Raw genomic sequence first — 57,671 nt, forward strand, 5'->3', positions numbered from 1 at the left:
GACCGGCTGGGCAAGGTGGCCCCGTGGACGAAGCTCCTCCTCCGGTTCATCGGGCCGCTCACGCTGAAGCCGGGCATCGCGCTCGTGCGCCTGCTGGCCCCGGAGTTCTTGCGGTTCCTCGACGTGCATTTCGGCCCCAAGCTCCACGCGCAGCACCTCGCGATGGGCGCCACCGTCCTCGAGATGGGCCGAGAGCGCGGCGTGAGCATGCCGGCGCTCGAGCGGCTGCTCACGCACCTCGGCGGCCGCCCCGGGGCGCGCTGAGCCGCGCCTTCCTGCGCCCGCGCCCAGCGTCGGCGCGGGTCGGCGTGTCGCCGCGTCAGCGCGCGCGCGCGGCCGCGAGCTGCGCCGCGAGCACGATCGCCTCGCGCATGCCGCGCGGGTCGGCGCGGCCCGTCCCCGCGAGATCGTACGCGGTGCCATGATCGACGCTCGTGCGCACGATCGGCAGGCCGAGCGTGACGTTCACGGCCTCGCCGAAGCCCAGGAGCTTGCTCGGGATCGTCGCCTGGTCGTGGTACATGGCGACGACCCCGTCGAGCGCGCCGCGCGCCGCGAGCCGGAACGCCGTCTCCGCGCCGACGGGCCCGGTCAGCTCCGCCGCCGAGCCCGAGCGCGCCAGCCGCCGCGCCGCGAGGCGGATCCCCGGCGTGATCCGCACCTGCTCCTCGTCGCCGAGGAGACCGCCTTCGCCAGCGTGCGGATTGAGCGCGGCGACGGCCACGCGCGGCTTCTCGCGGCCGAGATCGCCGAGCAGCCGCGCGAGCCACACCGCGGCGCGCGCCACCTCGCGCGGGCTCACCGCCTCCGGCACCTCGCGCAGCGGCAAGTGCGTCGTCACGAGGGCGGTCACGAGCTTGCCCGAGGCGAAGGCCATCGTGACCTCGCGCGCGCGGAGCCGCCGGCCCAGGTGCTCTGTGTGCCCGAGGAAGTCCGCGGACCCCGGCGCGCCGCTCGTGGCGATCGCGTGCTTCGACGCGGGCCCCGTGACCAGCGCCGCAGCGACGCCGTCGCGGACCAGGTCCGTCGCCGCGTCGATCCACGCGAGCTGCGCCGCGCCGTCCTCCGCCTCGGGCCGACCGAACGCGCTCGGCCGCGAGAGCCGCGCGCTGCCCGCCCAGAGCCCGATCGTGCCGGGCGCGAGCTGCTCGATGGCCGCGCGCCCATCGACCACGACGAGCCGGCGGGCCGCGACCCGGACGAGCCGCGCTGCCCGCCGGAGGATCGCCTCATCGCCGACGAGCACGCAGCGCGCGCCCTCGACGGACGCCGCGCCGGCCACGGCCACCTCGGGGCCCACCCCGCTGGGGCACCCGACGCTGATCGCGACGATCGGCGGCCCTGCGGCGCGCGAGCGGACGCCGCCGCGCGCCGCCGCGGCGGCGGCCGCTCGCGCGCCGCTGCGGCGAACCGGCGACGTCATCGGGTGATGCGCCGCTCGCGCCCGGGCGGCGCAGCGTCGTGCGCAGACGGCCCCGCTCGCCGCTTGGCTTGCGCGGATTCCTCGTCCTCGCCGTCCTCGCCGTCCCCGTCCTCGTCGCCCTCGTCGTCGCTCTCCTCGTCCTCGTCCTCGTCGCGCAGCTCCCCGCGCTCGTCGCCGTGGGCCTCCTCGCCGGCCCCGCTCCGCTGGAGCGCCCTGCTCGCGTCGCCGCCCTCGGGGCCACCGGCGCCGGGGATCGGCGACTCGAGGCGGTACCCGGCCCCGCGCAGCGTGACGAGCGGCAGCGCCGCGCCGAGCTTCGCCCTGAGGCGCCTCACGTGGATGTCGACGGTCCGCGCGCCGCCCTCGTACTGGCTGCCCCAGACACGGCGGAGAAGCTCTGTCCGCGACACAACTTTTCCGCGGCGTTCGCACACGTACGAGAGCAGCGCGAACTCCTTCGCGGTGAGCGGCACGTGCATGCCGCCGACCGAGACGTCATGGGCCGCGCGGTCGATGACGATCGCGCCCACCTTCACCCGCTCCTCGGTCGCGAACTCGCTGCGGCGCCACTCGACGAGGCGCACGCGCGCGTAGAGCTCGGCTGGCACGTACGGCACGAGCAGGAAGTCGTCGAAGCCGCTGGACGGCTCGATCCGCGCGATCTGCGCGACGCTCACGGCGACCAGCGCGCCGACCTCCTCGAGGCGCGGCTCGCGGCGCAGCGCGCGAAGCGCCGCGGCGGCCAGATCCGGCCTGTCGAGCGCCTCGACGACGATCGCCCGTGCCTTGCTCTCGTCGTCGTGGAAGAGCCGCGGTGGATCGTCCCAGAGATCCAGGGTCCGCACGTCAGCGCCCAGCGAGCGCAAGACCGATGCGGCACCCTCGTCGCGCTCCAGATCCGGTCCGTGTCCAACGATGGCTATGAACGAGCGACGCGCCATGAACGCCCCGTATACGGGTGTCACGACGGGCCGGCAAGACGCACCGCGCTAAACCCACCAATCCCGCTGTCGTGCTTACCTTCCGCCCGGCGTTCCAGCCTTGAAAATCAGCCGATCCGCGTTCCGCCGACCGTGATGAGATCGATCTTGATTGTGGGGCAGCCAACACCCACGGGGACGCTCTGTCCGTCCTTGCCGCACGTCCAGATGCCGTCGGAGACGGCGACGTCGTGGCCGAGCATGGTGACGCGCCGGAGCACCTCGGGGCCGTTGCCGATGAGGTTCACGCCCTTGAGCGGCGCGGTCAGCTTGCCGTCCTCGATGAGGTAGCTCTCGGTCAGCGAGAACACGAAATCGCCGTTCGAGATGTCGACCTGGCCGCCGCCGAACTTCTTCGCGAAGACGCCGCGCTTCACGGACCTCACGATCTCCTCGGGATCGTGCGGGCCCGCGAGCAGGATGGTGTTCGTCATCCTGGGCATCGGCGCGGCGGCGAAGCTCTCGCGCCGCCCGTTGCCGGTCGGCGTGAGCCCGAAGTGCCGGGCCGAGAGCCGGTCGTGCATGTACCCGACGAGCTTGCCGTTCTCGATGAGCGTGCTGCGCTCGGGCTCGTGGCCCTCGTCGTCCACGTTGATCGTGCCGCGCGACTGGAGGAGCGTCGCGTCGTCCACCACCGTGCACAGCGGGCTCGCGACGTCCTTGCCGATCTGTCCCGCGTAGTTGCTGGTCCCCTTGCGGTTGAAGTCCGCCTCGAGCCCGTGCCCCACCGCCTCGTGGAGCAGGATGCCGCTGTCGCCCGGGGCGAGCACGACGTTCATCTCGCCGGCGGGCGCGTCGCGGGCGTCGAGCATCGCGACCGCCTGCCGGGCGGCCTCCTCCGCATGCCACTCCGGCGACTTGCCCTCGAAGTAGGCCGTCGTCATGCGCCCGCCGCCGCCGCTCGAGCCTTCCTGGCGCTTTCCGCTGCGCTCGGCGAGCGCCCGCACGCCGAAGCGGATGAGCGGCTGGACGTCGTGCGCCATCCGCCCGTCGCTCGTGGCCACGAGGACCTCGCGCACCTCCTCGACGAAGCTCGCCTCCGCCTTGACGATGCTGGGATCGTAGGCGAGCGCCGCGGCGCTCGCGCGCTCGAGCAGCGCGCGCTTCGCGAGCCCGGGGGCGTCGAGCGAGATGCTGGGCAGCTCGTAGCGGGTCGGCAGCTCGCGGCGCCTGAGCTCGATCTTCTCCTTGCCGCCGGAGCCCGTCGCGATCTGCGCCGCCGTCTCGGCCGCGCGCCGCATCGCGTCCCAGGTGAGGTCCTCCGTGTACGCGTACCCGGTCGCGTCTCCTCGCTGGACGCGGACGCCGACCCCCATCGACACCCCGCGCGACGCCGCCTTCAGGATCCCTTCGTCGAAGGTGAACCCGCCTCCGGCGCGGTACTCGAAGAAGAGGTCAGCGTAATCACCTCCCTTGGACAGGGCGACGGAGAGGAGCCGCTCGCAAAGCGCGGCGTCGACGGCATTTTCCTCTCCAGGAGCGAACGGGGCACGGTAGGCCTGGCTGCGCGACATGGTGCCCAACTCTAGGTCCATTCGCCGGGACGGTCGAGAAACGGCGGCGCTCCGGAGCGCCCTCCCGCCGACGCCCGCGCTCGCCCCCGGCGACGGCCGAGCTCGCGACCTACCCCCTGCCCTTTCATCCGGCGCGGCGCGCATACATCGCCCGCGTGCCCACCAGGCCCGACGCCCACGCCGTGATCGCGGGGTCGCGGGGTCGCACGACCGCCAGCGAAGCGGCCGCGGGTCGGCGGATCGCAGAAGATCTCACGAAATGTGCAACAAGGCCGCTCGACTGCTAGGCTTAACGCTGTCTTCGCGGGAATGGCGGCGCTCGCCACCTTCCCCGCGATCTTCGCGAATCCCCGGCCGTTCAGCGCGTTCCTACAGGGTAGGGCGCGCTCTTCGACGCGCCTCGACCGGACCGCCCAGCGTCCGACCGGGGCGGGGGCTCGCGGCCACCGCGCCAGGCGGTCGCCGCGTCGCCAGACAGGGGCCCCGGGGGGCCGCACACTGCAAACAAGCACCTTCGCGGTAGCTTCCGGAACTTCCGGTGCCGCGCGCTTGTACGTGGTGGCGGGATTGGCTAGGTGTTTTTTAGGCGAGGTGAGGGATGCCGACGAGGCGCCCGAGCAACGCCTTGCTGCCCTCAGCAGGAGATTCCCATCGCCGTGGCGGTCGATCGCGACAAGGTACTCCAGACCGCGCAGAAGCTTGTCGAGCGGAAGCGCTTCGACAAGGCCATTGTCGAGTACCAGAAGCTGGTCGCAGACGATCCGAAGGACGTCCGCACGCTGCTCAAGATCGGCGACCTCTACCTGAAGACCGAGGAGTACGTCGAGGCGATCACCACCTACGAGCGCGTCGGCCAGTTCTACTCCCTTCAGGGCTTCGCGCTCAAAGCGATCGCCGTTTACAAGCAGATCCGCGAGATCATCCACAAGCACGTCCCGCAGTACGAGGATCGCTTCGGCCACATCGTCCCGCGCCTCGCGGAGATCTACACGCAGCTCGGGCTCACGAGCGACGCGCTCGCCGCCTACGACGAGGTCGCGACGCGCCTCCTCCGCGCGGGGCGCGACCGCGACGCGATCGACATCTTCAAGCGGGTCGTCGACCTCGACACGAACAACCCCCTCGCCTATCTCCGCCTCGCGGAGGCGCTGATCCGGGTCCGCGACTACGACGCCGCGATCCAGCGCTTCGGGACGGCGGCCGAGCTCCTGCTCAAGCTCGGGCGGCGCGACGACGCGCTGAAGGTGGTCGAGCGCCTGCTGCAGCACCGCCCGGACGCCCGGTTCGCCCGCATGGCCGCCGAGATCTACCTCGATCGCGGCGACCCGAGCGACGGGATGTCGGCCCTGACCAAGCTGCAGATCGCGTTCAAGGAGAACCCGCGAGACCTGGAGACGCTCGCGCTCCTCGCCCGCGCCTTCGATCTGCTCGGGCAGCCGGCCAAGGCGATCGAGGTGCAGAAGGAGTCGGCGCGCATCGCCAAGGAGGCCGGGCGGGTCGACCAGTTCGCCGCGCTCGTCTCGGCCCTGATCACGCGCGCCCCGAACGACGAGGGCGTGCGCCAGCTCGCCTCCCAGATCGCGCCCTCGTCGAGGAGCACGCGCGCGTCGATCGACGTCGAGCTCGACGAGGGCGAGGACGACGAGGAGGCGGAGGAGCTCGACGTCGAGGACGACGAGCCCGCGTCCGCGGTGCCGATCCCGCTCCGCGCGTCGCAGCCCTCGACGTCGCCGATCGCGAGCCCGCGCCAGCTCGTCGCGCACGCCGAGAGCCTCCGGCGCGACCGGCAGTACGAGAAGGCGGTCGCCCTGCTCAAGGGCGGCGTCGCCCGGCTGCCGGCCGCTCGAGAGCTGCGCGAGAAGCTCTGCGATGTCCTGATCGAGGCGGGCGATCAGGACGCCGCCGTCGAGCAGATGCTCGCGTTCGCGCAGCAGCTGGCCAGCGAGGACGCCGTCGACGACGCGGCGAGGCTCCTCGACGAGGTGCTGCTGCTCGATCCCGGCAACGCGCAGGCCACGGAGATGCTCAACCTGCTCGGCTACGCCGTCCCGCAGGAGGACGAGCTCGCCGACGAGGAGCACGCCGAGCCGGAAGCCTCGCCGACGGCCGGCGAGAACGACGCGTACGCGTCCGAGGTGCCGAGCCAGGACCTCTACGACCCCGACGCGCCGCTGCCCGCGTACACCCTCGACGAAGACGGCGTCGTCGAGGCGCTCCCCCGGCGGCCCGAGCTCGTCACGCACCTCGACGACCCGTTCGCGAACGAGCCGCCGCTTCCGAGCTTCCCGATCGAGGACGTCGAAGAGGTCGAGGACGTCGAGGAGCTCGAGGCCATCGACGAGGAGGAGGAGGAGACGGCCTCGGTCAACCCGAGCCGTGTGCCCGAGCACCCCCTGGCCGTCGCCGCGTCCCAGGCTCCGCCCCCGGCGTCCTCGATACCTCCCCCTCCCGTGCTCGCGGCGCCGCCGCCTGCCCTGTACAGCCCGGTGTCGGGCCGACCGGCGTCGGTCCGGCCGGCGTCGGGCCGCTCCGTGCCGCCGGGGTCCTTGCGGCGCGCGGACGCGCTCGACGAGGACGCGCTCGAGGAGGTCGAGTTCTTCGCGCAGCACGGGATGTTCGACGAGGCGCGGAACATCCTCGAGGAGCAGCTCGCGCGGCTGCCGAACCACCCGCTCCTGATGGAGCGGCTGCGCGAGGTCACGGAGCTGGCCTCGGACGCGCGGGGGGTGGTGCGGGCGGCGACCGACAACGAGAGCGGCACGCGGGCCGTCCCGCGCGGCAGCGAGCGGCCGGACGAGGATCGCGCGTTCGACATCGCCGAGTCGCTCAAGATGATCGACGAGCTCGAGGTCGTTCCGGGCTCGGTGACGGGCGTCCAGGACGATCCTCGGCAGATCAGCGTCGAGAGCGTCTTCGAGCAGTTCAAGGCGGGCGTCGCGGCGCAGATCTCCGAGTCCGACGCGTCGACGCACTACGATCTCGGCGTCGCCTACAAGGAGATGGGGCTCTACGCCGACGCGATCGGCGAGTTCGAGCTCGCCGCCCGCGACCCCGGGCGAGAGTGCGTCTGCCAATCGATGATCGGCGTCACCCACCTCCAGATGGGCAACATCGAGGCGGGCATCGACGCGCTCATCCGCGGGCTGCACGCCTCGCACAAGACGGTCGAGCAGGAGCTCGCGCTGACCTACGAGATCGCGAACGCCTACGAGATGCGCGGCGTCCCCGAGCAGGCGCTCTACTACTTCCAGCGCGTCGCCCGGATGAGCCCGAGCTACAGCGACCCGCGCGGCAGCGTGGCGGAGCGGCTGCGCCGCATCGACGTCCCGAAGCCGGCCGCGCGCGCCGTCGGCGCCGAGATGATCGCGGACGAGTTCGACGCCGCCTTCGACGATATGCTCCCGAGCGGCAAGCTGCCCTGAACGCATCGCGCGCGCGGCCGCGCGGGTACGCCCTGGAAACGACAGAAATTGGGCCACGGCGGGCGCTCTCCGGTACCGGAGGGGCATGAACCGACCGCTCCTCTTCGCCGCCCTCACCTCGGTCCTGGCTGCCGGCTGCGGCGCCGGGATCGAGACGAACGCTCGATCCGGTCGCCCGCAGGACGCCTCCGCCAAGGTGGCGGCGCAAGCGCGGCGCGAGGTCCCGCAGCGGGCGAAGGGCTCGCTCGACGAGCGCGGCCCGATCGCCGACGAGGCGTCCGGCGCGCGCAAGCCCGGCGATTATGTGGCCTACCGGTTCTCGGGCAGCTTCAGGAAGACGCCGCTGCTCCTCACGCAGCGGGTCGTGGCGCGCGAGGGGGACGTCCTCGTGGTCGACGTGACCCTCGAGGACGGCAAGAAGACCGAGGCGCTGCGGGTCCGCATGAGCGACGAGCCCAGCAGGCGCGGTGAGATCCTCGGCGCGGCGTGGATCGACGAGGGCGCGGAGCGGCCGGCGACCCTCTCGGCCTACGACGCGATGATGGCCAAGACCGCGCTCGCCGCCGACGAGAACGAGGACGTGCTCGGCAGCGAGGCGGTGAACGTCGAGGTCGGCGGCTCCTCCATCCCGTGCCAGCGGACCAGCTTCCGCGTGCGCATCGGCAAGACGAAGGCGACGATGCGCACGCTCCAGAGCGACGACTTCGCCTGGGGCGACGTCGGCGGTGAGATCACGGCCGAGGACGGGCGCGTGCTCTACCGCGCCGAGCTGATCGACAGGGGCCACGCGGACATGGATGAGCGCGCGGCCGCCGGCGCAGAGCCCAGCCCCACGCCCCGGCCGGCGACCGTGGCGCGCTCCGCCGACGAAGACGAGGCGTACGACGACTACGAGGACTGAGCCGCCAGGGGCGCGTCGCCCAGGTTTCCCTTCGCGGCGAGGATCTCGAGCGCGCGCGCGGCCGCCGTTTTGACCAGGTGGCCCATCTTCGGGTGCTCGGGCTCGAAATCCGGCTCGATCCCCTCGGCGCGCAGCGCCTCCGTGCAGACCGGCCCGATCGACGCCACCACGCCCCGCGCGAGCGCGGCGCGCAGCCGCTCGACGAGCCCCTCCTCGGCCGCCACGAGGAGCGCGTGCTCGACCTGCGCGCGGCTCGTGAAGAGCGTGATCGCCGCGCCGCCGTCCGCCATGAGGCGGAGCGCCTGCCGGAGCGGCGCGGTGTCCTCCGGGAGCGCCCAGCGGTACACAGGCACCGGCGTGACGTGCGCGCCGGACGCCGAGAGGCTCGCGTAAAGCTCGTGGCTCGGCGCGCCGTGCTCCTGGACGGCGATGCGCTTTCCGCTCAGGTCGCCGAGCGCGCTGACGGCCTCGACGATCTCCCGCCAGGTGTTCGGCTCGCGGACGGTGATGAAGCGGGTCAGGCCCAGCTCGCGCAGCGCCGAGGCCGGCTTGGGGCCGCGCGCGACGATCTGCACGGACGAGAGCGCCGCCGCCAGGAGAGATACGCCCTGGGCGTCCGCACCAGCGTCAGCGTCGGACGCCCCGCCGCCCTGGCTCGGCTCGAGCGCAGGCGCCGCCTCGGCCACGAGCGCCCGGGTCCCGACGCCGGTCATCAGGATCACGACGTCGAACTCGGCGCCCGCGAGGCGCCGCGCGAAGTCGAGAGCGCGCTCGTTCCTCTCGATGGGCACCTCGCGGAGCGTGGGCGCCGTGACGGGCACACCGCCATACCGCTGGATCAGCGAGGCCATCTCGGAGGCGCGGCGGCTCTCGAAGCAGATGACGCGGCGCCCGGCGAAGTCAGACGGCGCGGGCGGAGAGGGACGGTCGTTTCGTGGGTGGGTGGGCGTGCTCACCCGCGCAGCATAGCCCGGGTCCAGCGCTGGCGGGTTTCGGGCGGTTGACCAGTTTGCTAAGCTCCTCGTGTGAGCCATCCGATGAGCAACGAGGCTTCCGGGGTCCAGGGGAGCGGGCTCTCGCGTGCGACGTCGGAGAACGACGTCGGCCCCGATCCCGTCATCGGCGCGGGCATCGCGCTGCTCGGCATCTTCTTGATGGGGGTGGGGGGCGCGCAGGGCGCGCACTACCTCTTCAACTTCGGCGTGCTCGTGGCGGTTCTCGGGGCTGTCCTGTTCGTCCTGTTCGTGGCGCTCACGGCGCTGAAGCAGCGACGGGCGCTCGGCCTCGCGAGCCGCGCTCCGAGCCCCGAGGGCAGCGCCGAGCAGCGCGACGCGCGCGACTGATCAGCCGAGCGGCGCTGGCGCCCGGCGGCAGCGCGACGCGCGCGGCGATCTGCTGAGCGGCGCTCGCGCCCGGCGGCTGCACGACACGCGCGACGGATCAGCCGGGCCGCGCTTGCGGCCTGATCAAGCCGGGGGCTCGCCGCCCGGATCGCTCCGGTCGTCCGGCGGCGCCGGAGAGCCGGCCTGAGGGCCGGCCTCGACGGAGAGGTCCGGCTCGATGTCAGCGAGCGAGACGCCGAGCTCCTCGGCGATGCGCTCGATCTCGGCCCGCTCGGCCGGCGTGGGCGCGCCATCCGCGGCCGCGAGCCGGATCAAGAGGCGCACGACCTCCACCCGCTCGCTCGCGTTGCAGAGCGCCTTGAGCTCGCGGTAGCAGCGGTCGACCTCGCCCTCCTGGAGCGCGGGCAGCTTGCCCTGCAGGGCGTTGAACACCGCCTCGACGCCGCTCGGCGCGAGCCCGTCGACGTGCGTGAGCAGCTCACGGAGCAGCTCGTCTTCCTTGTCGGAGAAGCGGCCGTCGACGCACGCGACCTTGCCGAGCAGGACGATGACGGTGGCGATGTAGCGGAGGACGACCGCCTCGTCGTCCGGGAGCGCCGCGCGGAGCTCCGTCAGGAGGGCGTCGAGGTTAGGGAACGAGCCCCCCTGCTTCAGGCCGAGCCAGGCGAGGAGTCCCACGTGATGAGGCTACCAGATCCTCGCCGGGCAGGGCAGCCCGGCGGAGCCCCGCCCTCTACTCCCGTCACGCCCGTCACGCCCGTCACCGCGGTCGTCCATGTCGCCGTCGCCTTGGTCCATTCCCCAGCGGCCTACTCCTCGCCGCCGCGGTCCGCAATCCAATCGTCCACGGGGTTGTCGGACTTCGGGGTCTTCAGGATCGAGCCGTCAGGCCCGTCCTTGCGCACGACGAGCGTGCGCCGCGTCGTGGTGTCGGGCGTCTCGCGCGCGACCACGGTGATCACGTTGACCCCCGGCCGGAGCGGCGCCTCGAACGAGAACTCGGCCTTCTTCGGGTCGGCGCCGTCGCGGTTCGACTTGTAGTAGAGCTTCCGCGACCCGACGAAGATGAAGGTGTCGAGCAGCCGCTCGCTGTCCGACGCCGTCCCCGTGATCTTCATGGTGCCGGCGCTCGTCGCCAGCGCCGCCGCGGCGATGTCCAGCGTCGGCGGCGCGTGCGAGTAGAGGTCCTCGAACGCGACGGCCGCCGGGGCCGGCCCGCCGCCAGGGGTCACCTCGCGCGCGGCGACGAACGCGAAGCGCCCGGCGCCGAGGTCGATCTTGACGAACCCGCCTGGCACCTCGCCGAGCACCTTGACCACGGCGCCCGCCGCGAGCCGGCCGAAGCCGCGCGCGCTCGCCTCCGGCGACGGGAGCAGGGTCGCCCCCTCCGCCCCGGCCTTCATGGTGGAGCCGCCGCCGCTCAGCTGGATGCGCGGCGAGATCGGGATCTTCACCTTCTCGCTGGCGAACTCGCGGAGATCGCGATCGCCGACCGAGAGCGTGAGGGTCGCCTCGGGCTCCGACAGCTGCTGCTCCACGTCGAAGCTGAAGACCACCTTGCGCACGTCGCCCGGCTTGATGTTCGAGATGTCGAAGCGCCCCGCGTGCAGCATGAGCCCGTCGCCCGAGAGGTTCGCGATGTTCGCCTGCGTCTCGTACGACGGCCCCTTGCCGACGTTCTTGACGGTCAGGTACATGCTGACCCGCTCTCCCTTCTGGATGAGCCCGTCGCCGTTGCCCTCGCGGTCATCCGCGATCTGATAGGCGTACTGGAAGAGCGGCCGGTCGAGCGCGCGCACCGTGGGCCGGATCTCGACCGCCGGCGGCTCCGCCGCGGCGGCGACCTCGAACTTCACCTTGAGGCCGTCGCTCCGGGAGAGGGCGTCCATCGGGATCGTGCAGACGCGCTTCTCGTTCGCCTTCCTCGGCTTCGTCGAGCCGATCTTCCGCCCCTCGACCTCGCACCAGCCGAGCGGCGCCTTCGCGCTCTTCGTCTGGCCGGGGCCGATCTTGCCGAAGATGAGCTCCTTGCTGTCGAAGTACGGGTTGTCGCTCTCCGTCGTCCCACGGAGCCGGTAGACCGGCTGCTTTCCGTTGTTCTTGACCGTGACCCGGAGCTCCATCGGCTGGCCCGCGGTCACCTCGGCGCTCGGGCGATCGGTCTCGACCTTCACGTCGAGCTCGGACTTCGCCGCCGGCGTGGCGCCCTCGGGCGCGTCGGACCAGTCGACGCCGAGCTTCGTCAGCTCGGCCGCGACCTTGCCAAGCTCCTCCTTGCCGACCTGATCGATGTAGTCGTGCATCGCCCGGAGCTGCTGGAGCCTCGGCGTGGAGGGCGGCATCCGCGCGGCGAGATCCCGCGCGAAGCGGATGGGGAAGTCGACGGAGAAGTCCTCGTCGATGTCGCCGCCGCGCTCCCGCATCTGCTCGCGCTCGGCGCTCGTGAGCTGGTAACGGACGACCTCGGACGGCTTGCCCGCGGCCGCCGCGCGCGCGTTCGAGAGGTGCGCCGAGAGATCGCGCTCCCGGAGCCCATCCTTCTGCACGGTGAGATCCATCTCGAGCTCGTCGACCGTCATCGGATCGAGCTCGATGTCCGGCGTGACGCCGACGCCCTGGATCGAGATGTCGCCCGGCGTCAGGTACTGCGCGATCGTGAGCTTGAGGGCCGCCTTCTCGGCCGTGACGTCGGGGAAGACGAGCTGCACGCTGCCCTTGCCGAACGTCTGCGAGCCGACGATGACGGCGCGATCGTTGTTCTTCAGCGCGCCGGCCACGATCTCGCTCGCGCTCGCGCTGTTGCCGCTCACGAGCACCACGATCGGGTACAGCGGCTCGGTGCCCGGCCCCTTGGCGCGCTTCTCCTCGCGCCCCTCGGAGGCGCCGACCGTGGACACGATGACGCCGTCGGCGAGGAACTTGTCGGCGATGCGCGCGGCCTGATCGAGCAGGCCGCCCGGGTTGCCGCGCAGATCGAGCACGAGCCCCTTCAGCGGACCCTTGCTGCGCAGCCCGTCGAGCGCCGCGTCGAGCTCCGCGGTCGAGGTGGCCTGGAACGTCTTGAGCCGGACGTAGCCGACGCCGCCCTCCAGGGCGCGCGACTCGACGGACCTCACCTTGATCACCTCGCGGGTCAGCTCGAAGGCCTTCGGCCCCTGCCACCCTCCCTCGCCCTCGCGGGTCAGCCACACGGTGACCGGGGTGCCCGGATCGCCGCGGAGCCTCCGCACAGCGTCGTCGAGCGGCATGTTGAGCGTCGACTCGTTGTTGATCTTCACGATCCGATCGAGCCGCTTGAGGCCCGCCCTGCCCGCGGGCGTGTCGGGCATCGGGTTCAGGACCGTGAGCATCTGGTCGCGGATCGAGATCACGACGCCGAGCCCGCCGAACGCGCCCGACGTGGAGAGGTTCATCTCCTTGTACGCCTCGGGGCTCAGGAACGTCGAGTGCGGGTCGAGCGTGTGCAGCATGCCGTTGCACGCGGCGTACTCGACGTCCCGCAGATCGACCTCGGTGCCGCGGAGGTTCTTCTGGAGGAAGGTGAAGACCTCGCGGAGGCGCGCGGAGACGTCCCAGGGGCCCTGGATGTTGTCGATCCGGAACTTCTTCTCGCTGGTCTCGACGCGGACGGTGACCTCGTTGGGATCCTCGTTGAGGACGATCACCTGCGCGACGTCGCGCTGGACGGCGTTGAGCGCCGAGAGCAGCATCTCCTTCGGCTTGACGCGATCCGGCTCGACGTACTTGTCCCGGATCATCTTGAGCGTCTCGTTGACGGCCTCGAGGCGGGTGAGGTCGTACGGCGCCTTGGCCACCTGCCCGGTGACCGCGAGCGCGGGCTCGAACCCGCGCCAGAGCCCGCCAGGGCCGAACTGAAGGACGAAGTACGCTGCCAGCGGGAACGCGGCGGACACGACGAGCGCCTTGGCGATGCGCTCCATAGGTCGGTGAGGCATACGGCGATCGAGTATAGACGCGCTCCAGCGAGCGTCGACCGACGTCGATGCTCGCTGGCCCGAGCACCGCGTTCCAGCGCGGGCGCTACACGGGCTTGTGCGTATCCTCTTGCTTTTCTTCGGGCTTCGCCGGGAGTTGCTTGGCCGCCTCCTCGTCGTCGTCGCGGAGCCCCTTCTTGAAATTCCGGATGCCCTCGCCGATCCCCTTCCCGACGTCGGCGATCCTCCCCGCGCCGAAGAGGAGCAGTGCGAGGCCTACGAGGAGGGCGATTTCAAGCGGTCCGATGCGGCCCATAGCGTTGATCCCTTGAAGGCTGCCACGCTCTCTGCGGCAGGTGGCGGCGGTCCACAGCCCGGTTCGAGTGGACCCATACCACCCATCCTCCGCACCGGCAACGCAGCGGTTCGAAGCGCGGAGACCCGTGCTAGGCTCGCGCACCGGCTTCGCTGGAGGAGAGACCAGGCGCGTGAGCACCCGCTCGCTCCGCCAGCGGTTCACAAATCAAGAACGGCTCGACGGCCCAGACGGGATCGCCAGCCGATCGGCCCGGACGCCAGCCTCGGATGAGGCAGGCGGTGATCCATGGCTCGAGCCCTCGCAGGCTTCGCGACAGTCGACACGGGGAAAACACGATGCCGATGAACCGCTTGAATCGTAAGGCAGCGCATTGTCTGGCAGGAGCGTCCGTGGCAGCGGCGGTGCTCGCCGGCGCCGCCGGGCGCGCGAGCGCTCAGCAGGCGAGCGGGGGAGACACGGTGAGCGTCGACGGCAAGGGGATCGTCGGCGGCGCGTTGCTCGGCGGCGAGGTCGTGATGCTGACCATGGGGGCGATCGGGGTCGAGCGCGCCTGGCCGTACCTGGTGTTCGGCGGGCTCGGCGCGGTGGGCGGCGGCGTCGCCGGCTACTTCGTCGAGGCCGCGGAGCCGCCCGCGGAGGTGCCGCTCTACATGCTCGCCGGGGGCATGGCGCTGGTCATCCCGACCCTCGTCGTCACCCTGAACGCCACCGCGTACAAGCCCCCCGAGTCCGACCAGAGCGAGCCGATCCGCAACGAGCCGGCCGCGGAGCCCGCGCAGCCGGGGATCAACGTCCAGCTCACGACGGACGCAGCGCAGGTCCTCCGGCGAGCCCGCCGGGAAGAGCCCCGGCTCGGCCTCGTCGACATCACGCCGCGCCGGGTCGCGCTCGGCGTGCCCGCGCTCTCGCTCAAGCCGCTCTACTCCCAGGACGAGATGTTCAAGTTCGGCGTGGCGCAGGGGCACGAGGTCCGCGTCCCCGTCCTCCGGGCGACCTTCTGAGGGGCCCGGGGTCGCCCCGGGCGGCGGCGCGGGGCAGGCGCCCCCCTGCCCCGCGCGCCGGTCTCTGTGCCGATCCCTACGCTCGGCGTTAGGCTCTCGCCGTGGCCGACCTCCACGATCCTCCGCTCCCCTGGTCCACGCGGCTCTGGTTCGCCTTCGCGTGCTTCTTCCGCGTGCTGTTCGATCCCCAGTTCGCCGAGCGGGCCTGGCAGGCGCGCGAGGCGGTCGCCGCCCTGCCGCCGGCCGAGCGCGCCGAGCCGCGGCAGCTCGAGCGAGATCGAGCAGGCGGCGCGCCCGCCGCCCCCGAGGCGGCCGCGGCTGCGGCGAGGGAGCCCGCCCCCGCGCCGGTCACCGCGCCCGCGCCGCAGACAGCGCCCGCGGTGAGCTCGGCGCTCCAGCTGCTCTCGCTGCTCCAGCGCGAGGGGCGGCTCGTCGACTTCCTCGAGCAGGACATCGCCTCGTTCGGCGACGCGGACGTGGGCGTGGCGGCGAGGATGGTCCACGAGGGCTGCCGCAAGGCGCTGCGAAGCCATGCGAAGCTCGCGCCCGTGCGGCGCGAGGACGAGGGGGCGAAGGTGACGCTCGAGGCCGGCTACAACCCCTCCGAGATCAAGCTCATCGGCAACGTGTCCGGGACTGCGCCCTACAGAGGGGTGCTGCGCCACCGGGGCTGGCGCGCCGACGATGTCTCGCTGCCGACGCCGGTCGCCGGCCACGACGCCAGCATCATCGCCCCCGCGGAGGTCGAGCTATGAGCGCGCGCTACATCATCGGCATCGATCTCGGCACCACCCACTGCGCGCTCGCCTATGCGCGCCTGCCCGAGGACGGAGCCGACGCGCGGCTCGCGCCGTCGCCCGAGGTGATGGCCGCCCCGCAGCTCGTGGCGCAGGGGACGCTCGAGGCGCGGCCGCTCCTGCCCTCCTTCATGTACATCCCTCACGAGAGCGAGGGCCCCCAGGCGCTGCCCTGGGACGCCGAGCGGCGCTTCGCCGTCGGCGAGCACGCCCGGGCGCGCGGCGTCGACGCGCCGGCGCGCCTCATCTCGAGCGCGAAGAGCTGGCTCAGCCACGCTGGCATCGACCGGCGCGGCTCGACGCTCCCGCTCGGCGCACCCGAGGACATCGAGAAGATCTCGCCCGTCGAGGCGTCGTGGCGGTACCTCGAGCACCTCACCGAGGCGTGGGATCACCTGTTCGCGAAGGACGATCCGGCGCTCGCCCTCGCGAAGCAGGAGATCGTGATCACCGTGCCCGCGTCGTTCGACGCCGCCGCGCGCGATCTCACGGTCGAGGCAGCGAGCGCCGCGGGGTTCGAGGACCTCACCCTGCTCGAGGAGCCGCAGGCCGCCGTGTACGCCTGGATCGACGCGGCCGGCGAGGCGTGGCGCAAGCACCTCCAGCCGGGCGACGTGCTGCTCGTGATCGACGTCGGCGGCGGGACCACCGACTTCTCCGCGATCGCCGCGGTCCCGCGCGACGGCTCGCTCGAGCTCGTCCGCGTGGCGGTCGGCGACCACATCCTGCTCGGCGGCGACAACATGGACCTCGCGCTCGCGCACGTCGTGAAGGCGAAGCTCGCCGCCGAGGGCAAGGAGCTCGATCGCTGGCAGATGTCGTCGCTGACCCACGCCGCGCGCGTCGCCAAGGAGCGGCTGCTCGGCGATCCGTCGATCAGCGAGGCGCCGATCGCGATCGCCGGCCGCGGCTCGAAGCTGCTCGGGGCGGCGATCCGGACCGAGCTCACGCGGGACGAGATCACGAGGACGCTCGTGGACGGGTTCTTCCCCGAGGTCCCCTCGTCCGCGCGCCCCGCGACCCGCGCGCGCGCCGGCCTGACGCAGCTCGGCCTCCCGTACGCGCAGGACCCGGCGATCACCCGCCACCTGGCCGCGTTCCTGGGGCGGCAGGCCGGCGCGACGTCGAAGCTCCCGGGCTTCGCCCCACAGGGAGGGGCGAACGCCGAGCCCGGCCGCGCGCCGCTCCTCCTGCACCCGACGGCGGTGCTCTTCAACGGGGGCGTCATGAAGAGCGCGGCGCTGCGCGAGCGGCTCGTCGCGACGCTCGGCGCCTGGCTCGAGCAGGACGGCGCGCCCCGGCCGCGGGTGCTCCCGAGCGACGACCTGGATCTCGCGGTCGCGCGGGGCGCCGCCGCCTACGGCCTCGCGCGGCGCGGCCGTGGGCTCCGGATCCGCGGCGGGACAGCGCGGGCCTACTACGTGGGCATCGAGGGGGCCGTTCCCGCGGTGCCCGGCCTGGAGCCGCCGATCACGGCGCTCTGCCTCGCGCCGTTCGGCATGGAGGAAGGCACCGAGGCGACGCTGCCGCCGCAGGAGTTCGGCGTGGTGGTCGGCGAGCCGGTGCGCTTCCGCTTCTTCAGCTCGTCGGTGCGCCGGGATGACCAGGCCGGGACCGAGCTCGAGAGCTGGAAGCCCGGAGAGCTCGAGGAGCTCTCGCCGATCGAGGTCACCTTGCCCGCGGAGGGCCGCCGGGAGGGCGACATGGTCCCAGTGCAGCTGCGCGCGTCGGTCACCGAGGTGGGGACGCTGCTCCTGGAGGCGATCCCCCGCGAGGCGCAGAAGCCGAACGAGCGCTGGCGGATCGAGCTGTCGGTGCGCGCCGAGGCGTGAGCGCGGGGGTGCCCGCGTCCGGAGCAGCCTGAAGCGGCACGGCCCGCCGTCCATCTTGAAGCGCAGCGCGCCCACGCGCGCTACCCTCACGACGCGCCGCAGCATGCAGGAGGCCCAGGAGCGAGAGGCCAAGCCGGAGCGCGCTCATCGAGGACACGATATGGCAACGACGATTCGCAGGCTCCGCGTCGTCCATTCCACGAGATATACCTACGATCGCCCGGTGGAGCGCAGCGTGCACGAGCTGCATCTCTTCCCGGTGCACGACTGGGATCAACGGGTGCTCTCGCACACGCTCACGATCGATCCCCGCGTGCCCACGGTGGAGTTCGAGGACGTCTTCGGGAACCGGGTCACACGCTTCGAGATCACCGCCCCGTATACCGCGCTCACGATCTCGGCCGACTCGATCGTGGAGCTCTGCGACGCCGATCCTTTCGCGTTCGCGAAGAAGAAGATCCGGCCCGCGTTCCCCCTCGTCTGGATGCCCTGGGAGCAAGCGATCATCGCGCCGTATGTGCGCCCGGGGGAGCTCCCCGACCCCCAGCTCCAGGAGCTCTTCAATTACGCCATGTCGTTCGTCGAGAAGAACGACGCGGACCTGATGGAGACGCTCTTCGCGATCAACCTGACGCTCTTCCGCGAATACCGATACGTGCCGGGCTCCACGAACCTGGCGACCACCCCGTATGACGCCTTCGTGAACCGGCGCGGGGTCTGCCAGGATTTCGCGAACCTGTTCATCTGCATGGCGCGGCTCCTCGGCATTCCGGCGCGCTACGTGTGCGGATACCTCTATACCGGCAACGTCGGCACGAGCCGCGCCAGGTCCGACGCGACCCACGCGTGGGTGCAGCTCTACATCCCGAACATCGGCTGGAAGGGGTTCGACCCCACGAACGGCGTGCTGGCCAGCCTCGACCACGTGCGGGTCGGTTACGGCCGCAACTACATGGACGCAACGCCGACAGCGGGGACGCTTTACACAGCCGCCGCCGAGACGATGACCGTCGGTGTGACGGTGACCGAGGTCGACTAGCTCTCTCCGCTGGCTCGCCCGCTCACCGACAGGCGCCTGTCGCAGCGAGCACACAACGACATGGGAGAGCGCGAAATGGCGGCCGCGGGGGAGGCAGGCATCCCGCCTCTCCCTGCGGCCGCAGCACGAATCGCCGAGGCCGGTCGGACCGATCCGCAAGACCTCAGCGCGTCGAGATCACTGGCCGTCCTCGAGACAGGCGGTGCCTTCCGCGATGCACGCGCCCTCCGCGGAGGCAGCCGCCATGTTGCCGCACTCGTTACACGCGTCGTCCGCCGCCTCGTCCGTGGTGCACGCGGTATAGCAGGGGTCACCCTCCGCCGCGCCGCAGGCCCCGCAGATACACTCCGTGACCGCCTCGTATTTCGGGATCGAGGACTCGCACAGGTCCGCCGGATCAGCCCCGGTGAGGAGGGGCGCCGAGCAGGTCACGCAGTCCGCGCCGCCGCCCGTGCCGCCGGCACCGCCCTCGCCGCTGCCGCCCTGGCCGCTGCCGCCCTGGCCGCTGCCGCCCGTGCCGCCGCTGCCGCCCTCGCCGGCCGAGGTGCTCGCGGTGGTCCCGCCGCCCGAGCCCGTCGTCTCGGTGTCGTCCCCGCACCCCGCGGAGAAGGCGGTCGCGCCAAGGATGAGAGCCATCGAGCCAATGCTGACAAGATTAATGTTACGCATGTTGTCCTCCGGCGCGCTCGAATGAGCGCCCGTCGTCGATCGTCGCTTCGTCTGTCAGTCCCAAGGGGACTCGCCGGTCGCGACAACCCCCGCGTGCCGGCCGCGGCACACTACTCTACCCAGGCTGTGACGCTCAACTATCTTCCATGCGGCGCGCGAAACGGCTGACCGCGCCTGGTCCGGTCGAGCGACCCCAAACACCATGGCATGCGCGTTGAGGACGAGCCGACCAGCGCCCGCGGTTCGGGGATCGCCCGACTCGGACGCCCCGACGAAACAGCACCGAAATCGCGCGTCGCGAGCCGCGCGCGCCGCCGTGGCCGGGGGCGCGCGGCTCACGCTTGCCGCGAGCGTCGCACCGAATCCCGCAAGTCGCGAGTTCCGAGCCTCCTTGTGCTCCACGGAACGCCGCCCCGTCGCCGGGAGCGCCGCCGCCCGCGCAGCGCTGCGCGATCTCGATGCCTCGAGCGAATCTGGAGATGGCGGCGGACGTCGCCGGGAGCGCGCGCCTTCGACGACTTGAACGTGGAAGTTGGAAAGCGCTCGTGACAGCTGTCCTGGAGCACGGCTCTGCTATGATCAGAGGCGCGGCGCCTGCGTCGTGCGCGATCGCAGAGCCCGGCCTCGCGCTGCGATCGCGCGCGACGGGCGCCAGCGATACGGCCCCACGCGCGCCGCGCAGCGACGGCGACGCGCGGGGCTCGTCGCGCGTCACGGGGGAGGGCACGATGAGCATTCGGTTGCGCGTGGTGCGCGTGGTGCGCGTGTGTCTGGCGGCGACGCTCGCGGGCCTGTCCGCCTGCGCGAGCACGCCCGTGCAATGGGCCTCGCCGGAAGGGCAGCCGAAGCTCCCGCCCCCGCGGGAGATCAACGCCGTCGCGCGGCCGGACGCCGCGCACTGCGCGGCGATCGTCGGGGCCACGCTCATCGACGGCCGGGGAGGGCCGCCCGTGCGCGACGCCGTCGTCGTGATCCGCGGCGACCGCATCGTCGCCGCGGGCGCGCGCGGCGCCACCGACGTCCCGGCCGGCGCGGAGGTCGTCCGCGGCGCGGGGCTCTGGGTGCTGCCCGGCCTCATCGACGCGCACTTCCACCTCGAGGGCGATGACGGGCTGCCCGGCGTCGTCCTGCAGCGCGGCGTCACCTCGCTGCGCGAGCCGGGGAACTGGATCGAGGCGTACGACGCCGCGCGCAAGCTCGGCCCGACGCCGCGGCTCTTCCTGGCGGGGCCGCTGCTCGACGGGCCGTATCCGGCCTATCCGGAGGGCGCGATGCTGGTGCGCGACGCGGCCGAGGCGCGCTGGGCCGTCGATCAGCTGGTCGAGCACGGAGCGTCGGCGATCAAGGTCTATTTCCGCCTGCCCCTCGGGCTCGTCGAGGAGGTCGCCAAGGCCGCGCACGCGCGCGGGGTGATCGCCGTCGCGCACCTCGAGACCGTGGACGCCGCGGCCGCGGTCCGCGCAGGGCTCGACGGCATCGAGCACATCACGTCGCTCGGCACGGCGCTCGTGCCGCCGCGCGAGGCGGAGCGCTACCGCCAGTCGGTGATCGCCGACAACGACGCGCGCTTTCCGGGGCGCTACGAGATCTTTCGCGGCATCTCCCTCGGCGCGCCGCGGACCCGAGCGCTGCTCGGGCTGCTCGCGGCGCGGGGCACCTTCCTCACCCCGACGCTCGCCATCTTCGAGCGCCGCGCCGGCGACGCGGGCGCGACGGAGACCGAGGTGCGCGGCTTCGAGAACATGATGAAGCTCACCCTCGCGGCGCGCCGCGCCGGCGTGCGGGTGGTCGTCGGCTCCCACGGCAAGGCGCCGGGCGCCGAGCGAGGCTGGGCCTACCAGCACGAGATGGAGCTGCTCGTCGAGAGCGGCCTCTCGCCCATGGAGGTCCTCGTCGCTGGCACGCTGGAGAACGCCAGGTACTTTCGCGTCGACGACCGGCTCGGCAGCGTCGAGCCGGGCAAGCTCGCCGACCTCGTCCTGGTCGAAGGCGACCCGCTCGCGGACATCCGGGCGATGCGCCGCGTGAAGCGGGTCATGCTGAACGGGAGGTGGGTCGGCCCGGCTCAGGCCGAGTGAGCCGCACGCGCGCTCGCCGCCGCGGGCTCGGCGCGCTCGTTACGTGGAGTTGCGCGGACAGGACGAGCGCACGCGGAGCGCGCCGCCGCCGCGCGGCACGCTCCGACAGAGGGCCTTCAGCCCATCTCGATCTCGACGCGCACGGTCGAGCCGGCCGGCGACAGGGGAATCACGTTCCCCGCGACGGGCTTGCCGTCCACGGTCAGCTTCTTCACGCCCTTGCACACCCCCGAGTTCTTGACGCTGATCTCGTAGGTGGCGCCGCGGAAGCGGCGGGAGATGGAGAAGCTCTTCCACGCCTTGGGCACGCAGGGATCGAGCTTCAGCCCGTCGTACTGGGGCTGCACGCCGAGGATCCCCTGGCTGACGGACACGAACGTCCAGGCCGCCGTGCCGGTGAGCCAGGCATTCTTGGCTTCACCGAAGACCGGGGCGTCCTTGCCAGCGATCATCTGCGCATAGACGTAGGGCTCGGCGCGATAGGTCTCGATCTGGCTCTCCTTCGCCGAGGGGCAGATGGAGAGATAGTACTCCAGCGCGCGCTCCCCTTCGCCCAGGAGACACCAGCCGAGGTGGATCCAGGTGTTGTTGTGGCAGAAGATGCCCGCGTTCTCCTTCACGCCCGGCGGATACGAGGTGACCTCACCGAGCTCGAGGTGATACGTCGAGTACGCGGGCTGCTGCAGCACGATGCCGTTCTTCGTGTAGAGGTGCTTGTGCACGCTCTCCATCGCCTGCTTGGCGCGGCCGTTGTCCGCGCCGGCGCCGCCCAGGACGCACCAGCCCTGGCTCTCGATGAAGATCTTCCCCTCCTCGTTCTCCTTGCTCCCGACCGGCCGGCTCTCGGCGTCGTAGGCGCGGCGGTACCACTCGCCGTCCCAGGCCTCCTTCTCGACGACGGCCAGCATCTCCGCGTAGTGGTCGCGCATGCGCGCCGCGTCGGACTTCTGGCCCATCCAGTCGTAAAGGCCGGCCATCTCGCGGCTGGCATAGAGGAAGAGGCCGGCGATCATCACGGACTCGGCCTTCGAGTCCTTCACGTCGCCCGCGGTCTGGAAGCTCTCGTTCGGCTCGGTGCTGAAACAGTTCAGGTTGAGGCAGTCGTTCCAGTCCGCGTGGCCGATCAGCGGCAGGCCGTGCGGGCCCCGCTTCTTCATCGTGTAGGCGATGGACGTCTCCAGGTGGTGGAGGAGGTCCTCCTTCGAGCCCGGCTTGTCGGCGTAGCCCACCGCCTCCTTGAGGATGCCCTTGTCGCCGGTCTCCTTGATGTACGCGCACGTGGAGAGGATCAGCCACAGGTGATCGTCGTAGAAGTCGCCGCCGATGTCGGCGTTCCCCTTCTTCGTCAGCGGCTGGTACTGGTGGTAGCAGGTGCCGTCGCTGAGCTGGGTGGCCGCGATGTCGAGGATGCGCTGGCGGGCGCGCTCGGGGACGAGGTGCACGAAGCCCAGGAGATCCTGGTTCGAGTCGCGGAAGCCCATGCCCCGACCGATGCCGGTCTCGTACATGCTGGCCGACCGAGAGAGGTTGAAGGTCGCCATGCACTGGTACTGATTCCAGGTGTTGAGCATGCGTGTCGCGTGCTCGTCCGGGCAGTCGGCCTGGAAGTTCGAGAGGATCCCGGCCCAGTCCGACTTCAGCTGAGCGAACGCGCCGTCCACGACGCCGGGCGCCGAGTACTTGGCGAGGATCTCCTTGCCCTTCTGCTTGTTCAGGACGAAGGGCGCCTTGAACTTGGGCAGGTCCCCGTGGTCCACGTACGAGAGCACGAAGCTCATCGTCTCGCTCGCGCCGGGCTCGAGCGAGAGGCTCACCTGGTGGCTGCCGATCGGGTTCCAGCCGAACGCCTTGGAGTTCGTGGCCCTCCCCTTGGCCGGCACCTGGGCCTCGTGGAGGCCGTGGTGGACGCTGCCGCAGAAGGCGTCACGGCTCGTGTCGAACCCGTCGATCGCGCGCGTGCAGGCGAAGAGCGTGTAATGGGAGCGGCGCTCGCGGAACTCGGTCTTGTGGTAGATGGCGCTCCCCTCGATCTCCACCTCACCGATGGAGTAGGTGCGCTGGTAGTTCGTCATGTCGTTGAGCGCCTCGAAGAAGCAGAACTCCTGAAAGGAGAAGATCTGGATGTCCTTCTTCGAGCCGCTCTTGTTGGTGACCCGGGTGCGCCAGATCTCCACGTTCTCGCCGGGAACGATGAAGAAGAGGACCTCCACCTCGACGCCGTTCTTCTCGCCCGTGATCTTCGTGTAACCCAGGCCGTGGCGGCACTCGTAGCGATCCAGGGCCGTCTTGAGGGGCTTCCACATGGGGTTCCACACGACCCCGCCGTCGTTCACGTACAGGTAGCGCCCGCCGAGGTCCATCGGCACGTTGTTGTACCGATAGCGCGTCAACCGGCGCAGCTTGGCGTCCTTCCAGAACGTGTAGCCGCCGGCCGTGTTGGTGCAGAGGCCGAACATCTCGTCCGAGCCCAGGTAGTTGAGCCAGGGCAGCGGCGTGTCGGGCCGGGTGATGACGTACTCGCGGCTCTCGTCGTCGAAGTGGCCGTACTGATTGCTCATGGACGCGCGGTCTCCGTGGATAGCGACAGAAAAAAACCCGGAGGCAGCGCTGCCCCGGGTCGGATAAGCCGATGATTGTCAGGCCTGGGGCCTCCGAGCGAGCTCAGAGGGCCGCCACTCTAGACCCCGGCGCCTCCGCTTGTCAACGGGGCCTGGGGGCGCGCTCGCCGGCGTTTTGCCAGGAGAACGCCGCGCTCCGTCGCACTCCGTCGCACTCCGTCACGCTCCGTCGCGCTCCGTCGCGCTCCGTCGCGCTGTGTTGCGCGTTGGCGCATGGTTGGTGTGCGGCAGACAACGCAGGATTTCAGTGAATGAGAAATTTTACATACCGAGGCTCCGGGGGCCGCGCCTCGCTCGCGGAGCCGCATATCCGCCGCTTCAACCGGCCTTGAAACTGTCGTAACGGCCGGCGCGCGGCGCGACGCGCGCCTCCAGCGCTGCGCGCTCCGCGGGCGGCATCGGGAAGGAGAGGGACCGCGCGCCCAGGTTCTCGCGCACCTCGGCGATCGACGAGCAGCCGATGATCACCGTGTCGGCGTGGCTCGCCGCGTAGTGGATGAGCTCGCTCGCGCTCGCGGCGCGATCCTGGAGCAGGCGGCCCGCGGCCATGATCTTCATGCCGATGACGCCGACTCCGCGCCGCCGCGCCTCCTCGACAACGGTCGTCAGGAACGGTCGCCGCGCCGGATCTGCAGGGTTTACCGCGCAGAGCACGGTGTCCACAGGATAACGCCGCATCGCCTCCAGGAGGATCCGCGGGTCGTGGTGGCCGGTGATCCCGACGTGGCGCACGCGGCCGTCCGCCCTGGCCTGCTCCACGGCCTCGATGGCGCCCCCCTTGCCGAAGATGGCGTCGAGCTCCTCGACCTCCCGCAGATCGTGCAGCTGCCATAAATCGAGGTGGTCTGTCCCGAGCCGACGCAGGCTGTCGTCGAGCAGCCGCAGCGCGCCGTCGCGATCGCGCGCATGGGTCTTGGAGGCGAGGAAGACCTGCTCGCGCGCCTTCGGGCCGGCGGCGCGGAAGGCTTCACCGTAGTAGTCCTGGCTCTGCTGGTAGGCAGGCGCGGTGTCGCAATACCTGACCCCGAGGCGCAGGGCCTCCAGGATCACGGGCACCGCCTCGCGGTGACGTCCGGTCGTCCGGAGGATCCCCTCGCCCCCGAGCGACACCGGCTCCACCTGCGCGCCGGTCCGCCCGAGCGTGCGGGCCGGCCCCCCGGCGGCCGCAGGCGCCGCCGGCGACGGGCGGCCGGCTACCCCGACCGCCACGGCCGCTGCGGTCGTGGCGACCGCTCCCAGCACGCCATGACGGCCACCATCGGCACCTCCCGTCTCGCTCGGCTCGCGCATAGGGCCCTCCTGGAGAGGACTCTACCAACCGACGAGGCGCGCGTAAACCGGGGCCCTCCCTACCACCGGTCGTCGGAGTCGTCGTCGTCCGACCCCCTGCCCCGATCGTCGTCCTCGAACACCAGCCTGCCAATCACCACCTGGCGCACCGCCGCGGGATAATAGGCCGTGACAGCGGCCATGCTCCAGGTGTGCCCGACGATGGTGTCCGAGGTGTTCGTGTAGAGCCGCATCGTCCCGTAGCCGGCGCCGGAGGCCCCCCGGCCGCTCGACGCGTACCTGGAGTCGGACGAGCCGTGGTGCGTGCTCGTCGAGTCGACGATGCTCACCTCGAACTGGAATGTGCCCGCGACGAGGGGGCTGACGGGGAGCTTCGCCCTCGGCGCCCGGCGGAGGATCGCGACGTGCCCGGTCGACGACTCGCCAGCGGGGTAGCGGATGGCGATGATGTCGGCGGCGCGCGCGTCCCTGGGGTCGTGGATCCTCTTGAATCCATTCTCCTCGACGATGGCGTCGTAGTAGGCGGCCGCGCTCGGGCTCCGGCTGCCCAGCCAGTCGTTCAGCGATGCTTCGGTGAACCCGTAGCCCCGCTTGAGCAGCTCCGTCAGGAAGGTGGCGCACTGCGTCCGGTTCGCGTAGCGGCGCGCGCCGGCCACACCAGCCCAGCTGATGAAGCTGGGGCTCGAGTTGTATTCGTTGTTCTCCGAGCTGACGTTGTCCACGAGGCTCTCCGCCCACCTGAGATGGTCGACGTGATGCGCAGCCGCGGTGCGCGGCGAAATCCACACGAGCCCCGGAAGGACGAGACAAGCGATCTCCAGCATACGACGACGAGCGCTCGCCATGATCCACCTTGGAATGCAATGAGTTGCTCGAACTGGCGCGTCGCACTCAGCGCGCGGATTCCCGTGATGTATTAAGTACGATCGAGAGGCGCCGTTCAATACAAATTTGCAGCACAATCATCTTTGGGAGTCGCTTGTCCCACAGGCGCACAGACGGACAGGCATCCTCTCGCGCCGTGCGCCTCGCGGGGCGCACGGCGACGCGATCGAGAGCGCGGCGCGGGCGAGCTGCGCGAGGACGGACGGAAGGGCGACGAGCGTAATGGGGGCAACGCGCGAAGCCGAGGCAACCGACGTGACCGACGTGACCGACGTGACCGACGCAACCGAGGCAACCGACGTGACCAACAACCAGCGGGCCAGTGCGCCGTAACCCGGCAACAAACCGGGGCACGCGCTTACGTCGAGCGAAATCGGTCGATTTCGAATGAGGGTCTGTGTTAACCTGGCCTGTTGTTCCGAGGCCCGGGTAGCTCAGGGAGCAGGCGCGGGGAGGGGCGTGTCGGACCTGGAGCAACGGGCAGGCGGCCTCGGTCGGCCGCCTGCCGGTCACTTCGACTTGATGCGGAACTCCACGCGCCGGTTCATGGCGCGGCAGCCCTCGTCGTTCGTGAAGCAGAGAGGCGCGCCGGCGCCGTAGCCCGGCGCCGTCATCGGCGTCGCGACGCCGTGCTGGACGAGGTAGCGGACCACGGCGTTCGCGCGGCGCTCGGACAGCTTGATGTTGTGATCCACGCTGCCCTGGTTGTCCGTGTGCCCCTCGACCGTGAGCGCGGTGATCTCCGGGTGCGTCCGCAGGATGTTCGCCACCGCGTCGAGGACCGAGAACGACTCCGGCCGGATCTCGTCCTTGTCGAGGTCGTAGAAGATCGGCCGGGCGATCTTGATGCGATCCCCCTCGATGACCGCCTCGGCAGGCGCCGCCGGCTGGACGACCACCGGAGGAGGAGGCGGCGGCGGCGCCGCGCTCGCCGCCACCGACATCTCGGTCTTCGCCGACCCGCACCCCGCCGCAAGGGCGCCCAGGACCACAAGCCAGATCGCTCGGTTCGCTCGCATTTCGCGGCTCTAGCACGGGGAATCGCCCGGAAGAACCGGAAGAAGCGCGCGGGCGCGCGCGAGCCGGCGCGGCGGCGCGCCGGACCTGCGGAATGCGCCGCGGCGATCCAGTATCGTTGCTGCGCGCACGCATGTCCGCCCCCGCGAAGAGCTCGAGCCTGATCGTCGGAATCGACCTCGGCACCACGCACACCGTGGTTGCGTGGGCCGAGCGCGACGCCGATCCCGGCGCGATCCGCGTCTTCTCGATCCCGCAGCTCGTGACGGCCACCGAGATCGAGGCGCGCCCGCTGCTGCCGTCGCTGCTCTACGCGCCCCTCCCCGGCGAGGCGCCGGCCGATCCGTTCGGCGACGCGCCCTTCGCGATCGGCGAGCACGCGCGCCGGCGCGGCGGCGAGATCCCCGGGCGGCTCATCGCCTCGGCGAAGAGCTGGCTCTGCCACCCCGCCGTCGACCGCACGGCGCCCATCCTGCCATGGGGCGCGGCCGAGGACGCGGCCTCCCTGCCGCGCGTCTCGCCGCTCGACGCGAGCGCCCGGATCCTCGCCCACGTGCGGCGCACCTGGGACGACGCCTTCCCCGAGCGCCCGCTCGCGGCGCAGGAGGTCGTGCTCACCGTGCCGGCCTCGTTCGACGAGGTCGCGCGCGAGCTCACCGTCGAGGCCGCCCGCCGCGCCGGCCTCTCGGCGCGCCTCCTCGAGGAGCCGCAGGCCGCGTTCTACGACTTCATGCGGCTCGCCGGCGCCGAGGGCCTCGACGCCCTGCTCGCCCGCTCGGGCGAGGCGATGGTCCTCGTCTGCGACGTCGGCGGCGGCACGACCGATCTGTCGCTCATCCGGGTGGCCCAGGGCGGGGCCAGGGGCCGCCCCGAGGTCTCGCGCGTCGCGGTCGGCCACCACCTCTTGCTCGGCGGCGACAACATGGACCTGGCGCTCGCCCACCTCTGCGAGCCGCGCCTCGTGGGCGCAGGGGAGAAGCTCGACCCGGCGCGCTTCGGGCAGCTCGTGCTGGCCTGCCGCGCCGCCAAGGAGCGCCTGCTCGCCGGCGGCGCGTCGTCGGGCGGCGCCGGCAGCGCCGCGTCGACCGGCGGCGCCGGCGGCGCCGCGCCGTCGCCGCCGGACGACGCGCCGGTCACCGTGCTCTCGCACGGCGCGCGGCTCGTGGGCGGCGCGCTGACGACGCGCCTCGGCCGCGAGGAGGTCGAGGGCGTCGTGCTGGACGGCTTCTTCCCGGAGGCGCCGCGGGACGCCCGGCCGCAGCGCGGGCGGAGCGGGCTCGTCGCCTTCGGCCTGCCCTACGAGCGGGACGTCGCGATCACCCGGCACGTGGCCTGGTTCTTCGCGCGCCACGCCCCCGAGGCGCGAGGGCCGACCGCGCTGCTCCTGAACGGCGGCGTCTTCCGCGCCCGCCGCGTCGCGGAGCGCCTCGCGCAGGTCGTCGAGCGCTGGGGCGGCCCGCCGCTCGATCTGCTCCCGCACGCCGATCCCGACCTCGCGGTGGCGCGGGGCGCGGTCGCCTACGGCCTCGCCCTCGCGGGCCGCGGCGTGCGCATCGAGGGGGGCGCGGCGCGCGGCTACTACGTCGGCCTCGAGCCGCCCGCCGCCGGGGGGCCGCGGCCGGCGGTCTGCGTCGTGCCGCGCGGCGCGAAGGAGGGCAGCGTCCACGCGGCGGCCGGGCGGACGTTCGCGCTCGTCGTGGGGCGCCCGGTGCGGTTCGACCTGTTCGCGTCGGACGACGCGCGCGCCGATCGCGCGGGCGACCTCGTCCCCCTCGAGGACGACCGGTTCGATGCGCTGCCGCCGATCGCTGTGGCGTTCGACGCGGGGGACGCGGCGCGCGCCGCGACCGGAAAGCAGGCGGAGGTGCGGGTGCAGATCGAGGGAGAGCTCACCGCGATCGGCACCCTGGATCTCGCCTGCGTCGAGGTGGACGCCGCTGCGCCGCGCCGATTCCGGCTGGCGTTCCAGCTGCGCGAGGACGGCCGCGGCGCGCGCGCGGCCGAGGCCGAGGGAGGCGCGCCGGCGGAGCGGGCGCAGGCGCGGCCTCACGCCGCGGCGACGCCGGGCGGCAAGCGCCTCGACGAGGCCCGGGAGGCGATCGAGCGGGTGTTCGGCAAGGGGCGGCCCGACGTGGCGCCGCGGGAGGCGAAGAACCTCGTGCGCGAGCTCGAGCGCGTCCTCGGGGAGCGCGCGGCCTGGACGACGGAGACCGCGCGGGCGCTGCTCGACACCCTCGTCCCGAGCGCGCGCTCGCGGCGGCGCTCGGCCGATCACGAGCGCGTGTTCTGGTCGCTCGCCGGCTACTGCCTCCGCCCCGGGTTCGGCGACGCGGGCGACCCGGCGCGCGTCGCCGCGCTCGCGCCGCTCTTCGCCGAGCGGCTGGCGTTCCCGCAGGAGGCGCGCTCCTGGCAGCAGTTCTGGATCGCCTGGCGCCGCATCGCGGGCGGCCTCGACGAGCCGCTGCAGGTCGCGATCCGGGATCTGGCGGATCCGTTCATGGCCCCGGCCGAGCAGCGGCTGAAGAAGCCGAAGGGGGTGAAGCCGGAGGCGCTCGACGATCTGCTCGAGCTCTGCGCGTCGCTGGAGCGCGTGCCCGCCGGCCGGCGGAGCGAGCTCGGCGCGTGGATCCTGGAGCGCACATGGACCGACCGCGACGCGCGGCTCTGGGCGGCGATCGGCCGCCTCGGCGCGCGCGTGCCGGCCTACGCGAGCGTCCACCATGTGGTGTCGCCGGCGGCGGCCGAGCGGTGGCTCGACCACCTGCTGCGCGAGAAGTGGCAGGAGCTGCCGTCCGCGGCGCCGGCCGCGGTGCAGCTCGCGCGCAGGACCGGGGACCGGGCGCGCGACGTCTCTGACCGGGTCCGCGGCGAGGTGGAGCGGCGGCTCGTCAAGGCGGGCGCGCCCGAGGCGTGGCTCAAGGCGGTGCGCGAGGTGGTGGCCGTCGAGGAGTCCGAGCGCGCGGCGTTCTTTGGAGAGGGACTGCCGGTGGGGCTGCGGCTCGTGAGCGAGTAGGGAAAGCGCTTCTGCACGCTTCGAGATCGACTGACGGTCTCACTTCCAGAGAGAGCAGGCGCGGTCCACGCACCCGCAGGCCACCTCCGGGCTCAGGCGGTCACATGTCGAGATCCGTCGCTCGGAGGGAGATCATGAAAGAGATCGGCGCCGCAACGGTCAGCGGCGAAGTCGGCGCCCGAACCTGCACCCCGCTCTACTCGCCGGAAGCCGCCTCGATGCAGGCCTCGAGCTCCGGCGTCGCCCGCCAGCCGCACTCGCCCGACGCGCCCCGCTCGCACACGCCGTGCTCCTTGTAACACGCGTACTCGTCGAGCCACTCGCACGTGGTGACGACGTCCAGATCCTTGTCCGCGCAGATCTGACCGCTGCAGCCCGTCACCTTGCACGGCGCAGGCTCGTCGCCGCCAAGGCACGCCTCGAGCTCCGGCGTCGCCCGCCAGCCGCACTCGCCCGACGCGCCCCGCTCGCACACGCCGTGCGCCTTGTAACACGCATACTCCTCCCGGTACTCACATGTCGTGGCCACCTCCTCATCGGCGCAGACCTGACCGCTGCAGCCGGTCACCTTGCACGGGGCAGGCTTGTCGCCGCCGAGGCACCCCTCGAGCTCCGGCGTCGCCCGCCAGCCGCACTCACCCGACGCGCCCCGCTCGCATACGCCGTGCTCCTTGTAACACGCGTACTCCTCGCGCCACTCGCAGGTCGTGACCACGTCCTCATCGGCGTCGGCGCAGACCTGACCGCTGCAGCCGGTCACCACGCACGGGGCAGGCTCGTCGCCGCCAAGGCACGCCTCGAGCTCCGGTGTCGCGCGCCAGCCGCACTCGCCCGACGCGCCCCGCTCGCACACGCCGTGCTCCTTGTAACACGCGTACTCCTCGCGCCACTCGCAGGTCGTGACCACGTCCTCATCGGCATCGGCACAGACCTGACCGCTGCAGCCGGTCACCACGCACGAGGCCGGCTCGCCGCCCGCCACCCCGCCTCCCCCAGGGCCAGCCCCCCCGCCCTCGATCGGGCCCTGACAGCCTTTGCCCTTGGCGCCGGTGAGCAAAGGTACGAAGAGCACGAGCATCGCAACGACGAGCCGGTGACGTTTGTTGAAAAGATCCATCATCAAGCCTCCTATCAAGAGATAGACTGACCGTGCCATTCGGCAGCCGCAGGCGCCAGGGTTCACACTTCGTGCCAAGAACGGCGCCGGCGCCCCCCGACGCATCCCCGCGCGCAGGCGCGATGCTCCCGCGGTGACGAACAGATGCCCACAAGCGGTGTGAGCCGCCTCCTGGTCATGAAAGCTCACGCCGAGATCAGGGCATCGACCAGCGCCACGGCGCACGCCTTGCGGGCAGGTCCCTGACCGCCGGCGGCCCGCCGGTCGCACACTCTGGCACAAGCCGCGGGAATACACGCAAATTCCTTGGCTTTTTCGTGGGGTTCCGCATGGCCCGCGGCTTGCTAAGTGCGCCGGGCACGGGACCTGAACAGTGCACGCGCACCGGCGCAGACATGACGCCCTGTGTCTCGTCCTCAACGAGGTGAACAATGACCTTCCTGTCCAGAACTTACGCCGGCTGGCTCGTCCTCGCGACGGCGGCGGCCTCGGCCGGACTCACCGGCTGCGGGAACGGCTCGACGGGGCCTTCCTCCGAAACCGGCTCGACCGATTTCATCTCTGACAACCCGAGGGCCGGCGGTGGAAGAGATACGGCCGAGGATGGCGGCGGCGTCGCAGCGGGCACCGGCGGCGACGGCGCCCCGACCGCGCCCCCGGCCGATGGCGACGCCGAGCGCGCGATCACCGAGGCCGACATCATCCAGGTCAAGGACGGCAAGCTCTACGCGCTCTCGCAGTACTCGGGGCTCAGCATCATCGACATCTCCCGGCGCGACCGGCTGAGCCTCGTCGGGCGCTACCGGGCGAGCGGGATCCCCTTCGAGATGTACCTGCGCGACGGGGTCGTCTACGCGATGTTCTCGTCGTGGACTCAATACATCTACGACGCGGCCACCGGCTCATACTCCTATGAGCAATCGAGCCACATCGAGGCGCTCGACGTCTCCGACCCGGCGGATATCGAGCAGATCGGCTCGTTCGACCTGCCGGGCGCCATCTCCGATTCGCGCATCGTCGGCGACGTGCTCTATACCGTCACGTTCGAGGACGGCGGTTGCTGGGGGTGCAAGCAATCGCGGAACACCACGGTCACCTCCCTGGCCGTCGGCGACCCCGCCCATATCGCCGTGGTCGATCAGCTGAGCTACGACGACGACCCCAACGACTACGGGTGGCAGCGCAGCGTGAGCGTCACCCAGGACCGCATGTACATCGCCGGCATCGAGTGGGACGGCACCGACGAGGGGCACTCCACCATCCAGGTCGTCGACATCTCCGACCCCGGCGGCGCGCTCGTCGAGGGCGCGAGCGTCGAGGCCGTCGGCCAGATCCAGAGCCGCTGGCAGATGGACGAGCACGAGGGCGTCCTCCGCGTCGTCAGCCAGCCCGGCATCTGGCGGACCAACGCGCTGCCCGGCGTCCAGACCTTCACCGTCGCGTCCTCGCAAGAGCTCACGCCCCTCGGCTTCACCGAGCTCACCCTGCCCAAGCCCGAGACGCTGCGCTCCGTCCGCTTCGACGGCGACCGCGCCTACGCGATCACGGCGGAGCAGACCGACCCGCTCTTCACCATCGATCTCAGCGATCCGGAGCACCCCGCCCAGGTCGGCGAGCTCGAGATGCCCGGCTGGGTCTACCACATGGAGCCGCGCGGCGACCGGCTGCTCGCCCTCGGCTTCGACAACGCCGCCACCGACGGCTCGCTCCACGTCTCCCTCTTCGACGTCTCCGATCTCGCGAAGCCCACGATGCTGAAGCGCGTCCATTTCGGCGGCGACTGGGCGAGCTTCGCCGAGGACCAGGACCGGATCCACAAGGCCTTCACCATCCTCGACGATCTCGGCACCCTCCTCGTGCCGTACAGCGGCTGGGACGTCGCCGAGGGCAAGGGCTGCGGCTCGTACAAGAGCGGCGTCCAGCTGATCGACTTCACGGCCGACACGCTCACGAAGCGCGGCTCCGCCCCGGCGCGCGGCCAGGCGCGCCGCGCGTTCGTCCATGACACGCGGCTCTTCGCCGTCTCCGACCAGGAGGTCGGGACGTTCAACATCGATGATCGCGACGCCCCGGTCGAGGCCGCCGACCTGGCCCTGGCGACGGTCGTCAGCAACACGGTGGCCACCGGAGATCTCGTGGTCCGCATGGGCGCGGACTGGTGGACGCAGGCCGCAGAGCTCGATGTCGTGTACGCCGCGGAGCCGGGGCGCGCCGAGCCGATCGGGAAGCTCGACCTCGCGACGCTGGCCGCCGGATCGACGGACGACTGCTATGGATCCGGCCTCTCCAGCGCGCAGCTCTTCGCGCACGGGCAATACGCCTACCTGCTCTGGCCCTCGTACGCGGACTCGACGAAGACGAGCCTCGCCGTCATCGACCTCACGAACCCCGAAGCCCCCCAGATCGCGAGCCAGCGCGATCTGCCGTTCAACAGCAACGCGCTCTACTATTACGGGTACTACGGCAGGATCGTCTCCGCCGGCAGCGCCGTGGTCCAGGCAGGGAGCACGCTCGTGCTCCGCAACGTCCAGGAAGAGTACTACTACTACGAGGACGGCAGCGCGCAGCCGCAGCCCCGCGATCCGTCGCTCGAGATCATCGACCTCTCGAACCCGTCGAGCCCGACGCACCGCTCGCTCCCCCTGCCGGACGGCGGCGGCTACACGGGCCTGCAGGTCGACGGCACCACCGTGCTGACGTCGCACTGGGTGCCGCTGCCGAACGACCCCTCCAGGGCACGCTTCTACCTCGACCGCATCGATGTGGCCGATCCCTCATCGCCGGTCGTGCGGACGTCGGTCAATGTGCCCGGCTCGCTGCTCGCCTTCGATGGCGCGTTGAACCGCGCGCTCACGGTCGACTACGAGGCGGTCCAGATCCAGGTCGCGAGCTACCAGGAGTGCTACAGGGCGTTCAGCTACACCGCTGAATTCGTGCCGGCGGACCAGGAGCACTACGATGGCCCCGGCGTTTGCCGCGGGACGCGCCACACCCTCAAGCTGCTCGACGTCGGCAGCGCGAGCGCGCGCCTCCGGGACGAGCACACGCTCGACGACGACGCCCGCGTGGACCAGGTGTTCGTGGGCGATGATCGCGTGTTCATGTACACCTCCGGGTACTACGGCGTGGGCGACGTGGCGGGCGAGGGCGCGTACTCGTCCGGGATCCTCGTGGCCAGCGGGCTCGTGGAAGGCAGCATCGACCTCGCGATGCAGGAGCTCTCGGCCCCCGACGCCGGCTGGCCGCGCGCCGTGGACGGGACGCGCCTCCTCCTCGCCGGCTACAACCCGCCCGCGCTCTCGGTGCTCGACGCGGCCGACCTCGACGAGCTGACGCTCGAAACGAAGGGCGAGCTCTCGTCGTACGCCTCGCAGGTGACGATCTCCGGCGACAACGCGCTCTGCGCGCTCTGGTACCACGGGCTCGACGTCGTCGACATCGGCGACTGATGCGCGCGCCGCTCCTTCGCCCCGCGCTGCTCGTCACGGGCAGCGCGGCGAAGGCGCCGCCCGGCCGCTACCCTCCCCCGTAGATCTGCCCGATCTTCTGCACCGAATCCCACACGTACACGCAACCCGAGGTCAGCAGGAGCCCCGGCAGGATCACCGCCGACCAGGCGAGCGAGAGCCGCGCGCTCGGCGAAGGGCGCTCCGTCTCCACCAGCGCGGCGCGGGCGAGGCGCCGGACCGCGTCGGCCCGGACCGGATCGAGCGGGGCGACCTGCGGCAAATCGGCGAGGCCCCTCGCCAGCGGATCCTCTCCTGAGAACGGCTTCATCGAGAACCTCTCCGCGCGTGTCTATCCACAGCGTCCGTCGCGTCCGCGGCGGAGATCGGGGTCGTCGATCCCCGCCGGGTCCGCTCAGCATTTCGCCTTTCGAGGTGGGCCGCAAGCTCGGCGCGGGCGCGCGACAGGCGCTTGCGCGCGGCGTCCTCGCGGATGCCGAGCACCTGGGCGACCTGCGCCGAGTCGAGCCCCTCGACGGCCCCGAGGAGCAACACCTCGCGGTGCACCGCCGCGAGCTCGCGGAGCGCCGCGTCCAGCGCCGCCACGTCGGCTCGGGCGTCCGCCGCGCCCTCGGGCTCGGGCGCGGCCGGCGCGGGCTCGCGGGAGAACAGCGCGGCGCGGGCGAGGTCGAGCAAGGCGGAGCGGCGGTGGCTCCGGTAGCGGTTCCTGGCGATCGTGAACAGCCACGCGGCGAGATCCGTGTCCTCGGCGAGCCGGCCGGCGTGGCGCGCGACGGCGAGCCAGGTGTCCTGGAACAGGTCCTCGGCGACGTCGCGCCGGCCGGAGAGGCGCACGAGGAAGCTGAAGATCCGGGGGTGGTAGCGCGCGTAGAGCGCGTCGAAGGCGCGCGGATCGCGGCGCCTCAGGCGAGCCGCGAGCTCGGCGTCGGACGGAGCTGCTGCGCCCTCCCTCTCCACGCCGACATAACGCGCGAGCGCGGCGGGCGTGACAAGGAAGTTTTCCTGTCACGGGATCCTCGGCGCCGCGTTGGGGCTCGTGAAGGCCGGCGCACACGGCGGCGGCGACGAGACACGCGGCAGGCAGAGAAGAGCAGACGAGAGGGAGACACCGATGTTCGATTTCTTCGTCGAGGGCGGCTGGGGGATGTGGCCTATCCTTGTCTTCGGGATGGTCACGGTCGGCGCGGGGCTGCAGTTCGCCCGGCGGCCGGAGCCCGGAAAGCTCGGGTTCATCGCGGCCATGGGGCTGACGACGCTCGTCGCGACGATCCACGCGACGTGGATCGACCTCGGCGCTGTGTTCAGCTACCTGTCCGACCCGGCGAAGGTGCCGGACGGCGAGATCGCGCGCGTGCTCGTCGTGGGGCTGAAGGAGAGCACGCGGCCCGGGTCGCTCGGCGGGTTGCTGCTCGCCATCGCGTGCCTGCTCTCGGCGGTGGGCGTCCTGCGCGCCGGCCGGGCGCCGGCGGACGGCGGCGCGCGCCGCGGCGAGCCGCGCGACGCGCATCCGTGAGCGCCGGCCGCGCGGCCGCGAGGGCTCCCGCACCCGGCGGAGAGGGCGGGCGGGAGCGCGGCGGCGGGTCCCGCCCGACGCCCGCGCTTGGCGCCGGGGCCCGGGTGCGGCACACAAGGTTCATGGGCAGAGCCGAGCTCGCGCAGCTGATCGACCGCGAAGGCCTCGACGCCTCGGAGGGCTCGCGAGGCCGCCTCGCGATCGCCGTCCCGGCGGCGTGGGCGCGCGACGGCGCGGACATCGAGGTCGCCGTGCCCGCCCGCGTCACCTGCGCCCGCTGCGACGGCGGCGGCTGCGACAGCTGCGCCCGGAGCGGCGCCCACCGCGCCCCGACGGAGATCGCCGCGAGGACGCTGCGGCTCCGGCTCCCCCCCGATCTCAGCGGCGGCGTGACGCTCCGCCTCGTGCGCCCGTTCGGCGAGCACGCCCCGCTCGATCAGCTCCTCGTCGAGCTCCGCGAAGACAGCGCGGCGTCGCCGGGCGTGCACCGCGTCACGCCGCCCCCGTCGGACGCGCTCGCGCGCCCCCCGAACGCGAGCGGCGGGCGCTTCGGTGTGCTCGGCGCCGGGCTCGGCGCGCCGGCCCTCATCGCGACACTCGCCGCGATCGCGGCGGTCCTGGGGCTCCTGTTCGGCCGCTGAGCGCGCAGGGAGGTCGCTCGCTCCGCCCTCGGTCGACGCGGGCGAGCCCGGCAGGAGGCCCTCGCTGCCGTGCTTTGCTCATGCTAGCGAGAGGCCCGCGGACGCGCGCTGGCGTCGACCGCACCGCCACCGCCGCGGAGGGAGAGCAAGAACATGAGCCTCAGCGAGCCCGTACGGGCCAGGATCGCCACCATCATCCGCGAGAGCGATGTCGTCCTGTTCATGAAGGGAACGCGCACCACGCCGCAGTGCGGGTTCTCCGCCACGGTGGTGAGCATCCTCGACGAGCACCTCCCCGAGTACCAGACGGTGGACGTCCTCTCGGATCCCGCGCTGCGCGACGGCATCAAGGAGTTCTCGAGCTGGCCCACGATCCCGCAGCTCTACATCCGCGGCGAGTTCATCGGCGGCTGCGACATCGTGAAGGAGCTGCACGCGACCGGGGAGCTCGTGAAGGCGCTCGGGCTCGCGCAAGGCGAGGGGCAGGCGCCGCCCACGCTCCGCGTGACCGCGGCGGCGCTCGCGGCGTTCGCGGCCGCGAAGGAGTCCGAGGCCGACTTCGTCCACATCGAGATCGACCCGTCCTACAACTACGGTCTTTATTTTGGACCGCGGCAGGCAGGCGACGTCGAGGCCCAGGCGGGCGGGGCGGTGTTCCTGCTCGACCGCGCGAGCGCGCGGCGCGCCGAGGGGCTGTCGATCGACTTCGTCGAGGGCCCCTCCGGCGGCGGCTTCAAGCTGGAGAGCCCGAACGAGCCGCCGAAGGTCAAACAGATCTCGTCGGCCGCGCTCAAGGCCTTGATGGACGGCGGCGAGGCGATCGAGCTGTTCGACGTCCGGACCGAGCAGGAGCGCAAGATCGCCAGGATCGAGGGGGCCCGTCACCTCGACCAGGCAGGGCAGCGGCACCTGGAGACGCTCGCGAAGGACGCGCGGATCGTCTTCCACTGCCACCACGGCGGCCGCAGCCAGGCGGCCGCCGAGCATTACCTCGCGAAGGGCTACAGGAACCTTTACAACCTCCAGGGCGGAATCGATGCGTGGTCGCAAGATGTCGACCCCTCGGTGCCGCGGTACTGAGCGCCTCGACCAAGAGGCACGCCCACGACGAGCAGCGGCACACCCACGGCGAGAGACACGCAGGCATCGTGTCTCGGTAGATTTTTTCGACCACACCGTCCGACACGTGAGAGCCTTCAGGGCCGGCGTGGGATCATGTATGCGTAAGGTGTGGGTGCCGACGATCAGTCGACGATCAGGGCGTCCGACACCGAGCCGTCGGCGTCGCCGGAGGGGGCGACACCTGGCCTGGTGGTCATCTTCGCCCGCGGCCAGCCTGCCTGCGCGCCGATCCCGCTCGAGGGCGGCGCGGTCGTGCTGGGCCGCGCAGCGGCGGACGACACGGTCGTCGTCGAGGACGAGCAGGTGTCGCGCCGGCACGCCCGCATCGCGCTGTCGGGCGACGGTCTCCGGATCACCGATCTCGGCAGCAGGAACGGCACCTTCGTCGATGGAGCGCAGATCGAGGATCAGGTCTTCTCGTCGCTCCCGCGCGTGATCCGGCTCGGGAGCACGCTGCTGCGCTTCACCGCGGACATCGCGCCGTTCCAGCGCGGCGGGGTCCTGGAGCACGAGGACGGGCTGGTCGGCCCCACGCTCAGGCAGGTCCGCGAGGCGATCCACCGCGCGGGGATGCGCGGGGATACCTTGCTGCTCACCGGGCCGAGCGGCTCGGGCAAGGAGCTCGCCGCGCGCGCCTACCACGCGGCGACGGGGCGGGGCGGCCCCTTCGTCGCCGTGAACTGCGCCGCGATCCCGGAGGGCCTCGCGGAGCGGCTGTTCTTCGGGGCGCGGCGCGGGGCCTACTCGGACGCGACCGCCGACGCCGAGGGCTATGTCCAGGCGGCTCACGGGGGCACGTTGTTCCTCGACGAGGTCGCGGAGCTCGATCCGTCGGTTCAGCCCAAGCTGCTCCGCGTCCTCGAGACCCGGGAGGTGGTCGCGCTCGGCGACACGCGCCCACGCAAGGTGGAGTTCCGCCTGTGCGCGGCCACGTTGAAGGATCTCCAGGCCGAGGTCGCGGCGCGCCGGTTCCGGGACGACCTCTACTACCGGATCGGCCGGCCCGAGGTGCGGATCCCGTCGCTGACGGAGCGCCTCGAGGAGCTCCCCTGGCTGGCGGCGGCGGAGCTCAGGCGCACCGGCGCGCGGCTCGCGCCGGGCGCCAGCTTCCTGGAGTGCTGCGCGCTGCGCGCGTGGCCGGGCAATGTGCGGGAGCTGCTCTGCGAGGTGCGGCAGGCGGGCCTCGCGGCGCTCGCGGCCGGGCGCACCGCCGTGGAGGTGGGGGATCTCGCGCCGTCCGCGGGCCTCGACATCACGGAGGTCGCGAGGCGCACGCCGGCGCCGCCGGAGATGCGGCGGCTCGCCATCGAGACGGCGCTGCGGCGCGAGCAGGGGAACGTCACGCGCGCGGCGCGCTCGCTCGGGATGCACAGGAATCAGCTGCGCCGGTGGCTCGCCCGGCATGGCATCGACTCGGCGGCGTTCGCCGGCGCGGGCAAGCGCAAGAGCGGCGCCTCCCTCCCCGCCGCCAAGGACGGCGAGCGCCACGAGCCCTCGTGACCGGCGGCGGATGAGCGGTTGAATCCGGCGGGCGACAACCTATGAAGATGGCCAGGGAGTCTTCATGAGCTCAGAGATCAGAACCACGGATCTATGCGATGAGCACCCGGACGTCCTGGTCGCCGATCCGATCTTCCGGGATTACGGCGGAGCTCGGCTGTTTCACGGGCGCATCACCACCGTGAAGGTGCATGAGGACAACGTGCTCGTCCGCAAGGCGCTCGAGGAGCCCGGCCAGGGGCGGGTGCTGGTCGTGGATGGAGGCGGCTCCCTCCGCTGCGCGCTCCTCGGAGACAACATCGCCGCCATGGCCCATCAGAACGGCTGGGCCGGTGTGATCGTCCACGGCTGCATCCGCGATGCGGAGGCGATCGCCCGCATCCCGATCGGCGTGAAGGCCCTCGCGACGCACCCGAGGAAGAGCGCCAAGAAGGGCGCGGGGGACCGCGACGTCGCCGTGACGTTCGCCGGGGTCACGTGGGTCCCTGGCGAGCTCGTCTATGCCGATCATGACGGCATCGTCTGCGCGCAGAAGCAGCTTGCCTGAGAGCTCGCACGCGCGCTCGCGTCCGAGGTGGGGCAAAACGCACGTCCTTGGGCGCTTTCGCCACACATCGAGAGAAGGTCGCGCGGCGGCTGCGCCCAGCATCGATGGGCTCGGCTCCAGTCGGGGCGCGTGAACGTCGCGCGCTGCGTCGAAGCGCGCCAACTGGCGCGGCCAATGCATCACCAGCAGAAGAGGAGCAATCAACACCTCGTAGAAACGGGAGGACAAGAATGAGCAACATCACGTCCGAACTGAAGAGCGATCTGAACAAGAGCCTGTCGTCGCTCCAGACCCTGCGCGACGAGATCCGCGTCAGGCTCCACCTTGCCGGCATGGACGCGAAGGACGCCTGGGACAAGCTGGAACCGAAGCTCCTCGACGCCGAGAAGCTGGCCGAGGACGTCTCCGAGGCCTCGCGGAACGCGCTGCGCGAGATCGTGGAGAAGGTGAAGGAGTTCCGCTCGTCGCTCCCGTCCTGATCTCCGCGTCACCGCGGCGGAATCGAGACGGAATCGGACGGAACGCAACGAGATCGCGGTGGGGGCGCGACGCCGGATCAGCCCCGCAGCGCGGCCGCCACGACGCGCGCGACGCTCCCCCACCCCGGATCCACCGCGCACGCCGCGAGCCTCTCCCCGACGACGTGGGAGCGCCGGTGATCGTAGAAGCCGGGCGGTCGCGGGAAGGTGGTGAGCGGCGCGCGCAGGAGGGTCTTCTCGACCTGCGCGAGCATCGCCGTGTTGTGCACGAAGCCGAGCCCGCTCTGGATGTCGGCGAGCGTCGAGCCCGGGTGGCCTCCCCAGGGCGGGACGACGGCCGCGTGCGCGGCGGCGGGCGCCTGGTTTACCGCGATCACGCCGTACCGGAGATCGAGCAGCGCGCGGTCGAGCGCGGCCCCGACGGCGGGGTCCTCCTCGCTCATCGGGTGCACGACGATCGTCGCGCCAAGGCTGCCCCTGAGCTGGTCGTTGCAGAAGCGGGTCGCCGCCTCGAGGAACTCCACCGGATCGCTCGATCCGACCTCGACGACGGAGAGCACGCCGCCGAGCGGCTCGGCCGAGAACAGCGGCTCGGCGGCGTCCGACGCGGCGAGCCCGGCGATCAGCGTCCAGGGGAGCTCGCCCGGCCCCGGCGCGCCGATGCGCGCGACGCCGCACGGCAGCGGCACGTCGGCGGAAGCCTCGAGGCGCTCGGGCTCGATCGGCGCGCGCCCGGCCGTCAGCGCGGCGTACCGCGCCTCGGCCTCCGGGTGGGCGGCGCGCCGCGGCGGCACGGCGGCGAGCGCGCGGCGCAGCATCCGGAAGAGCAGCGGCCGCTGCGCGAAGCCCCGGGGCAGCACGAGGACGCTCGCAGCGTGGCTGCCGTACGCTCCGCTGACGACCTGGCTCGCGAGGCACCTCGCCTGGAACCAGAGCTCGTCGCCGCCGTAGAGCCACGGCATCACGAGGACCGGGCTGGCGCCGCCGAGCGTGGAGGAGACGGGCTTGTCCAGCAGCCGCTCTCCCGAGGCCCGCCGGGCCGCCTGCAGCGGGCCCGGCGGCCCCCAGACGAGCGCGTCGTGCGCGGCCGCCGTGCCCGTGACGTGGATCTCCGAGACGGCGGGGTGGGCCGCGAGGTAGGCGCCCGCATCGGCGCCGCCGTAGACGAAGCGGAGGAGCCCGCGCGAGACGAGCGGCGCGAGGGCGCGCTCGACAAGCGCGCCGAGGGGCGCGCTCTGCGGGCTCATCGCGAGCGCCACGACGCGCCCCTCGACGAAGAGCTTGTGCAGCGCATCCCGGAGAGGGACGCCGGCGACGTCGCCTGCGCCGAGCACCAGCGCGACGCCCCCCTCGGGGTCGCGCTGCTGGTAGAAGCGCGCCTGGTCTTCCCGGACGCTCTCGCGCGTCGCCCCGGGCTGCATCAGCACGCGCGCGCGGAGGGGCCCGTGCAGGGCGGTGTCCTTCAGGCGCGCCGGGAACACCTCCACCTCGATCCGGCCGTCCGCGCGGGCGCGCACCGCCCCGCGGCCGAGCCGGGGGCGTCCGCGCATGGCGATGTCCTCGAGCGCCTCGGCGAGGCGGCGCACCTGCGAGAGCGTGACGCAAGGCCCCGCGAGCCACGCCTCGCCGCTCGCCGCCGAGCCGGGATCGAGCCCCCGGTCGGCGCAAACCATCTCGACCTCGGCGCGCGCGGCGGCGAGCAGGCCGGGGAGCGACGAGCGGAGCAGGAAGGCCTTCTCGAGGGCCGGCATGCGAGCGAACCCGAGCGCGGCGTCGCCCAGCTCGGACAGCGCACGATCGAGCTCGGCCGAGGGTGTCTCGGCGCTGCGCGCGGCGCGCGGATCGACCGCCGGCACGGCCGCGGCTCCGCTCGAGGCGGCGCTTCCGGGCGCGAGTTCTGTGACGGCGACGACTTCGGGGACAGGCGGCATCGGCACGGAGATTACAGGCTGGAGATCGCGCGCGCGAGCGCAGCGACGGTTCGCGGCGCACGTGTAGCCGGCGTGCTCGGGATTCGGTACAGTCCACCGCCATGGATTGCGCTTTCACCACGGGTCGGGGCCCAGCGCGCGCGCCCTCCTCCAGGGCAGCTCTCCACCCGGCAGCTTGCGGCCTCCTTCTCGGCCTCGGCTCGCTCCTCCTCGCGCCAGCGGCGACAGCGCAACAGAACGCTCAGCCGCTCCCGCAGGGCCAGGCGCAGCCGGGCGGAGCTGCCCAGACGCCGTCCGGATATCCTCAGCAGCAAGGGTATCCTCAGCAGCAAGGGTATCCTCAGCAAGGCTACCCTCAGCAGCAGGGGTATCCCCAGCAAGGTTACCCTCAGCAACAGGGATATCCTCAGCAGCAAGGCTACCCTCAGCAGCAGGGGTATCCTCAGCAGCAAGGCTACCCTCAGCAGCAGGGGTATCCTCAGCAGCAAGGCTACCCTCAGCAGCAGGGGTATCCTCAACAGGGATATCCTCAACAGGGATATCCTCAGCAAGGCTACCCCCAGCAAGGTTACCCTCAGCAAGGCTATCCTCAACAGCCGCCCGGCTATGGTCCGGGCTACGCCTTGCCGGCCGGGCCCCCACCGCCCCCGAAGCCCCCCGAGTCCACCTGCTGCCGCTGGTCGGTCCGCTACAACGCCCTGGATCTCCTGTTCGGAAGGATGACCTTCGAGGGCGAGGTCGCCGTCATCGGGCCGCTCACCATCGGGATCGCGCCGTCGTGGATCTGGGGCTCGCTCGAGGATGCGTCGCTCGACACGACCGGCTACGCGCTCGCGGCCGACGTCGGTGTCTACGTCGAAGGCAAGGCGCTGCGGGGCTTCTGGGTGAAAGGGCGCATCGGCTACGAGTCGTTCGAGGCGGTCATCACCCCTCCCGGGCGGCTCGAGGGCCGCGGCGATGTGAGCAGCGTCGTCCTCGGCGGCATGGTGGGGAGCACGAACGTGCTCAGCCGAGACGGCGGGTTCGCCATGTCGGGAGGCTTCGGGATCGGCGTGGCGCTCGCCGATCCCGTGACGATCACCGCGGGCCCCTACCAGTATTCCTTCTACGAGAAGGCGGGGAAGATCAAGCTCATGGGGTCGCTCTCGCTCGGCGTCGTCTTCTGATCGACGCCCTCGCTTACCCGGCCCCAGTACCGCGGGTCGGAAATGCTGCCAGAGACCATCTCGCGAGCGAAGAGAGATTTCAACGCAAAGGCGCAAAGGCGCAAAGGCGCAAACCTGCATGAAATCTGTTCTTTTTTGCGTCTTTGCGCCTTTGCGCCTTTGCGTTCAAGTCTCTCTCCGGATCCCTGGCCGGACTCCTGGTGGGTGGAACTAGCCTGCCGGCGCGCGACGCCGGCCCGGCAGGTGAGCGCGGCGCCTGCCACGGAAGAGGCGACCGGGGGCGGAGCTTTCGCGCGCGGCGCGCGGATCGACCACCCGCACGGCCGGCGGCGTCCCCGGAACTTGGCCCCGCGCGCGGCGCCGTGGGACTCCTGGACCATGCCCTCTCGCATCGCCCGCCGCCCCGGGCCGGCGCTGCTGCTCCCGTTCCTGGCGGCGCTCCTGTCGATCGCGTTCGCCCTCCCCGCGCGCGCGTGGGTCGAGGTGCACGTCGCCGGCGACGACGTGCGGCTGTCGATCGATCGGGCCGGCGCCGCCACGGTCGAGCACAAGGTCACGCTGAAGATCTCGGGCGGGCCGCTCCGCGCGCTCGACATCCAGGGCGTCGACCCGGACGCCCAGCTCGACGAGGGCAGCTACGCCGTGCCCTTCAAGGCCGCGGAGGCGGGCTCGCTCGCGTCCGCGACGCCGGTCGCGATCGAGCTCCTGCCGCCCGACCCCCGGCCGCGCGAGGACGGCACGCGCCGCCCGGCGGCGATGCGGGCCCGCTTCGACGGCAAGGGGCTGAGCCGCGGGGTGTTCGTGCTCTTCTTCCGCTACCGCACGGACCTCATGAAGCGCGGGCTCATCCGGCAGGACGGCCCGAGCTCCCGCGTCTCCTGGAGCGGCCCCGTCTGGGACGACGGCTACGACTCGGCGCGGCTCACCGTCGCGCTGCCGGCCGCGCCCGACGAGCCGCGCGTCGACGAGGCGCGGGCCGACGAGGCGGCGTCCCCCGACGCGCTCCCGGCGCCGACGACGCTCTCCACGCTCCGCCGCGCGCTCGACAAGGACGAGCTGGAGCTGCTCCGCCCGTACGCCCCCAAGGCCGAGCCGATCCGGTGGGCGGTCCGCGCCGACGCGCGCGCCTTCCAGCCCGAGCCCGCCGCGGCGAAGCCCGGGGCCGACACGCTCGGCCGCATCTCGGACGCCGCGGCCGGCAGCCCCGATCGCAGCCGCACCCTCTACGTGGCCGCGGGCGTGGTCCTCTTCGCGCTCTACAGCGCCCTCGTCGCGCTCAAGGCGCGCGAGCACGAGCGCCTCGCCCGCGCCGCGGGCGTCGCGCCGCGGCCCCTCGTCCCGATCCCGCTCGCGCCGCGCGCCGCGCTCGCGGGGCTCGCGCTCGTCGCGGGCGTCGCCCTGGAGCTCCTGCTCAGGGACGGCACGCCGGGCGCCGCGCTCGTGGCCGCGGCGACCGCGCTCGCCGCGCACCGCACGCCCCGCCCGGAGCGCGCCGCCGCGACCTTGCGGCGCCCTGGCAAGTGGCTCCCCATCGCGGAGGCCGAGGCGTTCCGCGAGCCGCCGCGGGTGCGCGGCGTCTACCTCGACGTCTCGACGCGCGCCGGCAAGGCGCTTCTCGTCGCGCTGCTCGCCGCGCTCGGCGCGGGCGTCCACGCCGTGGCGGCCGCCTCGCCGTACCACGCCCACCTGCTCGCGCTCGACGCGACGGCGCTGCTCGCGATCTTCTGCACCGGCCGGCTCGCCGAGCTCCCCGCCGATCCGGCGGCGCGGCCGGTCGCGTTCCTGCGCGACGTCGCGCGGCGCGTGCGGCGCTCGCGGAAGGCCCCCGCCGGCGCCGCGGCCGCGGCGCAGGAGCTCCGCGTCGTCGGCCGCCTCCGCATCCCGGACGGCAGCCCCGACGCCGACGAGCTCCGGCTCGGCCTCTCGCCGCGCGCGGCGCTCCCCGGCTTCGTGGCGATCGAGGTCGGCGTCGTCTACGCGCCCGGCGCCGGCGGCGCCATCGGGCTGCCCGAGGTCCTGCTGCGCGTCGCCCCCGGCTCTCCGTGCGAGCGCGCCGTCGAGGGGGTCGCGAAGAGCGGCCGCTCCTCGCGCGGCCGGCGCCCCGGCGAGCGCGTGCTCGCGTTCACGCCGCGCCTGCCGACCGCGAGGATGACGGCGGCCATCGCCGCCGCGCTGGTCCGCGCCGTGTCCACCCCGCCCGCGAGCGCCACGCCGACGAAGCCGTCCGGCGCCGGCGCGGCCGGGGCGACCCGCGCGCCGCGCCCGCGCAAGAAGGCGGTCTCCGCTGCGGCGTAGCGCCGAGTCGGCCCCCGTCCCGACACGCTTTCGCGCTCCGCGAGCCCCTCATCAGCGTCCGTAAGCCTTCGTAAGCATTCGTAGACAGCGCGCGAACATCTCGATATATGGCCGCGCGATGAGCTTCGGAGTTGCGGGCTCGAGCTTTCTTACGCGGTTCCAGCCCATGCGCACGCCGCTGCTCGTCAGCGAGCGGATCTACGCTGCTGTCGGGGGCTTGCTCGGGCTGTTGACCACCGGGGTCGTGATGCACGCTTGCCTTGGCCCCACCGCGCACGCTCCGCTCCTGATAGCGCCGATCGGCGCTTCGACCGTGCTCGTGTTCGGGGTCCCCGCGAGCCCGCTCGCCCAGCCGTGGTCCGTGCTCGGCGGCAACGTGCTGGCGGCCGTCATCGGCGTCACGGCCGCTCGCGTCATCCCCGATCCGCTGTACGCCGGCGCCGCCGCGGTCGCGCTCACCATCGCCGTCACGAGCATGCTCCGGTGCTTGCACCCGCCCGCGGGCGCGGTGGCGCTCACGGCGGTCATCGGCGGCCCGGCCGTGACGAGCCTGGGCTATCACTTCGCGCTCGTGCCGGTCGCCATCAACTCCCTGCTGCTCGTGGCAGCCGGGCTGCTGTTCAACAACCTGGTGCGCCGCAGCTACCCGCACGTCGTGACCTTGCCGGTCTCGCCCCACGGCACCGCCGACGCCCCGCCCGAGCTCCGCGTCGGCTTTTCGCCGAGCGACATCGACGCCGCCCTCGAGCGCCTGGGTACGCCGCTCGACGTCGAGCGCGAAGACCTGATCGCCCTCGTCCGGCACGTCGAAGAGGAGGCGCACCGGCGGCTGCGCGGAGGCCTCACCTGCGGCGAGATCATGTCGCGCGATCTGGTCACGATTCACCCCGACGATCCGAGCGCGCTCGCGCTCCGCCGCCTCCGCGAGCGCGCCCTGCGCGTCTTGCCGGTGGTCGACGAGCGAGGCGTCGTGCACGGCGCGATCGACGTCTCGATCGCGTCTGCCATGCCCGAGGCCACCGTGCGCGACTTGCCGTCCATCTACTTCGAGACCGCCGGCGAGGACACGCCGATCAACGAGCTCTTCCAGCTCCTCTCCCGAGGGCGCGTGCACGAAGCGCTGATCGTCGACGCCAAGATGCGCCTGCGCGGCATCGTGACCCAAACGGATCTCCTGGCCGTGATCGGCCGCGCGCAGCTCGCCAAAGGCTCGGCGCTGGTCGGGTAGTGCGCCCAGGGCAGTACGCCCGCATGCGACACAGGCGCGCATCGCCACAGCGCACCATCCATGCACACGCCTTCACGTGCAGGAACACCTTGTCAGAACAACAAATCGCAGGCTGCTCCGCTCGAGCTTATAGCGAGCGATGACCGAAGCATGGTAGTCTCGAGATAATCGTCTTTGTCTCCAGCGCCATCGCTGAAACGGATCGAATCCTGCATGGGTCGGCGCTCTCGCGGCCTCTCCAGCGAGGGTCGAGCGGCCAGTCGACGCTCGCGCCCCCATCATCGGCCTTGGTCACCTCGGAGTCTGGTCACACGGCACATTTGCACGTCACATTTGCAACGTACATTTGCACGTGTCGAGCCGGCCCTGAAGGAGCTCTGGCGCCCATCACGCCTGTTGCGGTCATCCGTCCTCGAACAGGCCCCAACCGATCGGGAGCGAACATGGCAGAAAGACCCATCGTCCGCATCATCACATCCAGGCCGCTGTCCGTGTGCGCTGCGGCCTGCGCCTGGCTCGCCGCGGGCGATGCGTCGGCGGCGTACCAGTTCGACGCCACGGAGGCCGCGTACGACGCGACCTACGCGGCGGCCCCCATCGACGTGACCGGCGTCGTCGTCGACGAGGCGGGATCGCCGGTCGCGGGGGCGGAGGTGACGGCCATCGGCTGGGGGAGCGGCGCGGTCAACCACGGCGAGATCGCGTTCACCGACGCCGCGGGCGCGTTCACGCTCTCGGCGCTCGCGCGGCGCTCGGTCCTGCTGCGCGTCGAGGTCGACGGGTACTACAGCGAGATCATCCCTGCCGACCTGCACCGGCCGCTCGCCGAGGCGGGTGCCGGGGTCGGCCGGGTCGTGCTGACCGAGCAGCGCGCTGGCCGCGCGCGGATCCTCGTGGGAGGCGACACGATGTTCGGCCGGCGCTTCATCGACAGCGACGAAGACGGCATCGAGGGAGAGGTGGGCGACCTGATCCGCCCCGCGACGCGGCAAGCCGACGCGAGCGCCATCCTCACCTTCCTGCGCGACGTCCTCTCGTCGGCCGACTACACCCAGGTCAACCTGGAGTGCCCCGTCACCGCCAACCCGCAGACGCCCCACCCCTACAAGTCGTTCACGTTCTTCTCCTACCCCGAGACGGTCAGGGCGCTCGCGCTCTCCGGCGTCGACGCCGTGAGCCTCGGCAACAACCACATGTTCGATTACCTGGGGGCAGGCGTCGCCGACACGCTCACCGCCGTCCCGAACGCCGGCCTCGACTGGTTCGGCGCAGGGCTCGACGAGACGATGGCGAAGGGCACCGTGCTCTACCGGACGCTCCGCGGCGTCGACGTGGCCTTCCAGGGGTTCAGCCAGATCGTCAACGACGGGACGACGCTCCCGGAGTACGCGCTCACCGCCTCCGACGGACCTCCTCCCAAGGCGGGCGCGCTCGAGCTCGGCCTCACGGAGATCAGCGACTTCATGGCGCAGGACGCGGTCGGGCGCTTCGCCATCCCGGTGGTGCACGGAGGCATCGAGTACAGCGACTATCCGTCGTCCGGCATGCGGCGGCGGTTCACCCAGCTCGTCCAGAAGGGCGCCGGCATGGTCGTGGCGCACCACCCGCACACGATCCACGGCATCGGGCTGTACAACGCCGGCGCCGGCCCCCGCTACATCTTCATGTCGCTCGGCAACATGGTCTTCGATCAGGACGTCTTCGAGACGTACCAGTCATACCTCGCCGCCATCGACATCGACGAGGACGCGAGCGGCAACCGCGCGGTGCACCGCGTGCAGCTCATCCCGTTCCAGAACGAGGACTACGTCCCGAAGCTCGTGGGCGGCGCCTGGCTCGGCCGGGCGATCCGCCATATCGGTCACCTCTCCACGACGCTGCCGGCGGCGCCCGCGCCCGGCGAGGCGGCGGACGGCCTCACCGGGGCCGTCGTGTTCGCGAGCGGCCCGCGGGCCGTCGCGGCGAGCAGCCCTGCGCAGTACACGACGAGCGACGCCGTGGAGACGCGGAGCGCGCCGCTCACGAGCCGCCGCACAGCCCCCCTGGCGCACCTGCGCTCGAGCCCGGCGGACTCGCTCGCCGCCGTCCGGACGACGGCCGCCGCGAGCTGCGATTACGGCCGGGAGATCATGCTCTACGGCGACTTCGAGGACGGCGACGTCGACGACACCTCGCACGAAGGCTCGATGTGGTCGATGAGCGAATACCGTTACATCGAGAACAGCGTCGTCCACGGCGGGACCGGAGCGATGGTGTTCCTGCGCAAGTCGAGCAGCACCTCCGAGGTCTCGACCTACATGAACAACCGGGTCAAGTTCGAGCCTGGCCGCAAGCTGACCCTGACCGGCTACATGAAGGGAGACAACGCCGGCCAGATGCGTGTGCAGGTCTACTGGTACACGAGCGGCGGGACCAGCGTGTCGAACAGCGTCGTGTTCACGCGCGCGGCCGGCACCTACGGCTGGCAGCCGTTCACCGTCGACCTGACCCCGCCGGCGAACGCGGGCTCCGTCCGGTTCTATTTCAGGGCGGGTGTGCCGGCGAGCGGCGAGGCCACCTCGTTCCTCGACGACGTGTCGCTCATCGAGTGGGAGGGCACGGTCGCCGACAGCTCCCTCGGGTTCGCGTTCGCCACGCCGAACGACTGGAGCTTCGTGCGTTGCACCGCCGCGGATCCCGCGCTCACGAGCCTCGGTGTGACGATGACGCACCGGTCGTACGCGCTGGCCCCGGCGACGCCCTGAGCGCGCCGCCGCGGCCCGCCAGGGCGGCGGGCGCGGCGGGCGCGGCGGGCGCGCGAACACGCCGAGCGGCGTCGAGCAGGCCGAGCTCGACGCCGAGGCAGAGCTCGGGCCCGCCGCCGACGTCGAGCGCGCCCTGGCCCCGCAACGTCATGTAGCCGCCCGCGCAGACGAACGGCGAGAGGCGCTCCGCCAGCGCGTACGAGGCCGAGACGCGCGCCTTCAGCACCTCGTTTCGCCCGGGGAGATCGCCCTGGAACGGGCCGCGGTGGTAGGCGCCGACATCGGCGCTCAGCGAGAGGTCCTCGACGTCGAGCGGCAGGCGCGAGCCCATCGCGAGGCCCACGGCGTACAGGGGCTCGCGCTGCGCCGCGCGCCCCTCGTCGGCGTTCGGCGCGCGCGGCTCGCTGTGGAGCCCGAAGCTCAAGATCGTATAGGCATACCGGCTCGAGAACTTGAGGCCGACGTTGCCGTGCAGGCCAGTGCTCCCCCAGAGCGCGAGCCGGATCCCCCCCTCGCGCGGCAGCGGGATGAGGCCGAGCGACTCCCCCTCGAGGTTGTCGGTCACGTTGATGACGCCGATCTGGAGGCCGTCGATCTTGCGGGCCACGTTGATGATGCCGATCTGGAGCCCGCGCTGCTCCTGCGAGACGTTGATGGCGCCGATCTGGAGCCCATCGACGCGGCCGATATTGACGGCAGCCGCCTGCACGCCCGTCACCTGTCCGCGAGCGACGTTGACGGCGCCGGCCGCCTGCAGGCCGTCGACGTCGGCGTACGTCTGGTTGGCGACGCCGGCGATCTGCGCGCCGGCGACCGTCGTGCTCGCCCAGCCGAAGAGCCCCGCGAGCTGCACCCCCGCGAGCGGGGCGTCCGCCAAGGCGAAGCCGCCCGCGAGCTGCAGCCCCTCGGCGCGCCCCGAGACGACGCTCGCGACCCCGAGCTGTAACCCGCGCAGATCCCCCGACGTCCACGAGAACAGGCCGACCTGGGCGCCGTCCACGAACCCGACGCGCCCGAGCAGGAGCGCGAGATCGAGGTGGGTCGCGAGATCGGGCGCCGTGGCGTTGGTGCTCAGCGGGAAAATGAGCGACAGGTTGACGGGGAAATACGGCGTATCCGGGCCGCGGCGCGCCCGCTCCCCGCCCGCGCCGCCGGCGCCGGATGGGTCGCTCGGCCCGGCAGATCGGGGCGCGGCGCGCCCGGGCGCCGCGTCCGCCGGCTGCTGCGCGAGAGCGCTGCGCGGCGCCAGCACGGCCGGAGCGAGCGCGCAGGCCGCGACGATCGGCGCGGTCCGAAGAGAACACCTCGCGCACCGCGACATCGCACCATCGTACACGCGTGCAGCGCCGAAAGGCTGCTCCGCAGGCGATGAATCGAGCCGTGGTGCGGCGTCACGCCGCGCGGGTCCATCACGGCGCCGCATGGATCCATCACAGCACCCCTGGCTCGACTTCGGCGCGGTGCTTCGATACCCTGCGGGGGCGGCGCTGCGCCGTGGACTCGCCACCTGCGCTGCGCCCACGCACCACGGACTCGCCACCATGAAGCCATCGTCTCTCGCGCCCGTGCTGGCCCTCTCCGCGCTCGCCGCCGGCTGCGGCTCGGAGCCTGAAGGCCCAGACCTCGTGTGGCCGATCGGGGGGACGGACGAGATCCAGCCGATGTCGTCGAGCTTCGGTCCCCGCCTTCAGACCTCGCGCGATGGCGTCTACGACTTCCACCGCGGCATCGATATCCCCACCGTCATGGGCACCCCGGTGTACGCGGTCGCCGACGGAAAGGTGATACGCGCAGGCCGCTACCAGGATTTCGAGGACGTCGTTGTGCAGATCGAGCACTGCGATCCGCCGGGCGCTTGCTTCTACAGCACCTATATCCACCTGGCGATGCCGGTCGTCGAGACCGGCGATCAGGTCGGGCGCGGTCAGCACATCGGCTATACCGGCCTCGCGGCCAGCAGCCTGTTCCCCCACCTGCACTTCGAGATCCGCGAGGGAGGGCACGAGAAGGTGTACTGCGTGCACCCGCTCCGCTTCCTCCCGACGCCGGGCGGGCTGCCCCCGGCGCTCGCCGCGCGCCGCACCGACGAGGACTCCACGTCGAGCGTCTCGGTCGAGGTCGAGGCCACCCTGCCAGGCATCTCCCCGGGCCTCGTCGAGGTCGCGGTCGCGACGTCCAGCCGGTCGACCGGAGAGGTCATCGAGGAGCGGGTGTTCAACTACGAGGAGTGGAACCGCAAATATACAGGGGAGGGAGACGCCGCGACCATCGACGAACAGAGCCTCGGAGGCATCCGGATCGAGCCGGCGAAGTTCAACGCGCAGTCGTCGGCGTACGTGATCGCGTTCCGCTTCAACGATCTCGGCGGGACGGCGTCGGCCGACGACCTCCAGATCACGGCGCGGGCGCGCGACGTCGACGGCCATGTCGTCGAGGCGAGCGCGCCCTGAGGCGGCGCGGCGCCCGGGCGAGCCCGCGGCTCAGGCCTCGCCGACCAGCGCCGCCATGTCCGCGGGAAGCGACGACGTCACAACGAACGCAGGCACCGCGTCGCTGCCGCCCCACCCGATGTAGTGCGCGTGCAGCGCGTGGCGGCTCAGCCCCTCCACCGCGGGCCCGCCGTAGAGCACGTCGCCTGCCAGCGGGTGCCCCACCGACGCGAAGTGTGCCCGTATCTGGTGCCGCAGCGCCCGCGGCGCCCGCGCCTCGACGAGCTCCCAGAGCCCCACCTGCCGCACGCGCTTGTACATCGTCGCGGCCGGCCTCGGGGCGTATCGCGCCACGTCGCGCGGGTGGATGCACGGGTAGACCCGCTTCTTGTCCTTCGGGTGCGGCGCGAGCGGCACCTCGATCGAGCCCATCTCGGGGAGATCGCCGATCTGGCAGATCAGCAGGTAGCGCTTGTCGAGCCGGCCCTCCTTCAGCCCGGCGCCCAGCGCCGCGAACGCCGCGGCCGTGCGCGCCGCGAGCACGAGGCCGCTCGTGTCCGTGTCGAGCCGGTGGCACAGCCCAGGCTCCCGTGGAGAGAAGCCGATGCCCGCCATCTCGGGGTACCGCGCCACGAGCGCGTTCGCGACCGTCCCGCGCTCGCCCGGATGGAGCGGCGCCGTCGGCACCCCGGCGGGCTTGTTCACCACCACCAGGTCGTCGCGCTCGAGCACCACGTCGAGCGGCGCGGAAGGATCCGGCGTCGCCGCGCCGGAGGCCTCCGTGGGCTCGACGTCGACCTCCAGCACCTCGCCGGCCGCCGCGACGTCGCCCTTCGACGCGCGCCGGCCAGCGCCGCTCTTCCCCACGCCGAGCACGCGCACGCGCCCCTCGGAGAACAGCCGCTTCGCGCCCGCCCGCCCCAGCCCGGGGAGAAGCTGCACGAGCAGCTTGTCGAGGCGCGTCCCTGCATCCAGCTCGGTGATCGTGATCTTCATAGCTCCTACGGAATCGCCCCCTGCCACCCGAGGCCGAGCGCGGGCGCTCGCCGGCTCCCGACCACGCTCTCTCCTATCACTCCCAACATGGGCAGGCCGAACCGGTTCCACGAGGGGCCCGCGCTGCGGGCGCCGGCCGCGGCAGGGCGGGTCACGCGCCACGCGACGCCCGCCCCGAGCAGAAAGCCCGCGGCCGTGGCGCCGACCCAGGCCCGCTGCTGCGCCTCGGTCGGCGACTCGAACACGAGCGGGCTGGCCAGCGCGGCGGCGCCCAGCCCGCCGAGCATCGCGCCCACGTCGATCGCCAGGATCTCCGACGGCGTGACGTCGAGCTGCGTCGCCGCCGCGGCCGCCGCCAGCCAGCCGAGCGCCGCGCCGTAGCCCATCCCGGCGATCGGCGTCCGCTGCACGTCGCCCCGCCCCGCCCACTCGACCAGCCCGCCCAGCATGAGCCCCAGCCCGCCGCCCGACTGCGCCATCAGCGCGCCGCCCTCGGACATCCGGCCCAGCGAGAGCCCGAGCGCCGCCAGCGTGATCCCGGCGGTCCCGCCGATCAGCCCGGAGGCCCAGCGCTCCTGGGCTGGATCCTCCGCGTGCTGCGCGAAGCGGCCCTGGTAGATCAGGTGCCCCGCGATCGTCGGCCACCACGTGCCGGACCCGAGGTACCACGCGTCGGCCACGCCGACGTCCCACTCCTCCGCGATGATGATCGCGCCGCCGAGCCCGATGCCGGCGCCGACCGCCAGGAGCGGGTAGAGAAGGCGCGGATCGTCCGAGCCGCTCGATCGCTGGATCGAGAAGCCCACGAGGCCTCCGTAGAGCGTCGCGTTGGCCGCGAGCGTCGCCTTCCCCATGCTGCGCGCCGGCGTGGCGAGGCGCCCGCGGCACCGCTCGGGGCACGGCGCCTCGCGGGCCGACGCAGAGGCCGCGGCGGCGCCGACGTCGAGCTCGGCCAGGAGGTCGCGGAGCATCACCGCGGCGCGCACCGCGAGGTCGTCGCGCGCGACGCGCTCGACCCGCACCCTCAGCGACCTCGATCCGCCCGACGCAAGCGAGAGCCTGAGCTCCACCTCGTCGCCGCGCAGCTCGAGGCTCGGCGCGATGAAGAGCTTGTCGCTGGAGCGCGCGCGCTCGATGAGCTCGGCCTCGTCGGGCCGCGATCGCGAGGCGACGCGGCCCGCCAGATCCACCGAGAGGCCGAGGTCCTGCGCCGTGTCCGAGAGCAGCGCGTCGAGCGCGCTGGCGAGCGGCGCGGCGCGCTCCTCGGCCTCGGGCGCGACCGCCGTCGCGAGCACCACGGCCGACCTCGACGGCTGCGCGGGTCGCGGCGGCTGCGCCGAGCGCGGCGATCGCTCGTGTCCTCCGGAGCGCGCGGCCGACGCCGCGTCTTCAGGCTGAACCGACGCGGGCGACGCCGCGCCTTCAGGCTGAGCCGACGCTGGCAGCGCGGCAGCGAGCGCCGCGGCGAGCGCCAGGGCGCCCGCGCCACCGCGGAGGTGCCAGGGGTCGATCATGGGGTTGCTGCTTCGGCCAGAGGCGGCGCTCGCCGCGGTGGCCACGCCGCTCGGGGCGTCGATCAGAACATGAACGTGCCGCTCGCGAAGAGGTCGAACGTGTTGCTGTCGTTGACGTAGAAGCGGCGGCCGACCGCGTTGATGGTCGGGCGGTAGTTGGGGTTCGGGCTGCCGGTGACGGTGAGGCGCCCGTCCGCGTCCTGGCGGCGGCAAGGCCCTGCCGCCCCGAGGCTGTCCTTGTACTGGGAGTTGCACGGCTGGTCGCCGCCGATGCCGTGCCCGCCATCGTGGCGGAAGCCCGCGCCGATCTGGAACTTCACGAGCTCGGCCGCCCTCCACGTCACGCTCGCTGAGGCGCGGTACGAGCCGTACGGCTGGACGTCGCTGAGCCCCGTGAAGTACGTCCGCTGCGAGCCCTGGTCGACGATCGACGGCGAGCAGGCCCTCGCATCGCCGGTCCTGCACAGGTCCGGATCGTACGCGTCGTTGTCGCGGAACGCCGCCCACTGCGGCTGGCGCAGCGAGCTCGCGTCGCTCGATCCGAGCGCGTCGAACAGCTCCGAGTAGTCGCGCCCCTCGGAGTGGTACTCGCCGGTGAAGCGCAGATCGAGCGTGAGCCCGGTGTACTTCTCGCGGTTCTCCCAGGGGACGATCATCACGCCGAGCATCACGCTGCCGACGAGCGGCGGGTGGTTCACCAGCGACGTCTTCAGGTCGGTGAGGCCGTAGTCGCTCGACTCCTGCTGGAACTCGAACAGCGCCTTGAACCCGCCGTACGGCTCGACGTACTTGATCCGCTTCGACAGGTACGTGTGGACCTCGAGGCCGATGGTGCCGCGCGACACGCCGGGGTCTTGCTGGGCGATCCCCTCCCCCTCGAACTCGCTGTCGCTGCTGTTGTTCCGGTTGACGTCCGTCGGATCGGCGCACTTCACCTGGCCGCTCTTCGGCGCCTCGGTGCAGGCGTGCATCGGCTCGCTCACAGGGAAGCGCCCCTCGACCCCGAACAGCCAGGTCGGCTTCGTCCGGTCGCGCGCCTGGTTCATGATGTTCACGTCGAGGCCGACGGCGAGGTACTCGATGCCGCTCCGGTTCGGCGACGTGAAGGGCATCTGGAACAGCTGCTCCCCCGGGGCTCCCGCGAGCGCGACGGCCTGCGCCTCCGCCCCGGCGCTGCCGTTGAGATCGGTGAGCTCGCGCGTGTGGTTCAGGATGAGCGGCATCCTGAGGTAGAGCGCCAGGTCCCGGTAGAGGCCGACGTCGAGGCGCAGGTTGAGCTTCGAGGTCGCCTCGTTGTAGGTCGCCACGTTGAGCAGGTTCGACGTGTAGCCGCCCGACGACAGCCCCGGCCCGGCGATGCTCGTCTCGCGCCGGATCTTCGCGCTCTTCGACGCGTACTCGAAGCCGAAGCTGAAGTTCAGATCAAAGGTGTCGCCGTCGTCGAACGCGTCGACGACGCTCGTGATTTCGCCCGTCTCCATCATGAGCCGCGGCTCGGTGGCGCTCCGCGGCTCGTCGGCGGCCGCGGGGGACGCGGCGAGGAGAGCCGCCGCAGCGAGCGCGAGCGACGAGCCCCCAGCCACGTTGATGGCGACGCGAGCGAGATGGCCTTCGCAGTACCTTCTGCCGTGCATGCTCATGGTTATCCGTCGGACGGACGCTACCGGCCGGGGTAGGAGGGTGTCAATCCGCGAATCGCTCGCCCGGCTCGCGCGGTCGCGCCCCGCCGCTCACGCCGCAGCAATTCGCTCCGTTCCGCGTCGTTCCGGTCGGCCGCGGTCGCGGGGGCGCCGTTCAGCGCGCCGAGGAGCGCTCCTCGGGGGCGAACGGGCTCTTCCCCTCCTCGCTGTCGGGGAAGATCTCGCTCGTGATGTCCTCCGCGGCCAGCTCCTCGCGGGCGGTGCTCAGGTCGCGCGACGTCTGGTCGAGCCGGTCGGCGAGCACCCCCAGGAACTGCCAGAGCAGCTTCACGGCGAGCTCGTGCTCCTTGCGGAGGATCTCGAAGAAATCGGCGCGGCGGACGGCGATGAGCTCGCTCTGCTCCACGGCCGAGACGGTGGCCGAGCGCGGCATGCTGCGGATGAGGGCCATCTCGCCGAAGTGCTCGCCCGGGCCGACCTCGCTCAGCACCGATTCGCCGCGGATGATCCGGACGAGGCCCGAGAGCACGATGAAGAGCTCGTCGCCGCGATCTCCCTCGCGCACCACGATCTGGCCGGGCTCGAACGAGAGCACCTCGGCGACCTGCATGACCCGGAGCATCTCGCGCTCCTGCAGGCGCGCGAAGAGCGGCATCTTCGCGAGCACGTCGCGCTTCAGGGCGAGCAGCCGGGCGCGGACGCTGTCGCGGTGGTCGCCCTGGCCGAGCCGCACGAGGATCGCGGTGATGTTGTCCTTGCCGCCCTTCCTGTTCGCGAGATCGATGAGGCCGTTCGCGGCGATCTCGCCGTTCTCCTCCTCGAAGAACGGCTCGAGCTCCGCGGTGTGCGCGATGTACCCGTGGAGCCCGTCCGACGCGAGGAGGAACTGGTCGCCCGGGAGCACCTCGATCGTGAGCGTGTCGACCTCGACGCGCTCGTACACGCCGACGGCGCGGGTGATCGCGTTCTTCTGCGCCACCTTCTCGATCTGATCGCGCGTGAGCTTCCCGCGCTTGATGAGCTCGTTGTAGACGGTGTGATCCTCGGTGACCTGCTGGATGCGGCCCTCGCGGAGGAGGTAGATGCGGCTGTCGCCGACGTGCGCGATGTAGCCGTGCGAGCCGGCGATGAGGAGCGCGGAGAGCGTCGTGCCCATGCCGCGCTTCGTCGTGTCGGCCTTCGCTTCCTCGTGGATCCGGGCGCACGCGCGCTGGACGGCGTGCTCGAGCAGGCTGAGGACCTCCTTCATCGCGGCGCGCCGCACGT

The 57,671-nt window shown here is 72.0% G+C and carries 44 protein-coding genes (2 of these 44 cut by a window edge); 22 read left to right on the forward strand and 22 right to left on the reverse strand.

The window, feature by feature from the left end:
• Positions 1-264 carry the end of a ketopantoate reductase family protein gene (locus tag WMF29_RS34255; RefSeq protein WP_437324315.1) on the forward strand. It extends 729 nt beyond the left edge of the window, so only the last 264 of its 993 coding nucleotides appear in the window; its start codon lies beyond the left edge, outside the window; it ends in the stop codon at positions 262-264.
• A 55-nt stretch (positions 265-319) separates the two neighbouring features.
• Here WMF29_RS34255 and pdxA read toward each other — a convergent pair whose 3' ends face one another.
• From pdxA to WMF29_RS34270, 3 genes are all read right to left on the reverse strand, one after another.
• Complete coding sequence (gene pdxA / locus WMF29_RS34260) at positions 320-1,423, reverse strand: 4-hydroxythreonine-4-phosphate dehydrogenase PdxA (RefSeq protein ID WP_437324316.1); 1,104 nt, start codon at positions 1,421-1,423, stop codon at positions 320-322.
• A complete protein-coding gene (locus tag WMF29_RS34265) occupies positions 1,420-2,268 on the reverse strand; it encodes a winged helix-turn-helix domain-containing protein (protein WP_437324317.1) in 849 nt (282 codons plus the stop codon). Before WMF29_RS34265 ends, pdxA begins: the two co-directional genes overlap by 4 nt.
• Before the next feature lie 203 nt (positions 2,269-2,471).
• On the reverse strand, positions 2,472-3,917 hold the full coding sequence (locus WMF29_RS34270; protein WP_437324318.1) for a TldD/PmbA family protein: 1,446 nt from the start codon (positions 3,915-3,917) through the stop codon (positions 2,472-2,474).
• A gap of 656 nt (positions 3,918-4,573) precedes the next feature.
• Between WMF29_RS34270 and WMF29_RS34275 the strand changes: the two genes are divergently transcribed.
• Positions 4,574-7,339 (forward strand): tetratricopeptide repeat protein, encoded by a 2,766-nt coding sequence (locus WMF29_RS34275; protein ID WP_437324319.1) that lies wholly within the window; start codon positions 4,574-4,576, stop codon positions 7,337-7,339.
• An 85-nt stretch (positions 7,340-7,424) separates the two neighbouring features.
• Positions 7,425-8,240, forward strand: a complete 816-nt coding sequence (locus WMF29_RS34280; RefSeq protein ID WP_437324320.1) for a hypothetical protein — start codon at positions 7,425-7,427, stop codon at positions 8,238-8,240.
• Here the strand turns inward: WMF29_RS34280 and WMF29_RS34285 are convergent.
• Positions 8,228-9,196, reverse strand: a complete 969-nt coding sequence (locus WMF29_RS34285) for a uroporphyrinogen-III synthase (protein ID WP_437324321.1) — start codon at positions 9,194-9,196, stop codon at positions 8,228-8,230. The two genes, WMF29_RS34280 and WMF29_RS34285, sit on opposite strands and share 13 nt — an antisense overlap.
• Before the next feature lie 81 nt (positions 9,197-9,277).
• Here WMF29_RS34285 and WMF29_RS34290 point away from each other — a divergent pair, with 81 nt between their 5' ends.
• The gene (locus WMF29_RS34290; RefSeq protein ID WP_044966374.1) at positions 9,278-9,583 is read left to right on the forward strand and encodes a hypothetical protein; all 306 of its coding nucleotides are present in this window, start codon (positions 9,278-9,280) and stop codon (positions 9,581-9,583) included.
• Between the two features lie 123 nt (positions 9,584-9,706).
• Here WMF29_RS34290 and WMF29_RS34295 read toward each other — a convergent pair whose 3' ends face one another.
• From WMF29_RS34295 to WMF29_RS34305, 3 genes are all read right to left on the reverse strand, one after another.
• Positions 9,707-10,261 (reverse strand): TerB family tellurite resistance protein, encoded by a 555-nt coding sequence (locus WMF29_RS34295; protein WP_437324322.1) that lies wholly within the window; start codon positions 10,259-10,261, stop codon positions 9,707-9,709.
• A gap of 131 nt (positions 10,262-10,392) precedes the next feature.
• Positions 10,393-13,539, reverse strand: a complete 3,147-nt coding sequence (locus WMF29_RS34300; protein WP_437324323.1) for an MXAN_5808 family serine peptidase — start codon at positions 13,537-13,539, stop codon at positions 10,393-10,395.
• An 85-nt stretch (positions 13,540-13,624) separates the two neighbouring features.
• Entirely contained in the window at positions 13,625-13,834 is a 210-nt protein-coding gene (locus WMF29_RS34305) for a twin-arginine translocase TatA/TatE family subunit (RefSeq protein WP_272095380.1), read from the reverse strand.
• A 392-nt stretch (positions 13,835-14,226) separates the two neighbouring features.
• Between WMF29_RS34305 and WMF29_RS34310 the strand changes: the two genes are divergently transcribed.
• The 4 genes from WMF29_RS34310 to WMF29_RS34325 all read left to right on the forward strand — a co-directional run bounded on the left by WMF29_RS34310 (position 14,227) and on the right by WMF29_RS34325 (position 18,506).
• Positions 14,227-14,838, forward strand: a complete 612-nt coding sequence (locus tag WMF29_RS34310) for a hypothetical protein (RefSeq protein WP_437324324.1) — start codon at positions 14,227-14,229, stop codon at positions 14,836-14,838.
• Between the two features lie 101 nt (positions 14,839-14,939).
• A complete protein-coding gene (locus tag WMF29_RS34315) occupies positions 14,940-15,593 on the forward strand; it encodes a DUF2760 domain-containing protein (protein ID WP_437324325.1) in 654 nt (217 codons plus the stop codon).
• Entirely contained in the window at positions 15,590-17,467 is a 1,878-nt protein-coding gene (locus tag WMF29_RS34320; RefSeq protein ID WP_437324326.1) for an Hsp70 family protein, read from the forward strand. Before WMF29_RS34315 ends, WMF29_RS34320 begins: the two co-directional genes overlap by 4 nt.
• A gap of 160 nt (positions 17,468-17,627) precedes the next feature.
• Positions 17,628-18,506: a transglutaminase family protein gene (locus tag WMF29_RS34325; RefSeq protein WP_437324327.1), complete on the forward strand. Its 879-nt coding sequence runs from the start codon at positions 17,628-17,630 to the stop codon at positions 18,504-18,506.
• A gap of 177 nt (positions 18,507-18,683) precedes the next feature.
• On the opposite strand, the gene WMF29_RS34330 is transcribed toward WMF29_RS34325, so the two are convergent.
• Positions 18,684-19,142, reverse strand: a complete 459-nt coding sequence (locus WMF29_RS34330) for a hypothetical protein (protein WP_437324328.1) — start codon at positions 19,140-19,142, stop codon at positions 18,684-18,686.
• 761 nt (positions 19,143-19,903) lie between these two features.
• Between WMF29_RS34330 and WMF29_RS34335 the strand changes: the two genes are divergently transcribed.
• Entirely contained in the window at positions 19,904-21,253 is a 1,350-nt protein-coding gene (locus WMF29_RS34335; protein WP_437324329.1) for an amidohydrolase family protein, read from the forward strand.
• Positions 21,254-21,369: 116 nt separating this feature from the next.
• Here WMF29_RS34335 and WMF29_RS34340 read toward each other — a convergent pair whose 3' ends face one another.
• The 4 genes from WMF29_RS34340 to WMF29_RS34355 form a co-directional block, all read right to left on the reverse strand.
• Positions 21,370-23,811 carry a GH36-type glycosyl hydrolase domain-containing protein gene (locus WMF29_RS34340; RefSeq protein WP_437324330.1) on the reverse strand — a complete coding sequence of 814 codons (2,442 nt, stop codon included), beginning with the start codon at positions 23,809-23,811 and terminating at the stop codon, positions 21,370-21,372.
• 378 nt (positions 23,812-24,189) lie between these two features.
• Positions 24,190-25,161 (reverse strand): aldo/keto reductase, encoded by a 972-nt coding sequence (locus tag WMF29_RS34345; protein ID WP_437324331.1) that lies wholly within the window; start codon positions 25,159-25,161, stop codon positions 24,190-24,192.
• 59 nt (positions 25,162-25,220) lie between these two features.
• Positions 25,221-25,883 (reverse strand): hypothetical protein, encoded by a 663-nt coding sequence (locus WMF29_RS34350; RefSeq protein WP_437324332.1) that lies wholly within the window; start codon positions 25,881-25,883, stop codon positions 25,221-25,223.
• Positions 25,884-26,555: 672 nt separating this feature from the next.
• Entirely contained in the window at positions 26,556-27,065 is a 510-nt protein-coding gene (locus tag WMF29_RS34355) for an OmpA family protein (RefSeq protein WP_272095399.1), read from the reverse strand.
• A 131-nt stretch (positions 27,066-27,196) separates the two neighbouring features.
• Between WMF29_RS34355 and WMF29_RS34360 the strand changes: the two genes are divergently transcribed.
• Positions 27,197-30,076, forward strand: coding sequence for an Hsp70 family protein (locus WMF29_RS34360; RefSeq protein WP_437324333.1), 2,880 nt, complete (start codon positions 27,197-27,199; stop codon positions 30,074-30,076).
• Positions 30,077-30,272: 196 nt separating this feature from the next.
• Here WMF29_RS34360 and WMF29_RS34365 read toward each other — a convergent pair whose 3' ends face one another.
• Entirely contained in the window at positions 30,273-31,196 is a 924-nt protein-coding gene (locus WMF29_RS34365) for a hypothetical protein (protein ID WP_437324334.1), read from the reverse strand.
• Between the two features lie 428 nt (positions 31,197-31,624).
• On the opposite strand from WMF29_RS34365, the gene WMF29_RS34370 reads away from it, so the two are divergent.
• Positions 31,625-34,642: a beta-propeller domain-containing protein gene (locus WMF29_RS34370; RefSeq protein ID WP_437324335.1), complete on the forward strand. Its 3,018-nt coding sequence runs from the start codon at positions 31,625-31,627 to the stop codon at positions 34,640-34,642.
• A 67-nt stretch (positions 34,643-34,709) separates the two neighbouring features.
• Here WMF29_RS34370 and WMF29_RS34375 read toward each other — a convergent pair whose 3' ends face one another.
• A complete protein-coding gene (locus WMF29_RS34375) occupies positions 34,710-34,970 on the reverse strand; it encodes a hypothetical protein (RefSeq protein ID WP_437324336.1) in 261 nt (86 codons plus the stop codon).
• Positions 34,967-35,617: an RNA polymerase sigma factor gene (locus WMF29_RS34380; protein WP_437324337.1), complete on the reverse strand. Its 651-nt coding sequence runs from the start codon at positions 35,615-35,617 to the stop codon at positions 34,967-34,969. The genes WMF29_RS34375 and WMF29_RS34380 overlap by 4 nt, the downstream gene beginning before the upstream one ends.
• 154 nt (positions 35,618-35,771) lie before the next feature.
• Between WMF29_RS34380 and WMF29_RS34385 the strand changes: the two genes are divergently transcribed.
• The 6 genes from WMF29_RS34385 (at position 35,772) to WMF29_RS34410 (ending at position 40,462) form a co-directional block, all read left to right on the forward strand.
• Positions 35,772-36,173 carry a hypothetical protein gene (locus WMF29_RS34385; protein WP_437324338.1) on the forward strand — a complete coding sequence of 134 codons (402 nt, stop codon included), beginning with the start codon at positions 35,772-35,774 and terminating at the stop codon, positions 36,171-36,173.
• 122 nt (positions 36,174-36,295) lie between these two features.
• Positions 36,296-36,814, forward strand: a complete 519-nt coding sequence (locus WMF29_RS34390; RefSeq protein WP_437324339.1) for a hypothetical protein — start codon at positions 36,296-36,298, stop codon at positions 36,812-36,814.
• 153 nt (positions 36,815-36,967) lie between these two features.
• Positions 36,968-37,894: a Grx4 family monothiol glutaredoxin gene (gene grxD, locus WMF29_RS34395; RefSeq protein ID WP_437324340.1), complete on the forward strand. Its 927-nt coding sequence runs from the start codon at positions 36,968-36,970 to the stop codon at positions 37,892-37,894.
• 150 nt (positions 37,895-38,044) lie between these two features.
• Complete coding sequence (locus WMF29_RS34400) at positions 38,045-39,436, forward strand: sigma 54-interacting transcriptional regulator (RefSeq protein WP_437324341.1); 1,392 nt, start codon at positions 38,045-38,047, stop codon at positions 39,434-39,436.
• A 64-nt stretch (positions 39,437-39,500) separates the two neighbouring features.
• Positions 39,501-39,983: a ribonuclease E activity regulator RraA gene (gene rraA, locus WMF29_RS34405; RefSeq protein WP_437324342.1), complete on the forward strand. Its 483-nt coding sequence runs from the start codon at positions 39,501-39,503 to the stop codon at positions 39,981-39,983.
• A gap of 230 nt (positions 39,984-40,213) precedes the next feature.
• Positions 40,214-40,462: a hypothetical protein gene (locus tag WMF29_RS34410; protein WP_272095413.1), complete on the forward strand. Its 249-nt coding sequence runs from the start codon at positions 40,214-40,216 to the stop codon at positions 40,460-40,462.
• A 77-nt stretch (positions 40,463-40,539) separates the two neighbouring features.
• On the opposite strand, the gene WMF29_RS34415 is transcribed toward WMF29_RS34410, so the two are convergent.
• Both WMF29_RS34415 and WMF29_RS34420 read right to left on the reverse strand, forming a co-directional pair.
• Positions 40,540-42,393, reverse strand: a complete 1,854-nt coding sequence (locus tag WMF29_RS34415; protein WP_437324343.1) for a hypothetical protein — start codon at positions 42,391-42,393, stop codon at positions 40,540-40,542.
• Positions 42,394-42,404: 11 nt separating this feature from the next.
• On the reverse strand, positions 42,405-42,974 hold the full coding sequence (locus WMF29_RS34420; RefSeq protein ID WP_437324344.1) for a hypothetical protein: 570 nt from the start codon (positions 42,972-42,974) through the stop codon (positions 42,405-42,407).
• Between the two features lie 42 nt (positions 42,975-43,016).
• Here WMF29_RS34420 and WMF29_RS34425 point away from each other — a divergent pair, with 42 nt between their 5' ends.
• The 4 genes from WMF29_RS34425 (at position 43,017) to WMF29_RS34440 (ending at position 49,826) form a co-directional block, all read left to right on the forward strand.
• Positions 43,017-43,559 carry a hypothetical protein gene (locus tag WMF29_RS34425; RefSeq protein WP_272095417.1) on the forward strand — a complete coding sequence of 181 codons (543 nt, stop codon included), beginning with the start codon at positions 43,017-43,019 and terminating at the stop codon, positions 43,557-43,559.
• 378 nt (positions 43,560-43,937) lie between these two features.
• Positions 43,938-45,854, forward strand: a complete 1,917-nt coding sequence (locus WMF29_RS34430) for a hypothetical protein (RefSeq protein ID WP_437324345.1) — start codon at positions 43,938-43,940, stop codon at positions 45,852-45,854.
• A gap of 118 nt (positions 45,855-45,972) precedes the next feature.
• Positions 45,973-47,082, forward strand: coding sequence for an HPP family protein (locus tag WMF29_RS34435; RefSeq protein ID WP_437324346.1), 1,110 nt, complete (start codon positions 45,973-45,975; stop codon positions 47,080-47,082).
• A 443-nt stretch (positions 47,083-47,525) separates the two neighbouring features.
• Complete coding sequence (locus tag WMF29_RS34440; RefSeq protein ID WP_437324347.1) at positions 47,526-49,826, forward strand: CapA family protein; 2,301 nt, start codon at positions 47,526-47,528, stop codon at positions 49,824-49,826.
• Here WMF29_RS34440 and WMF29_RS34445 read toward each other — a convergent pair.
• Positions 49,765-51,147, reverse strand: coding sequence for an LA_2272 family surface repeat-containing protein (locus WMF29_RS34445; protein ID WP_437324348.1), 1,383 nt, complete (start codon positions 51,145-51,147; stop codon positions 49,765-49,767). The two genes, WMF29_RS34440 and WMF29_RS34445, sit on opposite strands and share 62 nt — an antisense overlap.
• A gap of 220 nt (positions 51,148-51,367) precedes the next feature.
• Between WMF29_RS34445 and WMF29_RS34450 the strand changes: the two genes are divergently transcribed.
• Complete coding sequence (locus tag WMF29_RS34450; protein ID WP_437324349.1) at positions 51,368-52,276, forward strand: M23 family metallopeptidase; 909 nt, start codon at positions 51,368-51,370, stop codon at positions 52,274-52,276.
• A 30-nt stretch (positions 52,277-52,306) separates the two neighbouring features.
• Here the strand turns inward: WMF29_RS34450 and WMF29_RS34455 are convergent, their stop codons facing one another.
• From WMF29_RS34455 to WMF29_RS34470, 4 genes are all read right to left on the reverse strand, one after another.
• Positions 52,307-53,251 (reverse strand): RluA family pseudouridine synthase, encoded by a 945-nt coding sequence (locus WMF29_RS34455; RefSeq protein WP_044966392.1) that lies wholly within the window; start codon positions 53,249-53,251, stop codon positions 52,307-52,309.
• A 5-nt stretch (positions 53,252-53,256) separates the two neighbouring features.
• Positions 53,257-54,765, reverse strand: a complete 1,509-nt coding sequence (locus WMF29_RS34460) for a hypothetical protein (protein ID WP_437324350.1) — start codon at positions 54,763-54,765, stop codon at positions 53,257-53,259.
• Positions 54,766-54,827: 62 nt separating this feature from the next.
• Positions 54,828-56,399 (reverse strand): hypothetical protein, encoded by a 1,572-nt coding sequence (locus WMF29_RS34465; protein ID WP_437324351.1) that lies wholly within the window; start codon positions 56,397-56,399, stop codon positions 54,828-54,830.
• A gap of 160 nt (positions 56,400-56,559) precedes the next feature.
• On the reverse strand, positions 56,560-57,671 hold the 3' portion of the coding sequence (locus WMF29_RS34470) for a Stp1/IreP family PP2C-type Ser/Thr phosphatase (protein ID WP_012239102.1). The gene runs 226 nt beyond the window's last position; the window shows 1,112 of its 1,338 coding nt (coding positions 227-1,338); its start codon lies beyond the right edge, outside the window; its stop codon occupies positions 56,560-56,562.

Source organism: Sorangium sp. So ce381 (assembly GCF_051473845.1).
Taxonomy (GTDB): domain Bacteria; phylum Myxococcota_A; class Polyangia; order Polyangiales; family Polyangiaceae; genus Sorangium; species Sorangium atrum.

Bases quoted from the DNA above. Each gene is read 5' to 3' on its own strand.
- WMF29_RS34365 (WP_437324334.1), bottom strand. From the start codon at position 31,196: ATGATGGATCTTTTCAACAAACGTCACCGGCTCGTCGTTGCGATGCTC.
- WMF29_RS34385 (WP_437324338.1), top strand. From the start codon at position 35,772: ATGTTCGATTTCTTCGTCGAGGGCGGCTGGGGGATGTGGCCTATCCTT.
- WMF29_RS34410 (WP_272095413.1), top strand. From the start codon at position 40,214: ATGAGCAACATCACGTCCGAACTGAAGAGCGATCTGAACAAGAGCCTG.
- WMF29_RS34320 (WP_437324326.1), top strand. From the start codon at position 15,590: ATGAGCGCGCGCTACATCATCGGCATCGATCTCGGCACCACCCACTGC.
- WMF29_RS34305 (WP_272095380.1), bottom strand. From the start codon at position 13,834: ATGGGCCGCATCGGACCGCTTGAAATCGCCCTCCTCGTAGGCCTCGCA.
- WMF29_RS34290 (WP_044966374.1), top strand. From the start codon at position 9,278: ATGAGCAACGAGGCTTCCGGGGTCCAGGGGAGCGGGCTCTCGCGTGCG.
- WMF29_RS34440 (WP_437324347.1), top strand. From the start codon at position 47,526: ATGGCAGAAAGACCCATCGTCCGCATCATCACATCCAGGCCGCTGTCC.
- grxD (WP_437324340.1), top strand. From the start codon at position 36,968: ATGAGCCTCAGCGAGCCCGTACGGGCCAGGATCGCCACCATCATCCGC.
- WMF29_RS34325 (WP_437324327.1), top strand. From the start codon at position 17,628: ATGGCAACGACGATTCGCAGGCTCCGCGTCGTCCATTCCACGAGATAT.
- WMF29_RS34370 (WP_437324335.1), top strand. From the start codon at position 31,625: ATGACCTTCCTGTCCAGAACTTACGCCGGCTGGCTCGTCCTCGCGACG.
- WMF29_RS34360 (WP_437324333.1), top strand. From the start codon at position 27,197: ATGTCCGCCCCCGCGAAGAGCTCGAGCCTGATCGTCGGAATCGACCTC.
- WMF29_RS34270 (WP_437324318.1), bottom strand. From the start codon at position 3,917: ATGTCGCGCAGCCAGGCCTACCGTGCCCCGTTCGCTCCTGGAGAGGAA.
- WMF29_RS34430 (WP_437324345.1), top strand. From the start codon at position 43,938: ATGCCCTCTCGCATCGCCCGCCGCCCCGGGCCGGCGCTGCTGCTCCCG.
- WMF29_RS34390 (WP_437324339.1), top strand. From the start codon at position 36,296: ATGGGCAGAGCCGAGCTCGCGCAGCTGATCGACCGCGAAGGCCTCGAC.
- WMF29_RS34460 (WP_437324350.1), bottom strand. From the start codon at position 54,765: ATGATCGACCCCTGGCACCTCCGCGGTGGCGCGGGCGCCCTGGCGCTC.
- WMF29_RS34465 (WP_437324351.1), bottom strand. From the start codon at position 56,399: ATGCACGGCAGAAGGTACTGCGAAGGCCATCTCGCTCGCGTCGCCATC.
- WMF29_RS34375 (WP_437324336.1), bottom strand. From the start codon at position 34,970: ATGAAGCCGTTCTCAGGAGAGGATCCGCTGGCGAGGGGCCTCGCCGAT.
- rraA (WP_437324342.1), top strand. From the start codon at position 39,501: ATGAGCTCAGAGATCAGAACCACGGATCTATGCGATGAGCACCCGGAC.
- pdxA (WP_437324316.1), bottom strand. From the start codon at position 1,423: ATGACGTCGCCGGTTCGCCGCAGCGGCGCGCGAGCGGCCGCCGCCGCG.
- WMF29_RS34330 (WP_437324328.1), bottom strand. From the start codon at position 19,142: ATGGCTCTCATCCTTGGCGCGACCGCCTTCTCCGCGGGGTGCGGGGAC.
- WMF29_RS34445 (WP_437324348.1), bottom strand. From the start codon at position 51,147: ATGTCGCGGTGCGCGAGGTGTTCTCTTCGGACCGCGCCGATCGTCGCG.
- WMF29_RS34415 (WP_437324343.1), bottom strand. From the start codon at position 42,393: ATGCCGCCTGTCCCCGAAGTCGTCGCCGTCACAGAACTCGCGCCCGGA.
- WMF29_RS34340 (WP_437324330.1), bottom strand. From the start codon at position 23,811: ATGAGCAATCAGTACGGCCACTTCGACGACGAGAGCCGCGAGTACGTC.
- WMF29_RS34355 (WP_272095399.1), bottom strand. From the start codon at position 27,065: ATGCGAGCGAACCGAGCGATCTGGCTTGTGGTCCTGGGCGCCCTTGCG.
- WMF29_RS34455 (WP_044966392.1), bottom strand. From the start codon at position 53,251: ATGAAGATCACGATCACCGAGCTGGATGCAGGGACGCGCCTCGACAAG.
- WMF29_RS34345 (WP_437324331.1), bottom strand. From the start codon at position 25,161: ATGCGCGAGCCGAGCGAGACGGGAGGTGCCGATGGTGGCCGTCATGGC.
- WMF29_RS34335 (WP_437324329.1), top strand. From the start codon at position 19,904: ATGAGCATTCGGTTGCGCGTGGTGCGCGTGGTGCGCGTGTGTCTGGCG.
- WMF29_RS34435 (WP_437324346.1), top strand. From the start codon at position 45,973: ATGAGCTTCGGAGTTGCGGGCTCGAGCTTTCTTACGCGGTTCCAGCCC.
- WMF29_RS34450 (WP_437324349.1), top strand. From the start codon at position 51,368: ATGAAGCCATCGTCTCTCGCGCCCGTGCTGGCCCTCTCCGCGCTCGCC.
- WMF29_RS34300 (WP_437324323.1), bottom strand. From the start codon at position 13,539: ATGCCTCACCGACCTATGGAGCGCATCGCCAAGGCGCTCGTCGTGTCC.
- WMF29_RS34280 (WP_437324320.1), top strand. From the start codon at position 7,425: ATGAACCGACCGCTCCTCTTCGCCGCCCTCACCTCGGTCCTGGCTGCC.